Annotated in this window: 49 protein-coding genes (1 of these 49 running past the window's edge); 26 read left to right on the top strand and 23 right to left on the bottom strand. The window is 71.3% G+C overall.

The window, feature by feature from the left end:
- The 5 genes from trpD to ctaE all read right to left on the bottom strand — a co-directional run.
- Positions 1 to 810 carry the 5' portion of an anthranilate phosphoribosyltransferase gene (gene trpD, locus ACNYS0_RS29045; protein WP_422477581.1) on the bottom strand. 255 nt of this gene lie to the left of the window's left edge, so the window shows 810 of its 1065 coding nt (coding positions 1–810); its start codon is at positions 808 to 810; the stop codon falls past the left edge of the window.
- Between the two features lie 132 nt (positions 811 to 942).
- The gene (gene qcrB, locus ACNYS0_RS29040) at positions 943 to 2583 is read right to left on the bottom strand and encodes a cytochrome bc1 complex cytochrome b subunit (RefSeq protein WP_422406864.1); all 1641 of its coding nucleotides are present in this window, start codon (positions 2581 to 2583) and stop codon (positions 943 to 945) included.
- Complete coding sequence (gene qcrA, locus ACNYS0_RS29035; protein ID WP_422406865.1) at positions 2580 to 3635, bottom strand: cytochrome bc1 complex Rieske iron-sulfur subunit; 1056 nt, start codon at positions 3633 to 3635, stop codon at positions 2580 to 2582. The genes qcrB and qcrA overlap by 4 nt, the downstream gene beginning before the upstream one ends.
- The gene (gene qcrC, locus ACNYS0_RS29030; RefSeq protein ID WP_399238384.1) at positions 3632 to 4441 is read right to left on the bottom strand and encodes a cytochrome bc1 complex diheme cytochrome c subunit; all 810 of its coding nucleotides are present in this window, start codon (positions 4439 to 4441) and stop codon (positions 3632 to 3634) included. The genes qcrA and qcrC overlap by 4 nt, the downstream gene beginning before the upstream one ends.
- A gap of 81 nt (positions 4442 to 4522) precedes the next feature.
- A complete protein-coding gene (gene ctaE, locus ACNYS0_RS29025; RefSeq protein ID WP_326014682.1) occupies positions 4523 to 5143 on the bottom strand; it encodes an aa3-type cytochrome oxidase subunit III in 621 nt (206 codons plus the stop codon).
- Positions 5144 to 5339: 196 nt separating this feature from the next.
- Between ctaE and ACNYS0_RS29020 the strand changes: the two genes are divergently transcribed.
- The gene (locus tag ACNYS0_RS29020) at positions 5340 to 5741 is read left to right on the top strand and encodes a DNA-binding transcriptional response regulator (protein ID WP_422406866.1); all 402 of its coding nucleotides are present in this window, start codon (positions 5340 to 5342) and stop codon (positions 5739 to 5741) included.
- A 97-nt stretch (positions 5742 to 5838) separates the two neighbouring features.
- Here ACNYS0_RS29020 and ACNYS0_RS29015 read toward each other — a convergent pair whose 3' ends face one another.
- The 4 genes from ACNYS0_RS29015 to ctaC form a co-directional block, all read right to left on the bottom strand.
- Positions 5839 to 7095, bottom strand: a complete 1257-nt coding sequence (locus ACNYS0_RS29015) for a L,D-transpeptidase (RefSeq protein ID WP_422477579.1) — start codon at positions 7093 to 7095, stop codon at positions 5839 to 5841.
- A gap of 143 nt (positions 7096 to 7238) precedes the next feature.
- Complete coding sequence (locus tag ACNYS0_RS29010; protein WP_266720452.1) at positions 7239 to 7637, bottom strand: cytochrome c oxidase subunit 4; 399 nt, start codon at positions 7635 to 7637, stop codon at positions 7239 to 7241.
- Positions 7634 to 9364 (bottom strand): aa3-type cytochrome oxidase subunit I, encoded by a 1731-nt coding sequence (gene ctaD, locus ACNYS0_RS29005; protein WP_422477577.1) that lies wholly within the window; start codon positions 9362 to 9364, stop codon positions 7634 to 7636. The genes ACNYS0_RS29010 and ctaD overlap by 4 nt, the downstream gene beginning before the upstream one ends.
- Positions 9361 to 10320, bottom strand: coding sequence for an aa3-type cytochrome oxidase subunit II (ctaC, locus tag ACNYS0_RS29000; protein ID WP_422477575.1), 960 nt, complete (start codon positions 10318 to 10320; stop codon positions 9361 to 9363). Before ctaC ends, ctaD begins: the two co-directional genes overlap by 4 nt.
- 678 nt (positions 10321 to 10998) lie before the next feature.
- Here ctaC and ACNYS0_RS28995 point away from each other — a divergent pair.
- Entirely contained in the window at positions 10999 to 12378 is a 1380-nt protein-coding gene (locus tag ACNYS0_RS28995; RefSeq protein ID WP_422477573.1) for a cysteine desulfurase/sulfurtransferase TusA family protein, read from the top strand.
- A gap of 94 nt (positions 12379 to 12472) precedes the next feature.
- On the opposite strand, the gene ACNYS0_RS28990 is transcribed toward ACNYS0_RS28995, so the two are convergent.
- Positions 12473 to 13447, bottom strand: coding sequence for a carbohydrate kinase family protein (locus ACNYS0_RS28990; RefSeq protein ID WP_422477571.1), 975 nt, complete (start codon positions 13445 to 13447; stop codon positions 12473 to 12475).
- 135 nt (positions 13448 to 13582) lie between these two features.
- Here ACNYS0_RS28990 and ACNYS0_RS28985 point away from each other — a divergent pair, with 135 nt between their 5' ends.
- Both ACNYS0_RS28985 and ACNYS0_RS28980 read left to right on the top strand, forming a co-directional pair.
- A complete protein-coding gene (locus ACNYS0_RS28985; protein ID WP_422477569.1) occupies positions 13583 to 13792 on the top strand; it encodes a hypothetical protein in 210 nt (69 codons plus the stop codon).
- 73 nt (positions 13793 to 13865) lie between these two features.
- The gene (locus ACNYS0_RS28980) at positions 13866 to 15353 is read left to right on the top strand and encodes a hypothetical protein (RefSeq protein ID WP_422477567.1); all 1488 of its coding nucleotides are present in this window, start codon (positions 13866 to 13868) and stop codon (positions 15351 to 15353) included.
- A gap of 67 nt (positions 15354 to 15420) precedes the next feature.
- On the opposite strand, the gene ACNYS0_RS28975 is transcribed toward ACNYS0_RS28980, so the two are convergent.
- Positions 15421 to 15777 carry a HesB/IscA family protein gene (locus tag ACNYS0_RS28975; protein WP_111661853.1) on the bottom strand — a complete coding sequence of 119 codons (357 nt, stop codon included), beginning with the start codon at positions 15775 to 15777 and terminating at the stop codon, positions 15421 to 15423.
- 238 nt (positions 15778 to 16015) lie between these two features.
- On the opposite strand from ACNYS0_RS28975, the gene nadA reads away from it, so the two are divergent.
- Positions 16016 to 17233: a quinolinate synthase NadA gene (gene nadA, locus ACNYS0_RS28970; protein ID WP_422477565.1), complete on the top strand. Its 1218-nt coding sequence runs from the start codon at positions 16016 to 16018 to the stop codon at positions 17231 to 17233.
- A gap of 161 nt (positions 17234 to 17394) precedes the next feature.
- On the opposite strand, the gene ACNYS0_RS28965 is transcribed toward nadA, so the two are convergent.
- From ACNYS0_RS28965 to ACNYS0_RS28945, 5 genes are all read right to left on the bottom strand, one after another.
- Positions 17395 to 20535, bottom strand: a complete 3141-nt coding sequence (locus tag ACNYS0_RS28965) for an efflux RND transporter permease subunit (RefSeq protein WP_422477563.1) — start codon at positions 20533 to 20535, stop codon at positions 17395 to 17397.
- 175 nt (positions 20536 to 20710) lie between these two features.
- Positions 20711 to 21409 (bottom strand): response regulator transcription factor, encoded by a 699-nt coding sequence (locus ACNYS0_RS28960; RefSeq protein WP_422477561.1) that lies wholly within the window; start codon positions 21407 to 21409, stop codon positions 20711 to 20713.
- Positions 21406 to 22689 (bottom strand): sensor histidine kinase, encoded by a 1284-nt coding sequence (locus tag ACNYS0_RS28955; RefSeq protein ID WP_422477559.1) that lies wholly within the window; start codon positions 22687 to 22689, stop codon positions 21406 to 21408. Before ACNYS0_RS28955 ends, ACNYS0_RS28960 begins: the two co-directional genes overlap by 4 nt.
- 80 nt (positions 22690 to 22769) lie before the next feature.
- The gene (pspAA, locus tag ACNYS0_RS28950) at positions 22770 to 23048 is read right to left on the bottom strand and encodes a PspA-associated protein PspAA (RefSeq protein ID WP_422477557.1); all 279 of its coding nucleotides are present in this window, start codon (positions 23046 to 23048) and stop codon (positions 22770 to 22772) included.
- A gap of 18 nt (positions 23049 to 23066) precedes the next feature.
- Positions 23067 to 23861 carry a PspA/IM30 family protein gene (locus ACNYS0_RS28945; RefSeq protein ID WP_422477555.1) on the bottom strand — a complete coding sequence of 265 codons (795 nt, stop codon included), beginning with the start codon at positions 23859 to 23861 and terminating at the stop codon, positions 23067 to 23069.
- Between the two features lie 252 nt (positions 23862 to 24113).
- Between ACNYS0_RS28945 and ACNYS0_RS28940 the strand changes: the two genes are divergently transcribed.
- Positions 24114 to 24710, top strand: coding sequence for a DUF3043 domain-containing protein (locus ACNYS0_RS28940; protein ID WP_422406878.1), 597 nt, complete (start codon positions 24114 to 24116; stop codon positions 24708 to 24710).
- 131 nt (positions 24711 to 24841) lie between these two features.
- Complete coding sequence (locus ACNYS0_RS28935; protein ID WP_422482805.1) at positions 24842 to 25549, top strand: class I SAM-dependent methyltransferase; 708 nt, start codon at positions 24842 to 24844, stop codon at positions 25547 to 25549.
- Positions 25550 to 25675: 126 nt separating this feature from the next.
- Here the strand turns inward: ACNYS0_RS28935 and ACNYS0_RS28930 are convergent, their stop codons facing one another.
- Positions 25676 to 25897: a hypothetical protein gene (locus tag ACNYS0_RS28930; RefSeq protein WP_422477553.1), complete on the bottom strand. Its 222-nt coding sequence runs from the start codon at positions 25895 to 25897 to the stop codon at positions 25676 to 25678.
- A gap of 93 nt (positions 25898 to 25990) precedes the next feature.
- Between ACNYS0_RS28930 and ACNYS0_RS28925 the strand changes: the two genes are divergently transcribed.
- Complete coding sequence (locus tag ACNYS0_RS28925; RefSeq protein ID WP_422477551.1) at positions 25991 to 27196, top strand: bifunctional adenosylcobinamide kinase/adenosylcobinamide-phosphate guanylyltransferase; 1206 nt, start codon at positions 25991 to 25993, stop codon at positions 27194 to 27196.
- A 21-nt stretch (positions 27197 to 27217) separates the two neighbouring features.
- On the opposite strand, the gene ACNYS0_RS28920 is transcribed toward ACNYS0_RS28925, so the two are convergent.
- Positions 27218 to 28291: a class I SAM-dependent methyltransferase gene (locus tag ACNYS0_RS28920; RefSeq protein ID WP_422477549.1), complete on the bottom strand. Its 1074-nt coding sequence runs from the start codon at positions 28289 to 28291 to the stop codon at positions 27218 to 27220.
- A gap of 225 nt (positions 28292 to 28516) precedes the next feature.
- Between ACNYS0_RS28920 and ACNYS0_RS28915 the strand changes: the two genes are divergently transcribed.
- From ACNYS0_RS28915 to ACNYS0_RS28870, 10 genes are all read left to right on the top strand, one after another.
- Positions 28517 to 29584 carry a nicotinate-nucleotide--dimethylbenzimidazole phosphoribosyltransferase gene (locus ACNYS0_RS28915; RefSeq protein ID WP_422477547.1) on the top strand — a complete coding sequence of 356 codons (1068 nt, stop codon included), beginning with the start codon at positions 28517 to 28519 and terminating at the stop codon, positions 29582 to 29584.
- A gap of 5 nt (positions 29585 to 29589) precedes the next feature.
- A complete protein-coding gene (locus ACNYS0_RS28910) occupies positions 29590 to 30330 on the top strand; it encodes an adenosylcobinamide-GDP ribazoletransferase (protein WP_422477545.1) in 741 nt (246 codons plus the stop codon).
- Positions 30331 to 30578: 248 nt separating this feature from the next.
- Positions 30579 to 32099 carry a leucyl aminopeptidase gene (locus tag ACNYS0_RS28905; protein WP_422477543.1) on the top strand — a complete coding sequence of 507 codons (1521 nt, stop codon included), beginning with the start codon at positions 30579 to 30581 and terminating at the stop codon, positions 32097 to 32099.
- 283 nt (positions 32100 to 32382) lie between these two features.
- On the top strand, positions 32383 to 33771 hold the full coding sequence (gene lpdA, locus ACNYS0_RS28900) for a dihydrolipoyl dehydrogenase (protein WP_422477541.1): 1389 nt from the start codon (positions 32383 to 32385) through the stop codon (positions 33769 to 33771).
- Positions 33772 to 33871: 100 nt separating this feature from the next.
- Positions 33872 to 35638 carry a 2-oxoglutarate dehydrogenase, E2 component, dihydrolipoamide succinyltransferase gene (gene sucB, locus ACNYS0_RS28895; RefSeq protein ID WP_422477539.1) on the top strand — a complete coding sequence of 589 codons (1767 nt, stop codon included), beginning with the start codon at positions 33872 to 33874 and terminating at the stop codon, positions 35636 to 35638.
- A 242-nt stretch (positions 35639 to 35880) separates the two neighbouring features.
- Positions 35881 to 36504: a GntR family transcriptional regulator gene (locus ACNYS0_RS28890; protein WP_306323535.1), complete on the top strand. Its 624-nt coding sequence runs from the start codon at positions 35881 to 35883 to the stop codon at positions 36502 to 36504.
- A 235-nt stretch (positions 36505 to 36739) separates the two neighbouring features.
- On the top strand, positions 36740 to 39442 hold the full coding sequence (gene aceE / locus ACNYS0_RS28885) for a pyruvate dehydrogenase (acetyl-transferring), homodimeric type (RefSeq protein ID WP_422477537.1): 2703 nt from the start codon (positions 36740 to 36742) through the stop codon (positions 39440 to 39442).
- 129 nt (positions 39443 to 39571) lie between these two features.
- Entirely contained in the window at positions 39572 to 40336 is a 765-nt protein-coding gene (locus tag ACNYS0_RS28880) for a VOC family protein (RefSeq protein WP_422477535.1), read from the top strand.
- A gap of 66 nt (positions 40337 to 40402) precedes the next feature.
- Entirely contained in the window at positions 40403 to 41395 is a 993-nt protein-coding gene (locus ACNYS0_RS28875; RefSeq protein WP_422477533.1) for a helix-turn-helix transcriptional regulator, read from the top strand.
- A 122-nt stretch (positions 41396 to 41517) separates the two neighbouring features.
- On the top strand, positions 41518 to 42033 hold the full coding sequence (locus ACNYS0_RS28870) for a DUF4240 domain-containing protein (RefSeq protein ID WP_422482804.1): 516 nt from the start codon (positions 41518 to 41520) through the stop codon (positions 42031 to 42033).
- A 100-nt stretch (positions 42034 to 42133) separates the two neighbouring features.
- Here the strand turns inward: ACNYS0_RS28870 and ACNYS0_RS28865 are convergent, their stop codons facing one another.
- Positions 42134 to 43021, bottom strand: coding sequence for a TIGR01777 family oxidoreductase (locus ACNYS0_RS28865; RefSeq protein WP_422477531.1), 888 nt, complete (start codon positions 43019 to 43021; stop codon positions 42134 to 42136).
- A 121-nt stretch (positions 43022 to 43142) separates the two neighbouring features.
- On the opposite strand from ACNYS0_RS28865, the gene ACNYS0_RS28860 reads away from it, so the two are divergent.
- Together ACNYS0_RS28860 and ACNYS0_RS28855 are read left to right on the top strand one after the other, a co-directional pair.
- Positions 43143 to 44291 (top strand): PP2C family protein-serine/threonine phosphatase, encoded by a 1149-nt coding sequence (locus tag ACNYS0_RS28860; RefSeq protein ID WP_422477529.1) that lies wholly within the window; start codon positions 43143 to 43145, stop codon positions 44289 to 44291.
- Positions 44292 to 44308: 17 nt separating this feature from the next.
- On the top strand, positions 44309 to 45655 hold the full coding sequence (locus ACNYS0_RS28855; RefSeq protein WP_422477527.1) for a hypothetical protein: 1347 nt from the start codon (positions 44309 to 44311) through the stop codon (positions 45653 to 45655).
- A 16-nt stretch (positions 45656 to 45671) separates the two neighbouring features.
- On the opposite strand, the gene ACNYS0_RS28850 is transcribed toward ACNYS0_RS28855, so the two are convergent.
- Complete coding sequence (locus tag ACNYS0_RS28850) at positions 45672 to 46457, bottom strand: peptidoglycan recognition protein family protein (RefSeq protein ID WP_422477525.1); 786 nt, start codon at positions 46455 to 46457, stop codon at positions 45672 to 45674.
- Between the two features lie 114 nt (positions 46458 to 46571).
- On the opposite strand from ACNYS0_RS28850, the gene ACNYS0_RS28845 reads away from it, so the two are divergent.
- Positions 46572 to 47768 (top strand): MarP family serine protease, encoded by a 1197-nt coding sequence (locus ACNYS0_RS28845; RefSeq protein WP_422477523.1) that lies wholly within the window; start codon positions 46572 to 46574, stop codon positions 47766 to 47768.
- Here ACNYS0_RS28845 and ACNYS0_RS28840 read toward each other — a convergent pair.
- On the bottom strand, positions 47765 to 48358 hold the full coding sequence (locus ACNYS0_RS28840) for a cysteine hydrolase family protein (RefSeq protein ID WP_422477521.1): 594 nt from the start codon (positions 48356 to 48358) through the stop codon (positions 47765 to 47767). The genes ACNYS0_RS28845 and ACNYS0_RS28840 overlap by 4 nt on opposite strands.
- A gap of 94 nt (positions 48359 to 48452) precedes the next feature.
- Here ACNYS0_RS28840 and ACNYS0_RS28835 point away from each other — a divergent pair, with 94 nt between their 5' ends.
- Entirely contained in the window at positions 48453 to 49448 is a 996-nt protein-coding gene (locus tag ACNYS0_RS28835) for a GlxA family transcriptional regulator (RefSeq protein ID WP_422477519.1), read from the top strand.
- Here ACNYS0_RS28835 and ACNYS0_RS28830 read toward each other — a convergent pair.
- Positions 49442 to 50236 carry an SDR family NAD(P)-dependent oxidoreductase gene (locus ACNYS0_RS28830; protein ID WP_422477517.1) on the bottom strand — a complete coding sequence of 265 codons (795 nt, stop codon included), beginning with the start codon at positions 50234 to 50236 and terminating at the stop codon, positions 49442 to 49444. The genes ACNYS0_RS28835 and ACNYS0_RS28830 overlap by 7 nt on opposite strands.
- A gap of 120 nt (positions 50237 to 50356) precedes the next feature.
- Here ACNYS0_RS28830 and ACNYS0_RS28825 point away from each other — a divergent pair, with 120 nt between their 5' ends.
- A complete protein-coding gene (locus ACNYS0_RS28825) occupies positions 50357 to 51001 on the top strand; it encodes a TetR family transcriptional regulator (RefSeq protein ID WP_422477515.1) in 645 nt (214 codons plus the stop codon).
- A gap of 253 nt (positions 51002 to 51254) precedes the next feature.
- The gene (locus ACNYS0_RS28820; RefSeq protein WP_422477513.1) at positions 51255 to 52583 is read left to right on the top strand and encodes an NAD(P)/FAD-dependent oxidoreductase; all 1329 of its coding nucleotides are present in this window, start codon (positions 51255 to 51257) and stop codon (positions 52581 to 52583) included.
- A gap of 929 nt (positions 52584 to 53512) precedes the next feature.
- Here ACNYS0_RS28820 and ACNYS0_RS28815 read toward each other — a convergent pair.
- The gene (locus ACNYS0_RS28815) at positions 53513 to 54973 is read right to left on the bottom strand and encodes an NsdA family TPR-like regulatory protein (protein WP_422477511.1); all 1461 of its coding nucleotides are present in this window, start codon (positions 54971 to 54973) and stop codon (positions 53513 to 53515) included.
- 298 nt (positions 54974 to 55271) lie between these two features.
- Between ACNYS0_RS28815 and lipB the strand changes: the two genes are divergently transcribed.
- Both lipB and lipA read left to right on the top strand, forming a co-directional pair.
- A complete protein-coding gene (gene lipB, locus ACNYS0_RS28810; protein ID WP_422477509.1) occupies positions 55272 to 56084 on the top strand; it encodes a lipoyl(octanoyl) transferase LipB in 813 nt (270 codons plus the stop codon).
- A gap of 112 nt (positions 56085 to 56196) precedes the next feature.
- Complete coding sequence (gene lipA, locus ACNYS0_RS28805) at positions 56197 to 57162, top strand: lipoyl synthase (protein ID WP_422477507.1); 966 nt, start codon at positions 56197 to 56199, stop codon at positions 57160 to 57162.
- Positions 57163 to 57215: the final 53 nt, after the last annotated feature.

Raw genomic sequence — 57215 nt, 5'->3', positions numbered from 1 at the left:
GATGCCGATGCCGACGTCGCGCGGGTCGAAGGACTCCTCGCGCACGGCGCCGTCCCGCACCACCCATACGCGCGAGGTCCCGGTGGTGGTCAGCTCGTCGAGCCCGTCGTCGCCGCGGAACACCAGGGACGAGTTGCCGCGCTCGGCGAAGACCCCGGCCACGATCGGCGCCATCCGGGCGTCGGCGACACCGACGGCCTGCGCCTTCACCTTGGCCGGGTTGGTCAGCGGGCCCAGCAGGTTGAACACCGTGCGGATGCCGAGCTGCCCGCGCGCGGCGCCCGCGTAGCGCAGCGCGGGGTGGAACTTGATGGCGAAGCAGAACGTGATGCCGGCTTCCTCGGCGACCTCGGGCACCCGCTTCGGCGACAGGTCGAGGTTGACGCCCAGCTTCTCCAGTACGTCGGAGGAGCCCGAGGCGGAGGAGGCGGCGCGGTTGCCGTGCTTGACGACCTTGGCGCCGGTGCCCGCGACGACGATCGCGGACATCGTGGAGATGTTGACCGTCTTGGCGCCGTCGCCGCCGGTGCCCACGATGTCGACGGTCTCGCCGGGCACCTCGATCACGTTGGCGTGCTCGTACATGCCGCGTACGAGACCGGAGATCTCCTGCACGGTCTCGCCCTTGGCGCGCAGCGCCACCGCGAACCCGGCGATCTGCGCGTCGGTCGCCTCGCCCCGCATGATCCGGTCCATCGCCCACGCGGTGTCGTCGGCGCTCTGGTCACGGCCTTCGAGGAGGCCGTTCAGGACGGCGGGCCAGGAACGGCCCGCCGCGGTGTCGCCTCCAGCGGGGTTCAAAGCGCTCATGGCCGCTCCTGTGTGCTTCTGTGGGTGAAAGGTGCTGCGGCCCCACCCTATCCAGGTCCCGGGACCGCAAAGAGCCCCCGTCCAGGCAATGGACGAGGGCTCCCGCTGTGGCTTACAGCGACGGATCAGAGATCAGTGGTGGCCGTGGCCGCTGGTGATCTCCTTGTACTCCTCGGCGGTCGGCTTCGGGATCTGGTTGTTCTCCCCGTAGTAACCGCGCGAGAGCTTGCCGCGCAGCTTCTGGAGCCGCGTGACCTTGCGCTCGACACCGTTCTCGTCGACCGTCGGGCCGATCTCGACCGGCGCGTACTGCTCGTGCGCCGTGAGCGTGTGCAGGGCCTCCTGGTCGAGCGGCTCGTGCACCTCGATGAACTCACCGTGCGGCAGGCGCTTGATGATGCCGGACTCGCGTCCGTGCAGCACCTTGTCCTTGTCGCGGCGCTGGAGGCCGAGGCAGATCCGCTTGGTGACGATGAAGGCGATGACCGGGCCGACGAAGAACGCGATCCGGACGAACCAGGTGATCGCATTGATCGACAGGTGGAAGTGCGTGGCCCAGAGGTCGTTGCCGCCACCGATGAGCAGCACCAGGTACCAGGTGATCCACGCGACACCGAAGGCCGTACGCGTCGGAGCGTTGCGCGGGCGGTCCAGGATGTGGTGCTCGCGCTTGTCGCCGGTGACCCAGGCCTCGATGAACGGGTAGACCGCGATCGCGACCAGGACCAGCGGGAAGATCACGACCAGCGGGATGGCCACGCCCAGGACGAGCGTGTGACCCCAGAAGTCGATCTCCCAGCCCGGCATCACTCGGATCAGGCCCTCGGAGAAGCCCATGTACCAGTCCGGCTGGGCGCCCGTGGACACCTGGTCGGGACGGTAGGGACCGATGGCCCAGATCGGGTTGATCGTGGCGATCGCGGCGACCACCGCGATGACACCGAAGACCAGGAAGAAGAAGCCGCCCGCCTTGGCCATGTAGACCGGGAGCAGCGGCATGCCCACGACGTTCTTGTTGGTCTTTCCGGCACCCGCGAACTGCGTGTGCTTGTGGTAGAAGACCAGGATCAGGTGCGCCGCCATCAGGCCGAGCATGATGCCCGGCAACAGCAGGATGTGGATCGAGTAGAACCGCGCGACGAAGTCGCCGCCGGGGAACTCGCCGCCGAAGAGGAAGAACGACATGTACGTGCCGACGATCGGCACGGACAGGATCGCGCCCTCCATGAAGCGGACACCGGTGCCGGAGAGCAGGTCGTCCGGGAGCGAGTAGCCGGTGAAGCCGGTGAACATGCCCAGGACGAACAGCAGGAAGCCGAAGACCCAGTTGACCTCACGCGGCTTGCGGAACGCACCCGTGAAGAACACGCGCATCATGTGCACGAACATGCCCGCGAGGAAGATCAGCGCGGCCCAGTGGTGGATCTGACGGATCAGCAGGCCACCGCGCACATCGAAGGAGATGTGCATGGTCGAGTTGAAGGCCTCCGACATCAGCTGCCCCTGGAGCGGGACGTAGCTGCCGTCGTAGGTGACCTCGTTCATCGACGGGTGGAAGAACAGCGTCAGATACACACCCGTGAGGATGATGATGATGAAGCTGTACATGCAGATCTCGCCGAGCATGAAGGACCAGTGGTCCGGAAAGATCTTGCGCATGTTGGACTTGGCCAGGGAGTAGATCCCCAGACGTCCGTCGGCCCAGTCGGCTACGCGCTCGCCGGCCGGTGCCTTCTCGCGCGCAGGCGCGTCGTTCGTGGTCGTAGTACTCATCCGCGCTCCCAGAAGGCAGGACCGACGGGCTCAGCGAATTCGCTCAGCGCCTCGAGGTGACCCTCTTCGTTGACGCCGATGCGCAGCTGCGGCAGCGCGTGACCGGCAGGACCGAAGATCACCCGGGCGCCGTCGGAGAGGTCGAAGGTGGACTGGTGGCACGGGCACAGAGCGTGGTGCGTCTGCTGCTCGTACAGCGAGATCGGACAACCGACGTGGGTGCAGATCTTCGAGTAGGCCACGATGCCCTCGTGGGACCACTCGAGTTCCTGCTTGTCCTTGATGTTCTCCGGCTGGATCCGGACGAGCATCAGGGCGTCCTTGGCGATGTTCGTCTGGAAGTCCTCGTCGTGCTCCTCCAGGCCCTCGGGCTTGGCGAAGGTGAGCGAGCCGACCGCGATGTCCGAAGGCAGCAGCGGCTCGTTCGTGTTCATGTTGACGAGGGTCAGGCCCTTCTTCCACGACGTGGTGCGCAGCTTCTTCTCGGGCAGCGGCCCGAGGTCGCGAAGCAGGACCACACCGGAGAGGGGCACCAGCGCGAGAGCGCCGAACAGGGTGTTGCGGATCAGCTTGCGCCGGCCGAACTGCGACTCGCGGGCACCGTCGGCGAAGTCCTGGAGGACCTTCGCCTTGACCTCGGGCTCCGCCTCGATCGGGTGGCGCTCCTGGATGACCTCTTCGTCGGACATCAGGGTGCGGGCCCAGTGGACCGCGCCCGCGCCGATGCAGAAGAGCGCCACACCGAGGGTCATGCCCAGCGCGAAGTTCAGCGCGCTGATGTGACCCAGCGGGAAGATGTAGACGCTCGTATCGACGTCGATGGTGACGTACGAGGCGATGAAGCCGACGGTGGCCAGCATCGACACCATGAACAGGAAGGCGACGACGCGCTCGGACCGCTTGGCGGCCCGCTCGTCGATGTCCTGGATCCGGTGCTCGTGGGGCGGCAGACCCGGGTCGGTGAAGGGCTCGTCCTTCACGGCGACCGAGCCGTGCTCCTCGGCTTCCTGCGCAGTGGGCAGGTTCTCTTCTGGAATGTCTTGGCTACTCATGACTTCTTGGCCTTTGCGGTCCGAGCGGCAACCCAGATGGCGACGGCGATCAGACCGCCAAGACCGAAGATCCAGGCGAACAGACCCTCACTGACCGGGCCGAGCCCGCCCAGCTTGAGTCCACCGGGGCTCTCGGTCTTGTCACCGTTGACCGCGTCGAGGTACGCGATGATGTCCTTCTTGTTCTGCTTGGTCATCGTCGTGTCCGGGAACGACGGCATGTTCTGCGGGCCGGTCTGCATGGCCTCGTAGATGTGCTTCGGGGCCACACCCTCGAGGCTCGGCGCGAACTTGCCGTGTGTCAGCGCGCCACCCTCACCGGTGAAGTTGTGGCACTGGGCGCAGTTGGTACGGAACAGCTCGCCACCCTTGGCGATGTCCGCGCCGTTGGCGCTGTAGTCCTTGTCGGTCGGCGCGACCGGACCGGCACCCAGCGAGGCGACGTACGCCGCGAGCTGGTCGATCTCGGCCTGCGAGTAGATGACCTTCTTCTTCGGGACCTGAGCGCCCGGCTGCTGGGCCGGCATACGACCGGTGCCGACCTGGAAGTCGACGGCGGCGGAGCCGACGCCCACGAGGCTCGGCCCGTCGGAGGTGCCCTGACCGCCGGTTCCGTGGCAGCTGGCGCAGCCGACGGAGTAGAGCTTCTTGCCCTCGTCGATGGCGAGGGACTGGGCGGTTTCATCGGCCTGCGCCTTGTCCGCGGGTGCGAACGCGGCGTACAGCCCCCCGGTGGCCGCCAGCGCGAGGAGTAGGACGACGACCGCCGCCAGCGGATGGCGTCGTCGTGCGGAGAGCTTTTTCACGGATTACCCCGGTGTCAGGATCTTCTGCGTCGGTGCTGCGGAAATGTGTCGGGTTCTTCGCCCGATGCTGTGATCGTCGAACTACTTGATCAGGTAGATCGTGGCGAAGAGGCCGATCCAGACGACGTCGACGAAGTGCCAGTAATAGGACACGACGATGGCGGCCGTCGCCTGATGGTGGGTGAACCTCCGGGCGGCATACGTCCTGCCGAGGACGAACAGGAAGGCGATGAGGCCACCTGTCACGTGCATGCCGTGGAAGCCGGTGGTCAGGTAGAACACCGAGCCGTACGGGTCGGAGGAGAGCGAGAGCCCATCCTTCTTGACCAGCTCGGTGTACTCGTAGACCTGACCGCCGATGAAGATCGCACCCATGATGAAGGTGACGATGAACCACGACCGGAGCTTCTTCACGTCGCCGCGCTCGGCGGCGAACACGCCCATCTGGCACGTGAGTGAGGAGAGCACCAGGATCGTGGTGTTCGTCGCGGAGAACGGAAGATTCAGCGCATGCGCCATTTCCTTCCAGTGATCCGGTCCGGTCACCGATCGCAGGGTGAAGTACATCGCGAAGAGGGCCGCGAAGAACATCAGCTCGGAACTCAGCCAGATGATGGTTCCGACGCTGGTGAGGTTCGGTCGATTGACCGACGGGTGCGCGTGCCCGGTTTCTACTGTCGTTGCTGTCGCCACGACCGACATTATGTCGGTCGCTTATCTCGCCCTCACTCCGGGGGGTGCCGTTCGGAGTGTCTGAGGGGTGTGTCCAGCCCATATGGCCCATCGGAGCCGCGTGCGAACCGGTGTTGACGGGGTGTCGGGAGGAGTAGGCTCCGCGGCACGGATCACCGTACGACGGCTTAAGAAGCCCCCCGACCAACGATGCTTCGGAGGAACGATGCAGTCGACCGCGACGGTTCTGGTCTACAGCGACGACGCCAACACCCGCGAGCAGGTGCGCCTCGCGACCGGCCGGCGGCCCGCTGCCGACGCCCCCGAGGTGCAGTTCATCGAATGCGCGACGCTTCCGGCCGTCCTGAAGGAGCTGGACCGCGGCGGGATCGACGTCTGCGTCCTGGACGGCGAGGCCGCCCCCGCGGGCGGCATGGGCGTGTGCCGGCAGATCAAGGACGAGATCTTCCACTGCCCGCCGGTTCTGCTCCTGATCGGCCGCCCGCAGGACGCGTGGCTGGCGACGTGGAGCCGCGCGGAGGCCGCTGTGACGCTCCCTGTGGAGCCCGTGGAGTTCGCCGGGGCCCTCGCCTCGCTGCTGCGCTCCCGGCTCGCCGTGGACGCCTGAGGAAGCCCCTCACGCACCGTCCGGCACACACGCCGACTCCCGTACGCCGGCGGCGCACGGGAGTCGGAAGTCACACCGTTGATCTTGTCGGGCGGTCTCAGACCTCGGGGCTGAGCCGGGCCTGCTGGGCCGGGTCGGGCTTGTCGGCCTTCTTCGTGAGGGCGCTGCCCGCCTGCCACTTCTTCCAGCTGACGTTCCAGTCGCCGAAGCCGTTGCCGAACGGGTCCATCTCCGAGCCGTAGCTGTTGACGACCTTCACGATGTCGCCCTGGCGCACGGTGTCGTAGAACCAGGCGGCGTTGTTGGTGCTCATGCCGGTGCAGCCGTGGCTGACGTTCGCGGAGCCCTGCGAGCCGACGGACCAGGGCGCGGCGTGCACGTACTCGCCGCTCCAGGTGACGCGGGTCGCGTAGTACACCGGCAGGTCGTACGAGTCCGAGGAGCCCTCGGAGATGCCGATCGTCTCGCCCCGCATCCGTACGTAGTACTCCTTGCCGAGCACCACCTTGACGCCGTTGCGGGTCTCGAAGCCGGCCTTTCCGGTGGTGACCGGGATGGAGTTGATCTCCTTGCCGTTGCGGTAGACCGTCATGGAGTGCGCGGCGGCGTCGGTGACGGCCACGATGCGGTCACCCGTACGGATGGTCAGCGGCTTGGAGCTGCCGCCCCACAGCCCGTTCCGCACCTTCACGCCCGCCAGTCTGCTGGTGGCGGTGATCTTCGCCTGGGTGGGCCAGTACCCCTTCGGGCGGTAGTGCAGCTCGGTGCTGTTCACCCAGTACCAGGAGCCGTCCACGGCGGGCTTGGAGTCGACCCGCAGGGAGCGCTCCACCAGCGCGCGGGACTTCTCGTCCCGTACGGGCTTGTTGAGTTCGGCCGTGATGGGCTGTCCGACGCCGTATGTGCCCTTCTGTGGGCCGAACGTGGCCTTGAGGGACTTCTCCTTGCCCGGGTGGCCCGTGTCGAAGCTGAGGACCTTGCGGCCGGGTTCGCCGTCCTCGTCCTCGGTGCTCACCCGGACCGTGTAGCGGGTGTCCGCCGTCAGCGGGGCGGTGGTGTGCCATCTCGTGCCGTCGGCGGAGAGTTCGCCCGCGACATAGCGGCCCACGGCGTCCTGGGCGGTGACGTCGGTGATGCGGGACTCGTCGCCCTGGGCGGTGACCTCCAGCGGCTTGTCCGGGTCCGCCTTCTTGGCGCTGCCCACGGGACCGCTGAAGGAGATCTGGCTCGCCGCGTCGTACGGCTTGGCGGAGAGCGGATGACTGGAGTTGCCGCATGCCGCTGTGCTCGCACCGAGTGCGGCCACCAGCACGGTGCAGCCCAGAACCGTACGGATACGCGGTGAGTGGTTCATGAACTCACCGTAAGAAGGAACGCCCGGTCCAGCGCGGCGAGTGAGCCGCACGGGGCAACCCCCGGGTACGCCGAAGGGCCCGGACGCTCCATCAGGAGTGTCCGGGCCCTTCGGTGACGGAAGTTCAGTACCGGCAGCGGGTGCTACTGGTTCTGGTTCTCACCGCGGTAGTACTCGAAGACCCAGCCCCACAGGCCGAACATGATGATCGGGGCCGAGAAGTACAGCAGCCACCAGCCGATGGCCACGGCCAGGAAGGCGAGCGCGCCGCCGACACCCAGCGCGAGCGGCTGCCAGGAGTGCGGGCTGAAGAAGCCCACCTCGCCGGCGTCGTCCGCGACGTCGGCCTCCTTGTTGTCCTGGGCACCGGTGTCGACACGCCGGGCCGTGAAGGCCAGGTAGTAGCCGACCATGATGCACAGGCCGAACGCCAGGAAGAGCGCCGTCGTACCGGCCGGCTCCTTCGACCACACGCCGTAGACACCGGCCATGATCAGGACGAAGAGGCTCAGCCAGATGAACATCTTGCCTTGGACCTTCACTTGCCGGCCTCCTTAGCAAGCGCCTTGTCGCCGTGTCCGGCGTTCTCCAGCTGGTCCAGCGCGGCGATCTCCGGGTGGTGGAGGTCGAACGCCGGGGATTCCGAGCGAATGCGCGGCAGCGTGAGGAAGTTGTGCCGCGGCGGCGGGCAGGACGTCGCCCACTCGAGCGAACGGCCGTAACCCCACGGGTCGTCGACCTCGACCTTCTTGCCGTACTTGGCGGTCTTCCAGACGTTGTAGAAGAACGGCAGGATCGACAGGCCGAGCAGGAACGAGGAGATCGTCGAGATCGTGTTCAGCGCGGTGAAGCCGTCGGCCGCGAGGTAGTCCGCGTAACGACGCGGCATGCCCTCGACGCCCAGCCAGTGCTGCACCAGGAACGTGCCGTGGAAGCCGATGAACAGCGTCCAGAAGGTGATCTTGCCAAGGCGCTCGTCGAGCATCTTGCCGGTCATCTTCGGCCACCAGAAGTGGAAGCCGGCGAACATCGCGAACACCACGGTGCCGAACACCACGTAGTGGAAGTGCGCCACCACGAAGTACGAGTCCGAGACGTGGAAGTCCAGCGGCGGGGCCGCCAGGATGACGCCCGTCAGACCACCGAAGGTGAAGGTGATCAGGAAGCCGATCGTCCAGAGCATCGGTGTCTCGAAGGACAGCGAGCCCTTCCACATCGTTCCGATCCAGTTGAAGAACTTCACGCCCGTTGGCACGGCGATCAGGAACGTCATGAAGGAGAAGAACGGAAGCAGAACACCGCCGGTGACGTACATGTGGTGCGCCCACACCGTCACGGAGAGACCGGCGATCGCGATCGTCGCGCCGATGAGGCCGGAGTAGCCGAACATCGGCTTGCGCGAGAAGACCGGGATCACTTCGGAAATGATTCCGAAGAATGGCAGAGCGATGATGTACACCTCTGGGTGTCCGAAGAACCAGAAGAGGTGTTGCCAGAGCAATGCGCCGCCATTACTGGCATTGAATACCTGGGCACCGAACTTGCGGTCCGCCTCCAGGGCGAACAGCGCGGCGGCGAGCACCGGGAAGGCGAGCAGGACCAGCACACCGGTCAGCAGCACGTTCCACACGAAGATCGGCATGCGGAACATCGTCATGCCAGGAGCACGCATGCAGATGATCGTGGTGATGAAGTTGACCGAGCCGAGGATCGTGCCGAAGCCGGAGAAGGCCAGACCCATGATCCACATGTCGGCGCCGATGCCCGGCGAGCGGACCGCGTCCGACAGCGGGCTGTAGGCGAACCAGCCGAAGTCGGCGGCGCCCTGCGGGGTGAGGAAGCCACCCACCGCGATCAGCGAGCCGAACAGGTACAGCCAGTAGGCGAACATGTTCAGCCGCGGGAACGCGACGTCGGGGGCACCGATCTGGAGCGGCATGATCCAGTTCGCGAAGCCGGAGAACAGCGGCGTCGCGAACATCAGCAGCATGATCGTGCCGTGCATCGTGAACGCCTGGTTGAACTGCTCGTTCGACATGATCTGCGTGCCGGGGCGGGCGAGTTCGGCGCGCATGAAGAGCGCCATGACTCCGCCGATGCAGAAGAACGCGAACGACGTGACCAGGTAGAGCGTGCCGATCGTCTTGTGGTCAGTGGTGGTCAGCCACTTGATCACCGTCGCGCCGGGGCGCTTGGGCCGGGCCGGCAGCTCGTTCTCGTACGAGTCGCTTGCTGCCGCGGCACCCTGAGGTTCGTTGAGGATGCTCACGTTGTCTTCGTCTCCCGGTTCTTCTCGTGGTCCGTCTGAGCGATGCCCGACGGGACGTAACCGGTCTGCCCCTTCTTGGCGAGGTCCTTGAGGTGCTGCTGGTAACGCTCGGGAGAGACGACCTTCACGTTGAACAGCATCCGGGAGTGGTCGACGCCGCAGAGCTCGGCGCACTTGCCCAGGAAGGTCCCCTCCTTGTTGGGGGTCACCTCGAAGGAGTTGGTGTGGCCCGGAATGACGTCCTGCTTCATCAGGAACGGCACCACCCAGAAGGAGTGGATGACGTCACGCGAAGTAAGAACGAAGCGGACCTTCTCGCCCTTGGGGAGCCAGAGGGTCGGACCGGGGTTGTTGGTCTGCGGGTTCCGCTCGCCCGGAGTACCGACCTCGTAGACACCGCCGGCGTTCGCCGGGAAGTCGTCCTTGAAGCGCTGCGGGATGCCCGAGAGCTCCTTGGAGGTCTTGGCGTCACCGTCGACACCCGGCACGTTCTCGACGTAGTTGAAGCCCCAGCTCCACTGGTAGCCGACCACGTTGACGGTGTGCGCGGGCTTGTCCTCGAGCTTCAGAAGCTTCGATTCGTCGCGCGCGGTGAAGTAGAAGAGGACCGAGACGACGATCAGCGGAACGATCGTGTACAGCGCCTCGAGCGGCATGTTGTACCGCGTCTGAGTGGGAACCTCGATCTTGGTGCGGCTGCGCCGGTGGAAGATGACACTCCACAGGATCAGACCCCACACCAGCACGCCCGTGGCGAGCGCTGCCGCCCACGAGCCCTGCCAGAGGGAGAGGATCCTAGGGGCCTCCTCCGTCACCGGAGTGGGCATACCAAGACGAGGGAAGTCCTTGTATGTGCAACCGGTAGCGGTTACCAGGATCAGGCCCGCAGTCAGCACCTGCGGCAGCTTCCGCCGCATCGGGCGCCGCGACGAGCGGTCGGAGCCGTTGGGACTCACGTAGCGCCTTCCCGAGAGTCTCGCCCGCGCTCTTTGGTTGGCTACGGCCGCCATCTCGCTGGTCGCTCGCCGCCCTGGCACACGGGCAGGGGTTTGGATGTTTATGCGGACCAAACCCTACTGGACGCTATTTGGGGTCGCGCGGGGAGGGTGCCTAACGCGCCGCGGGTCACTCCGAAGGGTGGGATCGGGGGGCGTTTGTAGGTTTCTGACGGTGGGTCGGGGTGGGGTCGCCCTCGGTGGGTGGGGGGTGTGCTGCGCCGCGGGGTGCGGTTCTTCGTGGCTGGGGTGCGCCCCCGCGGCGGAGCCGCTGGTGTCACAGGCTCGCGCCCCTAGGGGAGGCGGGGGCGGCCAACCCCGCGGGGTGCGGTCGGGCGTGGCTGGGCGCGCAGTTCCCCGCGCCCCTGAGGGAGGCGGGGGCAGGCCGCCCCGTAGATGGAGGTCGGGCGTGGCTGGGGTGCGCGGTTCCTCGCGCCCCTGAGGGGTGCGGTCGGGTGTGGCTGGGGTGCGCCCCGCGGCGGAGCCGCTGGTGTCACAGGCTCGCGCCCCTGAGGGAGGCGGGGGCGGGCAACCCCGGCGGGGTGCGGTCGGGTGGGGTGTCCCGGGGCGGAGTCGCTGGTGGCGCGGGGCCGTGGCCCTGGGCGGCGGTGGTTCCCCGGGGGGCCGTAGCGTTGCGGCGTGTCGTACTTCGATGTGGCGTCGGCCGCTCCCCTTCACCCCGTTGCCCGGCAGGCATTGCAGGCCTCGCTCGATGAGGGGTGGGCGGATCCGTCGCGCCTGTACCGGGAAGGGCGGCGGGCGCGGCTGTTGCTCGATGCCGCGCGGGAGGCCGCCGCCGAGGCCGTGGGGTGCCGGCCCGACGAGTTGGTGTTCACGTCGTCCGGGACCCGGGCGGTGCACGACGGCGTGGCGGGGGCGCTCGCGGGGCGGCGGCGCGCGGGAAACCACCTGGTCGTGTCAGCCGTCGAACACTCTTCCGTACTCCATTCGGCCGCGGCGCACGAGGTCCTCGGCGGGTCGGTGGCGCAGGTCGGGGTGGGGCGCGAAGGCCGGGTCCCCGTCGAGGCGTTCCGTGCCGCGCTCCGGGAGGACACCGCGCTCGCCTGCCTTCAGTCCGCCAATCATGAGGTGGGGACGGAACAGCCCGTCGCCGAGGTGGCCGAGGTGTGCCGGGGCGCCGGGGTGCCGTTGTTCGTGGATGCCGCGCAGTCGTTGGCGTGGGGCCCTGTGGCGGGTGAGTGGTCGTTGCTCGCCGGAAGCGCCCATAAGTGGGGCGGTCCGGCCGGGGTCGGGCTGCTCGTCGTGAAGAAGGGGACGCGGTTCGCACCGCAAGGGCCCGCCGACGAGCGGGAGTCGGGCCGGGCCGCCGGGTTCGAGAACATCCCGGGCATCGTGGCCGCGGCCGCGTCACTGCGGGCCGTGCGGGCGGAGGCCGCCGGGGAGGCGGCGCGGCTGCGGGAGTTGACGGAGCGGATCCGGGCGCGGGTGCCGGAGCTGCTGCCGGACGTGGAGGTCGTCGGGGATCCGGTGCGACGGCTGCCGCACCTGGTGACGTTCTCCTGTCTGTACGTCGACGGGGAGAGCCTGCTGCACGGGCTCGACCGCGCCGGTTTCTCCGTTTCTTCCGGGTCGTCCTGTACGAGCAGCACGCTGACACCCAGCCATGTGCTGCGCGCGATGGGCGTCGTGAGCGAGGGGAACGTACGGGTGTCGCTGCCGCTGGGCACGGAGGCCGCCGAGGTGGAGCGGTTCCTCGACGTGCTGCCGGGCGTGGTGGGCGAGGTGCGGGAGAAGCTGGGCGCGCCGGTCGCCGGGGCGGCGGGCACGGCCGAGGCCGTGACCGTGGACGCGCTGGGCCTGACCTGCCCGCAGCCGGTGATCGAACTGGGCCGGGCGATCGGGCGGGTGCGGGTGGGCGGCACGGTGACCGTGCTCGCCGACGACAAGGTCGCCGCGGTCGACATCCCGGCCTGGTGCTACACGCAGGGCCACGAATACGCAGGAGCGGAGCAGCGGGAAGAGGGCGGTGCCCTTTATACGGTGCGGCGGGGCATTTAGGGGCGCGGGGAACTGCGCGAACGCGACCACGAACAGAACCGCGGCCGCGCTGCTCCACAAGAGAGCAGCAACGGCCGCGGCCCCGCCGAAGGCTTCAGCCCAGGTGCGCCTCGACCTCGACCGCGGCAGCGTCCCCGTACGCCTTGCGGAACCGGTCCATGAACGGCGCCCGCCGCAGCTCGTACTCCTGCGTGCCGAGCGTCTCGATGACCAGCGTCGCGAGCATGCAGCCGACCTGCGCCGCCCGCTCGTGCCCGACGCCCCAGGCCAGACCGGACAGGAAACCCGCGCGGAACGCGTCGCCGACGCCCGTCGGGTCGACCTTGGCGTCCTCCTCCGGGACGCCGACCTCGACCGGGTCCTCGCCGGCCTTCTCGATGCGCACGCCGCGCGCGCCGAGCGTGGTGACGCGGTGGCCGACCTTGCCGAGGATCTCCTCGTCGGTCCAGCCGGTCTTGGACTCGATGAGCCCCTTCTCGTACTCGTTGGAGAAGAGGTACGTGGCGCCTTCGAGGAGCGTCCGGATCTCCTCGCCGCCCATGCGCGCGATCTGCTGCGAGAAGTCGGCGGCGAACGGGATCGAGCGCGAGCGGCACTCCTCCGTGTGCCGGAGCATCGCCTCGGGGTCGTCCGCGCCGATGAGGACCAGGTCGAGGCCGTCGACGCGGTCGGCGACGGTCTTCAGCTCGATGAGCCGGGCCTCGCTCATGGCGCCCGTGTAGAAGGAGCCGATCTGGTTGTGGTCGGCGTCCGTGGTGCAGACGAAGCGGGCCGTCTGGAGGGTCTCGGAGATCCGGACGGACTCGGTGTCCACGCCGTGGCGGTCGAGCCAGGCGCGGTACTCGTCGAAGTCCGATCCGGCGGCGCCCACCAGGATCGGGCTCGTGCCGAGCTGCCCCATGCCGAAGGCGATGTTGGGTCCGACACCTCCACGGCGTACGTCGAGGGCGTCGACGAGGAAGGAGAGGGAGACCGTGTGCAGCTGGTCCGCGACCAGCTGGTCGGCGAAACGGCCGGGGAAGGTCATCAGGTGGTCAGTGGCGATGGAGCCGGTGACTGCGATTCGCACGGCGTGAGCACGCTTCCTGAATAAGGGGAGGAGTTGACGCTTCACGCTACCCGCTCGGGGCGTGCGGGCTGAAGTATGGAAAATGCCCGATAGCGGGTCTTTCTTCGGATGTCACCTCGGGGCTACCGTGCCGTCATGACCTACGACGCGTCAGGCATGGTCCAGGACGATCTCGCGGCGCTGCGCGGCGACTGCGTCCGGATGCTCCCGCACTGGGTGACACCGCCGGCGCCGTGGGAGGTGGAGCGGCCCGGCGCCGCGCACCGGCCCGCCGGGATTCACGGGGTCGTGGTGCCCGAGTCCTCGGCCCGGCTGATCGACTCCATGACCGGTTTCGGCGACTGACGGCTTCCGGAAGGGAACCGCGCGCCCGTACGCCCCGTCCCATCGGTGTCCCCCGGTGAGAAGGAGCGATGCGGTGAGCGGTGAAGAGCGGACGCGGGACCGTCTCGGGCGGCGGCGCACGGCGGCTGTCGTGTCGGTCGCGGCGGCCGTGCTGCTGGCCGGTGGCGGCGGCGCGTATCTGGCGACCAACGCGATGGGCGGGTCCGGCGACGAGGGGTCGGCCCGGCCCGGTGGCACCGGCACTCCCCCGCCGCTCGCCCTGGACGGCTACTCCGACACCGCCCCCTCCTCCGGCACGGCGCCGCCGCCCGGCATCGCGCCCGGCGAGCCCGACCCGAACGGCACCCGCTACGAGGCGACCGGCGATCTCCCGGCGGGCCCCGGGAAGGCGCCCGTCTACCGGGCGCGCGGCGGGGTGACCGCCGCCGAGGCCACCGCGCTCGCCGAGGTCCTCGACGTACGGGGGAAGCCGCGGCGGGACGGCGACGCCTGGAGGGCGGGGCCCGCGAAGGACGGTTCGGGGCCCTCGTTGCAGGTGAGCCGGGAGGCGCCGGGGAGCTGGACGTACTCCAGGTACGCGCCGTCCGCCGGCGGCAAGTGCGCCGGCGGGACGAAGTGCGCGGACCCGGCGGGCGGGGGCGGTGCCGAGGACGCGGTGAGCGAGGCCGCCGCGAAGCGGGCCGCCGCGCCGGTCCTGAAGGCCCTGGGCCAGGACGACGCGAAGCTGGACGCGAAGCAACTCATGGGCGCCACCCGCGTGGTGAACGCCGACCCGGTGGTCGGCGGGCTGCCGACGTACGGCTGGTCGACCGGGATCCAGATCGGCTCCGACGGTCAAGTGGTGGGCGGCAGCGGCCGGTTGAAGGCGCCTGCGAAGGGCGCCACGTATCCGACGGTGGGGGCGCGCGAGGCGCTTGAGCGGATGAACGGGGCGGCCGGCGGGGGCCGGGTCTCCGTCGGCGGGTGCGCGAGCCCGGTGCCATTGGACGGAGGCAAGGACGGAGGCAGGGCCGCGGACTGCGCCTCGGCGCCGCCGAAACCGGCCGCGGTCGCCGTCACGAAGGCGACGTTCGGGCTGGCCGCGCACACCGTCGGGGGCCGGCAGGCGCTGGTGCCGTCGTGGTTGTTCGAGGTGCGGCCCACCGGTGCCGACGCCGCGTTCACCGTGACGTATCCGGCGGTGGAGCCCAGGTACCTGGCGGCGCCGAGGAGTTCGGAGCCGTCCCCCGTGGAGCCCTCCGGCAAGGCGGGCGGCGACACCCGCACCGTGCACGTCCAGGGTTACAGCGCCACGGGCAGGACCCTGACGCTGCACTTCACGGGCGGGGTGTGCGCGAAGTACGCGGCGTCGGCGCAGGAGTCCGGGAGCCGGGTGAGCGTGAAGGTCACCGAGACGCGGAAGAAGGGCACCGTCTGCGTGCAGATGGCGAAGTTCTATACGTTGCCGGTGACGCTGGACGCTCCGCTCGGCGAGCGGAAGGTGGTGACGGCCGAGGGGGCCGCCGTGCCGTACGCGCAGAAGAACGCGCCCGGCGGGGTCGAGCCCGCGCCGCGCGACTGACCGGCCCGGAGCATGCCGAAGGGGCGGCCCCGAGGGGCCGCCCCTTCGCGCCTTACCGCTGTACGGCTTAGCTGAACGAGTCGCCGCAGGCGCAGGAGCCCGTCGCGTTCGGGTTGTCGATCGTGAAGCCCTGCTTCTCGATGGTGTCGACGAAGTCGATGGAGGCGCCGCCCAGGTACGGGGCGGACATGCGGTCGGTGACGACCTTCACGCCACCGAAGTCCTTGACGACATCGCCGTCGAGCGAGCGCTCGTCGAAGAAGAGCTGGTAGCGCAGGCCGGAGCAGCCGCCGGGCTGAACAGCCACACGCAGGGCCAGGTCGTCACGGCCTTCCTGGTCGAGCAGGGCCTTGACCTTGGCGGCGGCTTCGTCGCTGAGGATGATGCCGTCGCTGACGGTGGTGGTCTCGTCCGATACGGACATCTACATCTCTCCCGGGTTGTTCGGAGACTGCTTGCCGACCATTGCAACCGGCAAAGGCCCGGATCCATTCCGGGTTACGCACTTCTTCTCTTCATGCTCGCACACAGTGCGCGGGCGGGGCACGGGGCGGCGGCAGCCGGATGCGTCACATCGACGAATTCACCATCGTCAAACTGACGTGAAGCACGTATGATAGATAGCGTCATTTCGACGAAAAGTCGAGCAGAGCGAAGAAAGGGTGCGTGACGTGACCACGGCCCAGTCCCCCCAGGCCCCCGTTGACCTGGATGTTTCCCCCACGCCTCTGGCACTCCTGCTGCTCGGCCGGGAGGCCGACCCGGGGAGCGAGCGCGGCGTGGAGTGCCCCGGCGACCTGCCCTCACCGTCCGACCCGGACCTGGTGGAGCGGGCGCGCGCGGCCAAGGAAAGGCTCGGAGACAAGGTGTTCGTGCTCGGACACCACTACCAGCGCGACGAGGTCATCCAGTTCGCCGACGTCACCGGGGACTCCTTCAAGCTGGCGCGCGACGCGGCGGCCCGGCCCGAGGCCGAGTACATCGTGTTCTGCGGTGTGCACTTCATGGCCGAGTCGGCCGACATCCTCACCGGGGACGACCAGAAGGTGGTCCTGCCGGACCTCGCCGCGGGCTGCTCCATGGCGGACATGGCGACGGCCGAGCAGGTCGCCGAGTGCTGGGACGCGCTGACCGAGGCCGGCATCGCCGAGTCCGTGGTCCCCGTCTCGTACATGAACTCCTCCGCGGACATCAAGGCGTTCACGGGCAAGCACGGCGGCACGATCTGTACCTCGTCCAACGCCGAGCGGGCCCTCAACTGGGCGTTCGAGCAGGGCGAGCCCGATTCGACAAAGGTGCTCTTCCTGCCGGACCAGCACCTCGGGCGGAACACCGCGGTGCGCGATCTCGGCATGTCGCTCGATGACTGCGTCGTCTACAACCCGCACAAGCCGAACGGCGGGCTGAGCGTCGAGGAGCTGCGGGCCGCGAAGATGATCCTGTGGCGCGGGCACTGCTCCGTGCACGGGCGGTTCTCGCTGGACTCGGTCAACGACGTGCGGGAGCGCATACCGGGCGTGAACGTGCTGGTCCACCCCGAGTGCAAGAACGAGGTCGTGGCCGCGGCGGACTACGTCGGTTCGACGGAGTACATCATCAAGGCGCTGGAGGCCGCGCCCGCCGGGTCGAAGTGGGCGATCGGCACGGAGCTGAACCTCGTGCGGCGGCTCGCGAACCGGTTCGCCTCGGAGGACAAGGAGATCGTCTTCCTCGACAAGACGGTGTGCTTCTGCTCGACCATGAACCGGATCGACCTTCCGCACCTCGTCTGGACCCTGGAGTCCTTGGCGGACGGCCGGTTGGTCAACCGGATCGAGGTCGACCGCGAAACGGAACAGTTCGCGAAGCTCGCCCTCGAGCGGATGCTGGCGCTGCCTTAGCGGGTGACGTCCCGCCGCCTTGGGCAATCTGCCGCCTAGGGCGGCAGGGTGGGCAAGGCGGCACCCCGGTGCGGGGCGAGCACCTCATCAGGCGCCCGCCCCGCTTCCGGTCCCGGGGCTCTGCCCCGGACCCCGCTGCTCAATCGCCGCAGGGGCTTGATCTACACGCCCGCCGGCTCCGGTTCGGGCGACGGGGTCTGGGGTGGAACCCCGGAGCCGCCACCGTCGCCGCGCTTCGCCGCCCGCTTCGACGCCCGGCGCTCCTTGCGGAGCTCCAGCATCGCGTAGAGCGTCGGGACCAGGAGAAGCGTCAGCAGCGTCGACGTGATCAGACCGCCGATCACGACCACCGCCAGCGGCTGCGCGATGAAGCCGCCCTCACCGGTGACGCCGAGCGCCATCGGGAGCAGGGCGAAGATCGTCGCCAGGGCCGTCATGAGGATCGGGCGCAGACGGTGCCGGCCGCCCTCGACGACCGCCTCCACCACGCCGAGGCCCTGGGCCCGGTACTGGTTGATCAGGTCGATCAGGACGATCGCGTTGGTGACCACGATGCCGATGAGCATCAGCATGCCGATCATCGCCGGGACGCCCATCGCCGTACCGGTGGCGACCAGCAGGCCGATCGCGCCCGTGGCCGCGAACGGGATCGAGACCAGCAGGATCAGCGGCTGGGCCAGCGAACGGAACGTCGCCACCAGGAGCATGAAGACGATCGCGATCGCCGCGAGCATCGCCAGGCCCAGGTTCTTGAACGCGTCGTCCTGGTCCTGGCTGACACCGCCGATGGTCGCCGTGGCGCCCTTCGGCAGATCCAGCGAGGCGAGCTTCGACTGAAGGTCGGCGCTGACCGCGCCCGTGTTGTCGCCGTCCGGCTTCGCCGTGATCGTCGCCGCGCGGGCGCCGTCGATCCGGGTCATCGAGACGGGGCCGTCAACGGTCTTCACCGTGGCGATGTCCCCGAGGGTGACGCCGCCCGGGCCCATCGGCAGCTTCTTCAGCTCGGCCATCGTGGTGGCCGGCTTCGCCGACTTCACGACGATGTCGCGCTCGGTGTCGTCGATGGTCGCCTTGCCGCTGGTGGTGCCGCGCACCGCCTGCGTGACGGCGGCGCCGAGCGTGGTGTCGTTGAACCCGGCGGCGGCCGCCTTGGAGTTGGCCTTCACCGAGATCCGCGGCACCGACTGCGACAGGTCGCTGGTGACGTCGGTGACGTCGTCGAGCGAGGCGACCGCGTCGCGGACCTGCTCGGACGCCTTCTCCAGCACGTCGCCGTCGGCGGCCTTCACGACCACGGACAGGTCCTGGCTGCCGAAGCCGTCACCGGCCGCGATCGTCGTCGTACCGACGCCGGAGAGCTGTCCGAGCTCGCGCTCGATGCGCTTCTGCGTCGCCTCGTACGTCGAGGAGTCCTTCAGCTTCACCTGGTACGACGCCTGGTTGGTGTCGGTGCCGCCGCCGAAGGCCGCCATGAAGCCGGAGGAGCCGATGGTGACCTGGTAGTCCTCGATCTCGTCGATGCCCGAGAGCATCTTCTCGATCTTCTTCGCTGAGGCGTCGGTCGCCGACAGGCTGGTGCCGGGCTGCAACTCCTGCTTGATGGAGAGGACTTCCTGGTCGCCCTGGTCGAAGAAGTTCGTCTTGAGCATCGGCGCCATGCCGAACGTGCCGACGAGCACGACCACCGCGATCAGCAGGCTGGTGAAGCGGCGACGCGTCGCGAAGCGCAGCACCGGAACGTAGATCCGCTGAAGCCAGGAGCGCGCCTCCTTCTCCTCGGCCTTGCGCCGGGCCTCCTCCGGGTCGACGCCGCGGGCCGCCTTCGGCGGGCGCAGGAACCAGTAGGAGAGGACGGGCACGACCGTCAGCGAGACGAGCAGGGACGCGAGGAGCGCCGCCGTCACCGTGATGGAGAACGAGCCGAACAGCTCGCCCACCATGCCGCCGACCAGGCCGATGGGCAGGAACACCGCGACGGTGGTGAGGGTCGAGGACGTCACCGCGCCCGCGACCTCGCGCACGGCCTTGAGGATCGCTTCGCGGCGCTCCTCGCCGTAGCCGAGGTGCCGCTTGATGTTCTCCAGGACGACGATCGAGTCGTCGACGACGCGGCCGATCGCGATGGTCAGCGCGCCGAGCGTGAGCATGTTGAGCGACAGGTCGCCGGTCCACAGGACGATCAGCGCGAGGACGACCGACAGCGGGATGGAGACCGCCGTCACGAGCGTCGAGCGCAGCGAGGCCAGGAAGATCAGGATCACGATGACCGCGAAGAGCAGGCCGAGCGCGCCCTCCGTGGTCAGGCCCGAGATGGACTTCGAGACGGCCGGGCCCTGGTCGCTGACGACGGTCACGTCGGCGCCGGAACCGAGGTCGTCGCGGAGCTGCGGCAGCTTGTCCTTGACGGCCTTGGAGATGGAGACGGCCGAGCCGTCCTGGTCCATCGTGACCGCGAGCGACAGGCTGGGCTCGCCGTCGGTGCGGGTGATCGAGTCGGCCGTGGACGGCTGCTGCTTCACGGTGGCGATGTCACCGAGGCGTACGGGCTTCTTGACGCCCTCACCCGTGATCATCAGGTCCTGGATCTGCTTCAGGGACGTGAAGCCGCCGCCGACCTGGACCGTGCGGTTCTTGCCCGCCTCGTCGAGCGAGCCCGCGGGCATGGTGACGCCGCCGGCCTTCAGGGACTCGGCGAGGGCCTGCGGGTTCACCCCGGCCGCGGCCATCCTGCGGTCGCTCGGCGTGATGTCGACCTGGAGGTCGCGGACGCCGTCGACCGTCACCTGGGAGACGCCGTCGATGTCCTTCAGCGTCGGCACGACGGACGTGTCGAGCTGGTCGGCGAGCGCCTGCTGGTCCTTGTCGGAGGTGACGGCGAGGACGACGGTCGGGATGTCGTCGGTCGATCCCGCGACGACCTGCGGGTCGACGTCATCGGGCAGCTGGGCGCGGGCCCGGTTGACCGCCTGCTGGACGTCGGCGACGAGCTGCTTGCTGCCGTCCGTGCCGTAGTCGAACTGGGCCATCACCAGGGCGTTGCCCTCGCTGGCCGTGGAGGTGACGCCGGTGATTCCGTCGACCGCGTCGATGGAGTTCTCGAGAGGCTCGACGACCTGCTTCTCCACCACGTCCGGGGACGCGCCCTGGTAAGGGGCGATGACGGAGACCATGGGCAGTTCGATCGAGGGCAGCAGCTGCTGCTTGAGCTGAGGGATCGCGATCGCGCCGAAGACGATCGCGATGATCGAAATCAGTCCGATGAGGGCGCGTTGAGCGAGGCTGAATCTCGACAGCCAGGACATGGATCGGGTCTCCGTGGGACGTGAGCGGAAGATGAAGGCCCGTGGCATGACAACCGATGTGGTGCGAGGCGTGGGCCCACGGTCCACCCTCGGTCATGCGTGCGACCCGATTCGTCGCTCCCAGGTCCCGTTCTCGGCCGCCGCCTACTGCGCCCGGAGTACGCGCCCGTGAGGGTCACTCCACCCTTGGGCGTACCAGGCCCGATTCGTACGCGATGACGACGAGTTGGGCGCGGTCGCGGGCGCCCAGCTTGGCCATGGCGCGGTTCACGTGGGTCTTCACGGTGAGCGGGCTGACCTCCAGGCGCTCGGCGATCTCGTCGTTGGAGTGGCCGCCCGCGACCTGGACGAGGACCTCGCGCTCGCGCCCGGTGAGCGCGGCGAGCCGCTCGGCCCGGCCGTCCGTGAGGCGCTCCCCCTCCTCGTAACCGTCCCCCTGCGCGAGGAACTTGGCGATCAGCCCTTTGGTCGCGACCGGCGAGAGCAGGGCGTCGCCCGCGGCCGCGATCCGCACGGCGCCGAGGAGTTCGTCGGGCTCCGCGCCCTTGCCGAGGAAGCCGCAGGCGCCGGCCCGCAGCGACTGCACCACGTACTCGTCGACCTCGAACGTCGTCAGCATCACGACGTGCACGTGGCACAGCTCCGGGTCCGCGGTGATCTCGCGGGTGGCGGCGAGGCCGTCGGTGCCGGGCATCCGGATGTCCATGAGGACGACGTCGGGGCGCTCGGCGCGGGCGAGGCGGACGGCCTCGGCGCCGTCGGAGGCCTCCCCCACCACCTCCATGTCGGGCTCGGAGTCGACGAGCACGCGGAAGGCGCTGCGCAGCAGGGCCTGGTCGTCGGCGAGGAGCACCCTGATCGTCGCGCTGGTCATGTGGTGGCGTCCTCGGGGGTGTCGGTGCCTGCGGCGGGCCCCGCGCCGCCGGCACGGGCCTTGGTCGGAAGGATCGCATGGACGCGGAAACCGCCGCCGTAGCGCGGTCCCGCGGTGAGGGCGCCGCCGAGCGCGGAGGCGCGTTCGCGCATGCCGAGGAGGCCGTGGCCGCCGTTCGCCCCGGGTTCGCCGGGATCGCGGGGGTGGTCGCCGTGCGCGGTGGCGGCGCCGGGGCCGTCGTCGAGAATGGTGATCTCCACGTTGGGCCTCACCCGTACGACGCTGACCTCGGCCCTGGCGCCGGGGCCCGCGTGCTTCTGTACGTTCGTCAGCGCTTCCTGTACGACGCGGAACGCGGCGAGGTCGACGGCGGCGGGCAGGGCGGGGGCGTCCTTCGCGCGGGCCACCTCGACGGGCAGGCCCGCGTGCCGGAAGGTGTCGACGAGGTCGTCGAGCCGGTCGAGTCCCGGGGCGGGTTCGGTGGGGGCCTCCGGATCCCCGGTCTGCCTCAACAGGCCGACCGTGGCGCGGAGTTCGTTGAGGGCGGAGCGGCTGGCCTCGCGGACGTGGGAGAGCGCCTCCTTGGCCTGGTCGGGCCGCCGGTCCATGACGTGGGCGGCGACGCCGGCCTGCACGTTCACCAGGGCGATGTGGTGGGCGACGACATCGTGCAGGTCGCGGGCGATCCGCAGCCGTTCCTCGGCGACGCGGCGCCTGGCCTCCTCCTCGCGGGTGCGCTCGGCGCGTTCGGCACGCTCCCGGATCGCGGTGACGAAGGCGCGGCGGGAGCGGACCGCGTCACCGGCGGCCGCGGCCATCCCGGTCCACGCGAAGATCCCCAGGTTCTCCTGGGAGTACCAGGGCAGCGGTCCCGCGAACATGGCGACGCCGGTCAGCAACGCCATCGAGGCGAGGCCGACGCGCCAGGTGGTGGGGCGGTCCGTGGTGGCGGCGACCGTGAAGAGGGCGACGACCGCGGACATCACGACGGGGGCGCGGGGATCGCCGGTGACCAGTTCGACGACGGAGACGGTGGAGGTCGCCGCGAGTACGCACAGGGGGGCGCGGCGGCGGAACACGAGGGCGGCGGCGCCGAGCAGCATCAGGACGACGCTGAGCACGTTCGGGGTCCTGGCGCCCCAGGCGTACGTTCCCCCAGGGCCGTGCGGGTCGACGAAGGAGCCGGCGACCATGCACAGGAGGACGCCGAACGCGAGGGTGGCGTCCAGGGCCAGCGGATGCGTCCTGGCCCACCGTACGAAGCGGTTCACCGGGTTCACGGTAGCGGGTCACGCATTTCAAGCCCCGCCGGCGATCGAGGCGCGGGGTCCGGGGCGGAGCCCCGTGGCGTGGGGACGGGCTACCCCGGAATCAGACCGTCGTCGCTGAGCATGTCCCGGACCTCCGCCAGGGTGGCATCGGCCGCGGGCAGGATCAGCTCCGACGGTTCCAGGGCGTCGTCCGGCAGCGGAGCGCCGAGACGCCGGACCGCGTCCAGGAGAGCGGCAAGCGTGCGGCGGAAGCCGGCCTCGTCACCGCTCTCCATCTCGGCGAGCAGCTCGTCGTCGAGCTTGTTGAGTTCGGTGAAGTGGCCGTCCGCCAACTCCACCTGGCCCTCCCCCATGATCCGGACGATCATGTCGGCCTCCTCAAGGCACTACTGCTTGTCGAAGCGCGGGGTGTCCTGGGGCTGCGACGGCCGACCCTGTTCCTGTCCGCCCTCGAGCGCCTGCTGCGACGAAGAGGAGCCCCCGGCCAGCTCCGACTTCATGCGCTGGAGTTCCAGCTCTACATCCGTACCACCGGAGAGCCGGTCCAGCTCGGACTGGATGTCGTCCTTGGCGAGACCCGACGAGTCGTCGAGGGCGCCCGAAGCGAGCAGTTCGTCGATGGCGCCGGCCCGCGCCTGGAGCTGCGCGGTCTTGTCCTCGGCGCGCTGGATCGCCATGCCGACGTCGCCCATCTCCTCGGAGATGCCGGAGAACGCCTCGCCGATCCGGGTCTGCGCCTGCGCCGCCGTGTACGTGGCCTTGATCGTTTCCTTCTTGGTGCGGAAGGCGTCGACCTTGGCCTGGAGGCGCTGGGCCGCGAGAGTGAGCTTCTCCTCCTCGCCCTGGAGCGTCTGGTGCTGCGTCTCCAGGTCCGTGACCTGCTGCTGGAGCGCGGCACGGCGGGACAGTGCCTCGCGGGCCAGGTCCTCCCGGCCGAGCGCGAGCGCCTTGCGGCCCTGGTCCTCGAGCTTGGAGGACTGGGACTGGAGCTGACCGAGTTGCAGCTCCAGGCGCTTGCGGGAGGTCGCGACGTCCGCGACTCCCCTGCGTACCTTCTGGAGCAGCTCCAGCTGCTTCTGGTACGAGTAATCGAGGGTCTCGCGCGGGTCCTCGGCCCGGTCAAGGGCCTTGTTCGCCTTCGCGCGGAAGATCATCCCCATACGCTTCATGACACCGCTCATGGGCTTCGCGCGCCCCCTTCTGACAGATCCAGCGTTGGTCCAGCTCCAGCACTGCGACAGAAACCACAGTACGGGTCCTGCCTCTATTACCGCACTGTTCAGGTACGGATGCGCTCATCCCCGAGGACGACTGCTTCCGGCCCCGCTCCGGCGCAAGGAGTAGATGACCCCTGACGACAGGACGCGGGACGTTGCCGGATCGTTCCCCACTGCCCTGTGGTCGATGCATGACCACCACGTACCCTGGCGATTGTGTTCCGTAGCCGATCCAAGGACGACAAGGCCCAGGCCGCGCAGGCCAAGGTGACCATGTCCAAAGAGCCCCGAGACCCGCAGGCGCCCAAGGGCCGCCCCACGCCGAAGCGCAGCGAGGCCCAGACGCAGCGCCGCAGCGTGGCCAATACCAAGATGTCGCCGAAGGAGGCCCGCACCCGCTCGCGCGACGAGCGCCGCACCGCGATGCAGCGCCAGCGCGAGGCGCTGGCCAACGGCGACGAGCGTTACCTGCCCGCCCGTGACAAGGGCCCGGTGCGCAAGTTCGCGCGCGACTTCGTCGACTCGCGCTTCGCGATCGCCGAGTACTTCCTGCCGATGGCGGTGGTCATCCTCGTCCTGAGCATGATCCGGGTCGGTTCGCTCCAGAACATCGCGCTGCTGCTGTGGCTGTTCGTGATCGTCGCGATCGTGGTCGACTCGGCCGTCACCGGCTTCCGCCTGAAGAAGATCCTCGCGGAGAAGTTCCCGAACGAGCGCCGCAAGGGCGCCGTCGCGTACGCGCTCATGCGCACGCTCCAGATGAAGCGACTGCGCCTGCCGAAGCCGCAGGTCAAGCGCGGAGAGCGGCCCTGAGCACGGACAGCACACTCAGCACGGGCGACACCGGCGGCAGCACGGGCGGCACGCAGGCCTTCGCGGGCGACGCCGTGCGGTCCTGGCTGGACAAGCTCGGCGGTCTGCGCAACGTCGTGCGCCAGGAGCTCGTGGCCAGGCAGCTCGACGAGCAGTTGGCCGCGCGGTTCCCCGTCGGCCAGCGGCTGCGGGTGCTCGACGTGGGGATGGGCCAGGGCACGCAGGCGCTGCGCCTCGCCCGCGCCGGGCACAAGGTGACCGGCGTGGAGCAGGATCCGGAGATGGTCGCCGTGGCGGGCCGGTCGCTCGCCGCGGAGCCCGCGGGGGTGCGCGACCGGGTCCGGCTCGTGCAGGGCAACGGCATGGACACCGGTGTGCACTTCCTGCCGGGCAGTTTCGACGTCGTGCTCTGTCACGGCGTCCTGATGTACGTCGAGGAGCCCGACGCGCTCCTCGCGGGCCTGGCCCGGATGCTGGCGCCGGGCGGCCTGCTCTCCCTCGTGGTGCGCAACGGCGACGCGCTCGCGATGCGTCCCGGGCTCGCCGGTGACTGGATCGGCGCGCTCGGCGCCTTCGAGTCGACGAAGTACACGAACCGGCTCGGGCTCGACCTCAGGGCCGACCGGCTCGACGCGCTGACGGAGACCCTTGCGGGGATCGGGGCGCCGCTGCACACCTGGTACGGGGTGCGGGTCTTCACCGATCAGGCGGCGGACGGCGCGGTGGCGCCGGAGCACGGGGAGCTTCAGACGTTGCTCGCCGCGGAGGAGCGGGCGGGGCGGTCCGACCCGTACCGGCGGGTGGCGGCGCTTCTCCACCTCTGCGGAGTACGGGGCTGAGCTGCTCAAGCCCCTGCGGCGCTTGAGCAGCGAGGTCCGGGGCAGAGCCCCGGGCCGCGACCACGGCGCCGTTGTTGACGCCTCGGGGCGCTGCCCCGGACCCCGCGCCTCAATCGCCGGCGGGGCTCATTCGGCTTCCGCTTCCTCCGCATGGAGGCTCATCGGGCCGTAGATCACCTTGTCGTCCTCGCGGAGCGTGACCTGGTCGGCGCCTCCGTCCGCGAGCTGCTTCCAGTACTCGCCGACCCAGGACTCGGCGTCCCCCTGCGTGGTGAACTCCTCGGGCTGTACCGCGGGAGACACCTCCGTCCCGTCGGACTTCTCGAACCGCCACGTCCACGCCGCCATGCCAGCCTCCCGGTCTCGGACGTCCGCTGTACCGCTGTCCCCGGAAGCCTATCCGGGCGCGCGTCGATCAAGGGGGCGCGGGAGGATCTTCCTGTGGAACTGACACTGCTCGGCACCGGTGGCCCCGACGGGCTGCCCCGCCCCGACTGCCCTTGCGCCGCCTGCGCGACCGCGCTCGGCCGTGACGCGCGTGCCGCGACGGCGGTCCTGATCGACGGAACGCTGCTGCTCGACCTGACGCCGGGGGCCGCGTTCGCCGCCGCCCGTTCGGGGCACAGCCTCGGCGGCGTACGGCAGGTGCTGCTCTCGCATCCGCACGACGGGCCCGCGGTCGAGGTGCCCGCGGGGCTTCCGCAGCCCGGCCGGGTGCCGGACGGGCGGGAGCTGGCGCTCATGAGCGGGCACCGGGTGCGGGCGCTCGCCCTGGACGCGCCGGGCACCGGGTACGAGGTGACCGGGCCCGAGGGCGAACGGCTGCTGTATCTGCCACCGGGCGCCGCGCCCGCCGGGTTCGACGCGCCACGGGCGCCGTACGAGATGGTCCTCGCCGATGTCGTCGGGCGCCCTGACGCGCTCGCCCGGCTGCGCTCCGTGGGCGCGATCGGCCCGACCACCGATGTCCTCGCCGTCCATCTGGACCATGACGTGCCGCCCGGTCCCGAGCTGGTGCGGCGGCTCGCGGCCGCGGGCGCGCGGGCCGTGCCCGACGGCACGACCCTGGACGTCGGCACGTACGAGGACGTGCCCGATGTGCCGCGCAGGACGCTGGTGCTCGGCGGGGCCCGGTCCGGGAAGTCGGTGGAGGCCGAGCGGCGCCTGGAGGCGTTCCCGGACGTGCTGTACGTGGCGACCGGCGGGACGCGCGGCGGGGACACCGAGTGGGCGCAGCGGGTGGCGGCGCACCGGGAGCGGCGGCCCGGGTCCTGGCGGACGGCGGAGACCTGCGATCTCGTACCGCTCCTCGATGACCCCGAGGACTCCGCCCCGCTGCTCGTCGACTGCCTGTCGCTGTGGCTGACGTACGCGATGGACGAGGTGGGCGCCTGGGACGACGCCGAGTGGGCGGGCGGTGGCGAGAAGGCGCTGCGGGAGAAGGTGGCCGGGCTCGTCGAGGCCGTGCGGCGCACGCGGCGCACCGTCGTCGCGGTCTCGAACGAGGTGGGTTCGGGGATCGTGCCCGCGACCGCGTCGGGCCGCCGCTACCGGGACGAACTGGGCCGTCTGAACGCGGCGTTCGCGGCCGAGTGCGAGCACGTGCTGCTCGTCGTCGCGGGCCAGCCGCTCACACTGCGCGGCTGACCCTGATCCAAACGACAGGCCCTAGGCGTCCGGCTCGCGGCGCGCGATCACCCGGTACGCGTTGGAGAAGCAAGTGCGGCGGGCCAGCGGGGCGAGGAGCCGGTCGGCCGCGCAGGCGGCGAGGAACGCGGGCGCGACGGCGTACGTGAGGACCTTGCGCAGGATGCGCTGGGCCTCGCCGGGGGCCTTGGTGCGCCACGGGTCGTCGGCGTCGGGCAGGTGCCGGCCCGCGAACAGGGCGAGGCCTGCCGCGAGGTCCAGCGGGACGTGGGCCTCACGGCGGTCGACGGCGACGACCGTGTAGCCGAGCGCGCGCAGTTCGGCGCGGAGGTTGGCGAGCGGGATCAGGTGCAGGTGCTGCGGCTGGAAGTACGAGATCCACCATTTACCGAGGAGCTTCGCGAAGCGGCTCTCGGGGTCGGGGAGCTCGATCATCAGATGCCCGCCGGGGCGCAGCACGCGGCGCGCCGCCTTCAGTTCCTCGCGCGGATCGCGGGAGCGGTCCAGGTGGTGGAACATGCTCAGCGCGTCGTAGCCGCCCTCGATGCCGGGGGCGAGATCGGTGAGCAGGCCCTGGTGGGCCCGCTCGACGCGGCCCGCCCTGCGGGCCTCCTCGATGCCTTCGCCGCTGTCGAGGCCGTCGAAGGCGGTGTACGGGAGGACCTCCTGGGCGGCCGCGGGGAAGTGGCCCTGGCCCGTGCCGATGTCGAGCCAGCTCTCCGGTTCGGCGAACGCGGCGAGGGCGCGGGCGCGCGACCGGTCGCGGTGGGCGGAGGTGCGCGCGCGGAAGATCCACTCGGCCTGGTCGGCGTAGCGGCCCTCGCAGAAGTCCCGGTAGTAGAAGTCCAGGCCCTCGGGGGTGAGGCGGGGGTTCTGGAACGAGTGGGCGCAGGACCCGCACTGGACGAGGGTGAAGCTGCCGGGCTTGTGCTGGAGGAGGTCGGTGGTGCGCAGGCGGGTGCGCAGCCGGGTGCTGCCGCACCAGGGGCAGTCGGGGCGGCGCGGCTCGTGGAAGCGCTCGGTGCCCTGGGCGAGTTCGGTGAGATAGGCGGGGCGGCGCTCGGCGACGGCTTGAGGGGTGGCGGGGGCGGTCATGGGTGAGGCCTCCAGTCATGGTCTGCGTTACCGCAACAAGCGCGCGAGATATGACAATTCGACGCGAACACGAGCACAACCGATCATCTATGGACGGTTCCTGACACCCATGGGACGACTCACCGCCCGCCGCCCGCGTCCGCCGGAAGGACGCACCCATCGGTGTGCCGTGACGGACGGTGCAGCTGGGGCCAGACCCTCGCGACGGCCGGTACTGTTCGGCGAATGAGCTCGCTGAACCTCGACGACTTCACCGATCTGATCGAGCGCCCCGACGGCGGGACCCGCCGCGACGCTGAGGAGCGCAGGGCCCGCTTCGCCGTGCCGCCGGGCGCCCTCGGCCGCCTCGACGAACTGGGCGAGTGGCTGAGCGCCGCCCAGGGCGCGGTGCCCGTACGACCGGTCGCGCGGCCCCGCGTGGTCCTCTTCGCGGGCGACCACGGCGTGGCCGACCTCGACGTGTCGAAGCGGGCCGCCGGCAGCGCGGCAGGACTCGTACGGGAGGTCGTCGAGGGCGCCTCCACGGGCGCGGTGCTCGCGCGCAGGCTCGGCGTCGGCGTACGCGTCGTCGACCTCTCCCTGGACTGCGAGCCCGACGAGCTGCCCAAGTCGGTCGACGACCGGCGCGTGCGGCGCGGCTCGGGGCGCATCGACACCGAGGACGCGCTCACCCTCGAAGAGGCCGAGGCCGCGTTCCGCGCGGGCATGGCGGTCGCCGACGAGGAGGCCGACTCCGGTACGGACCTCGTCGTCCTCGGCGACATCAGCGTCGGCGGCACGACGGCGGCGGCCACGCTGATCGCCGCGCTGTGCGGCACGGACGCGTCCGTCGTCACCGGGCGCGGCGGCGACCCCATCGACGACCTCGCCTGGATGCGCAAGTGCGCGGCGGTCCGCGACGCGCTGCGCCGGGCCCGGCCCGTCCTCGGCGACCAGCTCCAGCTCCTCGCCACGGTGGGCGGCGCCGACCTCACGGCGGCCACCGGCTTCCTGCTCCAGTGCGCGGTGCGGCGCACGCCCGTGATCCTCGACGGCGTGGTCTCCGCGGCCTGCGCGCTCGTCGGCCAGCGCGTCGCGTTCCGCGCCCCCGACTGGTGGCTGGCCGCCCACGCCAGCGGCGAACCGGCCCAGGCGAAGGCGCTCGACCGCATGGCCATGGACGTCCTCCTCGACCAGGACGTCCGGGTCGGCGGCGGCACGGGCGGGCTCCTGGCACTCCCCCTGGTCCAGGCCGCGGCGGCCCTCGCGGCGGAGCTCCCGGAGGCCACGGAGCCCGCGAAGGAAGACGACTAGCACCAGTGGACGGCATACGTTTCGCCTTCGGGACCCTCACCGTGTTCCGGGTGAAGGTCACCCGCTGGGACCGCGAGGCCGCACGGGCCGGGATGCTCTGCGCGCCGCTCGCCGGCCTCGTCGTCGGGCTCGCGGCGGCCGCGGTGGGCGTGGCGCTGACGTTCCTCGGGGCGAACGCGCTGCTCGCCGCCGTCGCCGCCGTCGCGGTGCCGGCGGCGCTGACCCGCGGGCTGCACCTCGACGGGCTCGCGGACGTCGCGGACGGCCTGGGCAGCGGGAAACCCGCGGACGACGCGCTGCGGATCATGAAGCAGTCGGACATCGGCCCCTTCGGCGTGGTCACGCTCGTCCTGGCGCTGTTCGCCCAAGTCGCGGTCCTGGCCGACCAGTTCGGCCAGTCGTGGTGGCGCGGCGCGCTCGCCGCGACGGTCTCCGCGGTGACCGCGCGCCTCGCCCTCACCTTCGCCTCCCGCACCGGCGTCCCGGCCGCCCGCCCGGAGGGCCTCGGCGCGGCGGTCGCGGAGACGGTGTCGCGGGGGGCGGCGCTGACCGTGGGAGCGGTGGTGGTCGCGGCGACGGCCGCCCTCTCCCTCCAGGCCGCCCTGGCGGTCGTACTGGGCTGCGCGGCGGCCGAGTTGCTGTCCCGCCGCTGCGTGTCCCGCTTCGGCGGAGTAACGGGCGACGTCTTCGGCGCCCTGGCGGAAACAGCGGCGACGACGTCCCTGGTGATCCTGACCTTGGGCTGACACCCACCACGCCCCGTTCAAGACCGCCGGTGCAGCTGACCCAATCCAGCCCCTGCGGTGCGGCTGAGCAAATTCAGCCCCGCTCTTGGACGAGAGCCCGCGGGGTCTGGGGCAGCGCCCCAGCGGTGGGCCGCACCTGGACGAAGCACCTCAAGAACGACGGGCGTAGGCTCAGCCACAAACAGGCCAACTACCCCCGGCCCCGGCAAAGAAGCCGACCCACCCGATGAAAGAGGGACCTCACCACCGTGACTGCTCTGACTCTCAGCACCGCCGCGGCGACCGGCCTCCGCGCCGACGCGATCGTCGTCGGCGTCGTCAAGGGCGACAAGGGCCCGGTCGTCGCGCACGGCGCGGAAGCCGTGGACAAGGCGTACGACGGAAAGCTCGGCTCCGTCCTGGAGGCCCTCGGCGCCAGTGGCGGCGAGGGCGAGGTGACCAAGCTCCCCGCCCCCTCCGGCCTCAAGGCGCCGATCGTGCTGGCGGTCGGTCTCGGCGGCGAGCCCGAGAAGGACGGCGCGTACGAAGGCGAGGCGCTGCGCCGCGCCGCCGGTGCCGCGGCCCGCGCCCTGGCCGGTTCGAAGAAGGCCGCGTTCGCGCTGCCGGTCGACGACGCCGAGGACGCCGGCGCGATCGCGGAGGGCGCCCTGCTCGGCGCGTACGCGTTCGACGCCTACAAGGAGTCCGCGAAGGACCCGAAGAACGGCAAGGGCCCGCTCGCCGAGGTCGCGATCCTCGGCGGCAAGCCCCGCGACAAGGCGTACAAGGCGGCCGTCGAGCGCGCCCTGGCCCTCACCGAGGAGCTCAACCGCGCCCGCGACCTGATCAACACCCCGCCGAACGACCTGAACCCGGAGTCCTTCGCCGCCGTCGCCCAGGCCGCGGCCAAGGAGCACGGCATCAAGGTGCAGGTGCTCGACGTGAAGGCGCTGGAGAAGGGCGGCTACGGCGGCATCCTCGGCGTCGGCGCCGGTTCGGCCTCGGGCCCGCGTCTGGTGAAGCTCTCGTACAAGTCCACGAAGGCGAAGAAGCACCTCGCGTTCGTCGGCAAGGGCATCACCTACGACTCGGGCGGCATCTCCCTGAAGCCGGCGGGCCACAACGAGACGATGAAGTGCGACATGGCCGGCGCCGCCGCCGTGTTCGCCGCGGTCGTCGCCGCCGCGCGCCTCGGGCTCGAAGTGAACGTCACCGGCTGGCTGGCGCTCGCCGAGAACATGCCGTCGGGCTCGGCCACCCGCCCCGGCGACGTGCTGCGCATGTACTCGGGCAAGACGGTCGAGGTCCTGAACACGGACGCCGAGGGCCGCCTCGTGCTCGCCGACGCCATCGCCAAGGCCTCCGAGGAGACCCCGGACGCGATCGTCGACGTCGCGACGCTGACCGGCGCGATGATGCTGGCGCTCGGCTCGCGCACCTTCGGCATCATGGCCAACGACGACGCCTTCCGCGGCTCGATCCACGAGGCCGCCGAGGAGTCCGGCGAGCCGGCCTGGCCGATGCCGCTGCCGACGCACCTGCGCAAGGGCATGGACTCGTCGACCGCCGACATCGCGAACATGGGCGAGCGGATGGGCGGCGGTCTCGTCGCCGGTCTGTTCCTCCAGGAGTTCGTCGGCGAGGGCATCACGTGGGCCCACCTCGACATCGCGGGCCCGGCCTTCAACGAGTCCGCCCCGTTCGGCTACACGCCGAAGGGCGGCACGGGTTCCGCGGTCCGTACGCTGGTCCGTCTCGCGGAGCGGACGGCGGCGGGCGACCTCGGCTGACCCTCCGCAGACGTGGCGAAGTCACTGTTCAGCCCCCGGTGCACGGCACCGGGGGCTGTTCGCTTTCGATGAAATCCGCGTGTTCGTCCCCGCTCGTCACAGTCGTTTCAGGTGTAACAGCCGTCTCACCCAGGAGCCCGACGTCCCGACTCCGGCCGACAAGTGCGAGGATGGGGTACGGCAGGACAGGGCCCTCACCCAGGGCCGAAGAACGAGCGGCCGAACACCCCGCCGCCCGGTCGTCGGAGACCGGCGTACGGCGCACATGCATGGAGGACGTGACGTGGCGAACGACGCCAGCACCGTTTTCGACCTAGTGATCCTCGGCGGTGGCAGTGGCGGTTACGCCGCGGCCCTGCGCGGAGCGCAGCTGGGCCTGGACGTCGCCCTGATCGAGAAGAACAAGGTCGGCGGTACCTGCCTGCACGTTGGTTGCATCCCCACCAAGGCGTTGCTGCACGCCGGTGAGATCGCCGACCAGGCTCGCGAGTCCGAGCAGTTCGGCGTGAAGGCCACCTTCGAGGGCATCGACATGCCCGCCGTCCAGAAGTACAAGGACGAGGTCGTCACCGGTCTGTACAAGGGCCTGCAGGGGCTGATCGCCTCCCGCAAGGTGACGTACATCGAGGGTGAGGGCAAGCTCTCCTCCCCGACGTCCGTGGACGTGGGCGGCCAGCGCATCCAGGGCCGCCACGTGCTCCTCGCGACCGGCTCCGTGCCGAAGTCGCTGCCGGGCCTGGAGATCGACGGCAACCGCATCATCTCTTCGGACCACGCGCTGAAGCTGGACCGCGTCCCGAAGTCGGCGATCGTCCTGGGCGGCGGCGTCATCGGCGTCGAGTTCGCCTCGGCGTGGAAGTCCTTCGGCACCGATGTCACGGTCGTCGAGGGCCTCAAGCACCTCGTCCCGGTCGAGGACGAGAACAGCTCCAAGCTCCTGGAGCGCGCGTTCCGCAAGCGCGGCATCAAGTTCAACCTCGGCACCTTCTTCGAGAAGGCCGAGTACACGCAGGACGGCGTCCGCGTGACCCTCGCCGACGGCAAGACCTTCGAGGCCGAGGTCCTCCTGGTCGCCATCGGCCGCGGCCCGGTCTCCCAGGGCCTCGGCTACGAGGAGCAGGGCGTGGCCATGGACCGTGGCTTCGTCCTCGTCGACGAGTACATGCAGACCAACGTGCCGACCATCTCGGCCGTCGGTGACCTGGTCCCGACCCTCCAGCTCGCGCACGTCGGCTTCGCCGAGGGCATCCTGGTGGCGGAGCGCCTGGCCGGCCTGAACCCGGTTCCGGTCGACTACGACGGCGTCCCGCGCGTGACCTACTGCCACCCGGAGGTCGCCTCCGTCGGTATCACCGAGGCCAAGGCCAAGGAGATCTACGGTGCGGACAAGGTCGTCGCTCTGAAGTACAACCTTGCGGGCAACGGCAAGTCCAAGATCCTGAAGACCACGGGCGAGATCAAGCTCGTGCAGGTCAAGGACGGTGCCGTGGTCGGCGTCCACATGGTCGGCGACCGCATGGGCGAGCAGGTCGGCGAGGCCCAGTTGATCTACAACTGGGAAGCGCTGCCCGCCGAGGTCGCCCAGCTCGTGCACGCCCACCCGACGCAGAACGAGGCGCTCGGCGAGGCCCACCTGGCCCTCGCGGGCAAGCCGCTGCACGCGCACGACTAGCAGCCACGCCCCGTCCGTCGCAGTTGGGCGCGACGACCCACCCACAGACTTCCGCACTGCGTTGCCGCGCATTGCACATCGTTAAGGAGCAACAGAAACCATGGCGGTTTCCGTATCCCTTCCGGCGCTCGGTGAGAGCGTCACCGAAGGCACTGTCACCCGCTGGCTGAAGGCCGAGGGCGAGCGCGTCGAGGTCGACGAGCCGCTGCTCGAGGTCTCGACCGACAAGGTCGACACCGAGATCCCCTCCCCCGCCGCCGGCGTGCTGGCCTCCATCAAGGTCGCCGAGGACGAGACGGTCGAGGTCGGCGCCGAGCTGGCCGTCATCGACGACGGCTCCGGTGCCCCGGCCGCCGAGGCCGCCCCGGCCGCCGCCGAGGCCCCGGCCGCCGAGCCCACCCCGGCTCCGGCCCAGGAGGCCCCGGCCCCCGCCGCCGAGCCGGCCCCCGCTGCCGCCCCCGCCGCCCCGGCCGGTGGCGCCTCCGGCACCGACGTCGTGCTGCCCGCGCTGGGCGAGTCGGTCACCGAGGGCACCGTCACCCGCTGGCTCAAGGAGGTCGGCGAGGAGGTCGCGGAGGACGAGCCGCTGCTCGAGGTCTCCACGGACAAGGTCGACACCGAGATCCCCTCCCCGGTCGCGGGCGTGCTGCTCGAGGTCGTCGTGGGCGAGGACGAGACCGCCGAGGTCGGCGCCAAGCTCGCCGTCATCGGTGCCCCGGGCGCCGCCCCGGCCGCCGCCGAGACCCCGGCCCCGGCCGCCCCGGCCGCTGCCCCGGCCCCGGCTCCCGAGCCCGCCCCGGCTCCGGCCGCCCCCGCGGCTCCGGCTGCCCCGGCCGCGCCCGCCGCCCCGGCTGCTCCGGCCCCCGCGCCGGCCGCCCCGGCTCCGGCTCCGGTCGCCCCGTCCGCTCCGGCCACCCCCGCCGCGCCGGTCACCCCGGCCGACGAGGGCGCCTACGTGACCCCGCTGGTGCGCAAGCTCGCCTCCGAGCACGGCGTCGACCTGTCCACCGTCAAGGGCACCGGCGTCGGCGGCCGCATCCGCAAGCAGGACGTCACCGCCGCCGCCGAGGCCGCCAAGGCCCAGGCTCCGGCCGCCCCGGCCGCCGCCGCCGCGCCGAAGGCCCCGGCCCTGGAGACCTCGCCGCTGCGCGGCCAGACGGTCAAGCTGCCCCGCATCCGCAAGGCCATCGCGGACAACATGCACAAGGCGCTCCAGGAGCAGGCCCAGCTGTCCTCGGTCATCGAGGTCGACATCACCAAGCTGATGAAGCTGCGCAACCAGGCCAAGAACGGCTTCGCCGCCCGCGAGGGCGTCAAGCTCTCCCCCATGCCGTTCTTCGTCAAGGCCGCCGTCCAGGCGCTGAAGGCCCACCCGGTCATCAACGCCCGCCTGAACTACGACGAGGGCACCATCACCTACTTCGACTCCGAGAACGTCGGCATCGCCGTCGACTCGGAGAAGGGCCTGATGACCCCGGTCATCAAGGGCGCCGGTGACCTCAACATCGCGGGCATCGCCAAGAAGACCGCCGAGCTGGCCGACAAGGTCCGCACCAACAAGATCGCCCCGGACGACCTCTCCGGCGCGACCTTCACGATCTCCAACACGGGATCGCGCGGCGCGCTCTTCGACACCGTCATCGTCCCGCCGAACCAGGTCGCCATCCTGGGCATCGGCGCCACCGTCAAGCGCCCGGTCGTCATCTCCGACCCGGAGCTCGGCGACACCATCGCGGTGCGTGACATGACCTACGTGACGCTCTCCTACGACCACCGTCTGGTGGACGGCGCGGACGCCGCCCGCTACCTGACCACGGTCAAGCAGATCCTCGAGGCCGGCGAGTTCACCGCCGAGCTCGGCCTGTAAAGACAGCAGGTGCACGACGGTGCCCCCGACCGGAAGCCTCCGGTCGGGGGCACCGTCGTACGCGCGCGTGCGTAGCCGCACGCCCGGGCGGGCACCCCCTTCTGTAGCCCGCCCCGACAAACGCTCTCTGTAACCGGCATCACCCGTCGCATGCGCGGCCGTACCCGGCCTGGCCAGGGCCGCGGCCGTATTGTCTAAGGGTCCCCGCCGACCCACCGGGTCCACCCTGCCAAGGAGCCCCCATGACCGCGCCCGTCGTCCACTCGCTTCGCGATCAGATCCGCGAGCACATCGTCGAGGGGATCGTCAGCGGCCGCTGGAAGCCGGGCGAGCGCATCGTGGAGCGCCGGATCGCGACCGAGCTGGAGGTCTCGCAGACCCCGGTGCGGGAGGCGCTGCGGGAGCTGGAGTCGCTGCGGCTCATCGAGTCGGCGCCGAACAAGGGCGTGCGCGTGCGGAACCTCTCCGCGGCGGACCTGGAGGAGTCCTACCCGGTCAGGGCGGGCCTGGAGGCCATCGCGGCCGAGCTGGCGGCCGACCACCTCGCCGACGACTGCTCGGCCCTTGAGCCCCACGTGGAGGCCCTCTACAGGGCCGACCAGGAGGCGGACGGGACCGCCCAGGTGCGGCACACGGTGGCGTTCCACCGGGCGCTGGTGCGGGCGGCGGACAATTCCGTGCTGCTGCACACGTGGGAGGGGCTCGGCATCGAGGTCTTCACCGCGCTGTCCATCCGCTGGCTGGGCACGGTGCAGCAGTCGTACGCGGAGGAGCACGCGGACCTCGTGGCCGCGTTCCGGCGGCGCGACCCGGAGATCGCGGCCCTCGTGAAGGCCCACGTCCTGGGGTGTGCGCCGCGCGCATGAGGCGTCACGGTCCGCAGCTCTGACCAGGCACTCCGTGCCCTGACCGACGAAAACCGGCGACACCCTGTGCCGACTTTCTCGATCTGAAGAGGTTTTGCGGGTGAATCCTTTGATCGATCATCGATCAGGGAGTTACAGTCCCGGATGGGTCCTCACCGGGACCCCGCCCTGTCCTGCCAAAGACAACGGGCACCCCCACCCAACCCCTTTCGACTCAGGAAGGCGTGCGGCGACTATGACCGACCCCATGCGCATCCAGCCGAGCGAGCTCGACCAGCTCCCGGACCGCGACCCCGAGGAGACCGCCGAATGGCGGGCCTCCCTGGACGCCGTTACCCAGGCGGCCGGGCCGCACCGCGCCGCGTACCTCATGCGGCGGACGCTGGAAGGCGCCGAAGCGGGCGGCCTGGCGCTGCCGAAGCTCCTTGAGACGGAGTACCTCAACTCCATCCCCACCGCCGCCGAGCCGGAGTTCCCGGGCGACGAGGAGATGGAAGCCCGGATCACCGCGTACAACCGCTGGAACGCGGCGGCGATGGTGACCCGCGGCTCGAAGGCCGGCGTCGGCGGCCACATCGCCACCTTCGCCTCGGCCGCCTGGCTGTACGAGACGGGCTTCAACCACTTCTTCCGCGGCAAGGAGGGCGACGGCTCGGGCGACCAGCTCTACATCCAGGGCCACGCCTCGCCCGGCATCTACGCCCGCGCGTTCCTCGACGGCCGCCTCTCCGAGCAGCAGCTCGACAACTTCCGCCGCGAGGCGGGTGGCAACGGCCTGCCGTCGTACCCGCACCCGCGCCGCCTGCCGTGGCTGTGGGAGTTCCCGACCGTGTCCATGGGCCTCGGCCCGCTGTCCGCCATCTACCAGGCGCGGTTCAACCGCTATCTGTCGGCGCGGAACATCAAGGACACGTCGAACTCGCACGTCTGGGCGTTCCTCGGCGACGGCGAGATGGACGAGCCCGAGTCGACCTCGGCGCTCACGCTCGCCGCCCGCGAGGGTCTGGACAACCTGACCTTCGTCATCAACTGCAACCTCCAGCGCCTGGACGGCCCGGTCCGCCCGAACTTCCGCGTGGTGCAGGAGCTCGAGGCCCAGTTCCGCGGCTCCGGCTGGAACGTCATCAAGTCCATGTGGGGCAACGCCTGGGACGAGCTCTTCCAGCTCGACACCACCGGCGCCCTCCTGCGCCGTCTGCGCGAGGTCCCGGACGCCCAGTTCCAGACGTACCAGACGCGCGACGTGGCCTACATCCGCGAGAACTTCTTCGGCGCCGACCCGGCGCTCGTCGAGATGGCCAAGGTGCTGTCCGACGACAAGATCTCCGAGTGCTTCCACACCTCGCGCGGTGGCCACGAGCCCCGCAAGGTGTACGCGGCGTACAAGGCGGCCGTCGAGCACAAGGGCAAGCCGACCGTCATCCTGACGCAGACGGTGAAGGGCTTCACGCTCGGCAAGGGCTTCGAGTCCAAGAACGCCAACCACCAGATGAAGAAGCTGACGAACGACGAGTTCAAGGACATGCGTGACCTCCTTGACCTCCCGATCCCGGACAGCAAATTCGAGGACGGCGTCGTCCCGTACGCCCGCCCCGCGGAGGGCTCCCCCGAGCTGCGCTACCTCGCCGAGCGTCGCGCCGCCCTCGGCGGTCCCGCCCCGGCCCGCCGTACGCAGCCGCTCGCGCCGCTGCCCGCGCCCGCCGACAAGGCCTTCGCCTCGTTCGACAAGGGCTCCGGCTCGCAGTCGGTGGCCTCGACGATGGCGCTCGTACGGCTCCTGAAGGACCTCGTACGGGACAAGACGTCCGGCAAGCGCTGGGTGCCGATCATCCCCGACGAGGCGCGCACCTTCGGCATGGAGTCGCTGTTCCCGTCGCTCGGTCTGTACTCGCCCAAGGGCCAGACGTACGACCCGGTCGACCGCGACCAGCTCATGTACTACAAGGAGTCCGAGTCCGGCCAGATCCTCAACGAGGGGATCAACGAGGCCGGTTCGCTCGCCGACTTCATCGCCGCCGCGACGTCGTACGCGACGCACGGCGAGCAGATGATCCCGCTGTACATCTTCTACTCGATGTTCGGCTGGCAGCGCACGGGCGACCAGTTCTGGCAGCTCGCCGACCAGATGGGCCGCGGCTTCGTCGTCGGCGCCACGGCCGGACGCACCACGCTGACCGGTGAGGGCCTCCAGCACGCGGACGGCCACTCGCCGATGATCGCGGCCACCAACCCGGCGGCCCTCTCCTACGACCCGGCGTTCGCCTACGAGATCGCGGTCATCATGAAGGAGGGCCTGCGCCGCATGTACGGCGAGGCCAAGCCGGGCGAGGACCAGGACGTCTTCTACTACCTGACGGTCTACAACGAGCCGATGCCGCAGCCGGCCAAGCCGGCCGTCGACGGTCTCGACGAGGCCATCGTCAAGGGCCTCTACCGCTTCAACACGGCGGAGAGCGCGGGCCTGTCCCCGGCCGCCAACGCCGCGCGCACCAACCTCATCGGTTCCGGTACGGCGATCCACTGGGCGCTCAAGGCGCAGCAGCTGCTCGCCGAGGACTGGGGCGTGGCCGCCGACGTGTGGTCCGCGACGTCCTGGACCGAGCTGCGCCGCGACGCCCTGGAGGCCGACGAGGCGCTCCTGAACGGCGAGGAGCGCGTGCCGTTCGTCCGCCAGGCGCTCGCCGGCGCCGAGGGCCCGGTCCTGGCCGTGTCCGACTACATGCGCCAGGTCCCCGACCAGATCGCGCAGTGGGTCGAGCAGGACTACACCTCGCTCGGTGCCGACGGCTTCGGCCTCTCGGACACCCGTGAGGACGCCCGCCGCCACTTCGGCGTCGACGCCGAGTCGATCGTCGTCGCGGCCCTCGCCCAGCTCGCCCGCCGCGGCGAGGTCAAGGCGACGGCCGTGAAGGAGGCGCGCGAGCGCTACGGCCTGTAGTACCCGCGAGTTCACGGGCTGCGCGTGCCCCGTCCCGATTGCCGGGGCGGGGCACGCGTGCGTGAATGGACGCGTCCGCTCCGGGGACCCGTTCGCGTCCGTTCGCCGTCTTGGGAGGCGTACCTCCATATGAAGATCTCCAAGACCCCCTCGGCGCCCTGCTGGGCCGAGCTGTCGACCACTGAGCCGGAGGCGGCCCGGTACTTCTACGAGGCCCTGTTCGGCTGGCGCACGCGGCCGAGCGACGACCCCACGGTCGGCGGGCACGGCAGGTTCTCGCTCGACAGCCCGGACGGGCCGAAGGTGGCGGGGGTCGGCCCGGTGCTGCGCCCCGGACAGCCCGCCGCCTGGCTGCCGTACTTCCAGTCCAGCGGCATCGACGCGGTCACCGCGCGCGTGCGCGGCAACGACGGCCGGGTCGTCTCGGGCCCGATCGGCGTCGAGGAAGAGGGCAGGCTCGCGGTCTGCCAGGATCCGGCGGGCGCGGCGTTCGGCCTGTGGGAGCCGCAGGAGCACGCCGGGTTCGAGGTGGTGAACGTGCCGAGCAGCTTCACCTGGTTCGAGCTGCTCACGCGGGACGGGGCGGGCGCGGTGGACTTCTACCAGTCGGTGCTCGGCTGGGGCACCCGGCGGCACGAGGGCTACACCGAGTGGTCCGTCGCCGACGAGCCCTTCGGCGGCATGGTCGACATGTCGACCGGCCGGTTCCCGCCCGAGGTGCCCTCGCATTGGAATCTGTACGTGGCCGTGGACGATCCGGACGCGGTGGCCGAGCGCTGCACGGAGCTGTCGGGGCAGGTCCTGGTCGAGCCCACGACGATCGAGCCCGGCCGGTTCGCGATGCTCGCGGATCCGCAGGGCGCGGCGTTCTCGGTGATGCGCTTCGCGGCGTGAGTCGCCCGCGCCCTTCGCGCTGTTCGGGCGGGTCCCGTTGTCAGTGGGGCGGTTCATGATGTCGGTATGCGTGCTGCCCGCCTGATCAAGATGGTGCTGTTGCTCCAGTCCCGGCCGTCCATGACCGCGGCCGAGCTGGCGCGCGAGCTGGAGGTCTCCGAGCGGACGGTGACGCGGGACGCGCAGGCGCTCAGCGAGGCCGGGGTTCCGGTGTACGCGGACCGGGGGCGGGCCGGCGGATACCGGCTGATCGGCGGGTACCGCACGCGGCTCACGGGGCTCGCGCGCGGCGAGGCGGAGGCGCTGTTCCTCTCGGGAGTGCCGGGGGCGCTGCGCGAGATGGGCCTGGAGGACGCGGCGTCGGCGGCGCACCTGAAGGTGTCGGCGGCCCTGCTCCCTTCGCTGCGGGACGCGCCGCGGACGGCGGCGCAGCGCTTCCATCTGGACGCGCCGGGCTGGTTCAAGGAGCAGGAGACGCCCGAGCTGCTGCCCGCGATCGCGGAGGCGGTGTGGGAGGACCGGGTGGTCCGGGTCCGCTACCGCCGCACGTCGGCGGGGCGGGAGGAGGACGTGGAGCGGGAGCTGGAGCCGTACGGGCTCGTGCTCAAGGCCGGCGTCTGGTACCTGGCGGCGGCGGTGCGCGGGGCGGACGCCTTCCGGGTGTACCGGGTCGACCGGTTCACGGCCGTGGAGCCGGGCGAGGAGCGGTTCGGGCGGGCCGAGGGGGCGGACGCGTTCGACCTTCCGGCGTTCTGGGAGGAGCGGGCGGCGCAGTTCGCGCGGGCACTGCTGCGGTCGGAGGTCGTCGTCCGGCTCACCCCCGCGGGGGTACGTCAACTGCCGTACGCCCTGGATCCGGCGTCCGCGCGCGAGGCCCTGGAGCCCGCGGCGGAGGCGGACGCGGAGGGGCGGGTGACGGTGACGCTGCCTGTCGAGTCGGAGGACGTGGCGTACACGCAGCTCATGGCGCTCGGCCCGGAGGTGGAGGTGGTGGCTCCGGCGGCGCTGCGGGAGCGGTTCGCGCTGGCCGCGCGGCGGATGCGGGACTGGTACGGCTGATGGCGGCGGGGTGTGAGGGCGTTGACCCGGTCGTGCCCTCGGCATGTGCATGCATAACGAAGTGGAGCAGCTCGCGCGCTCGGCGTGCGCCCCATCGGTACAGGGCCGATGCTGGTCCCGTGATGGACGAGACCGAGTTCTGGGAGATCGTGGACAGTACGCGTGAGGCCGCGGGCGGCGACCCCGAGGACCACGCCGAGCTGCTCGTCGAGCGGTTGCTGCGGTCCGATCCGGACTCCGTGCTCGACTTCGCCCGGCACTTCGAGTCCCGGTACAACCGGGCGTACCGGTGGGACCTTTGGGGCGCGGCGTGGGTGCTGCTCGACGGGGCGAGCGACGACGCCTTCGACTACTTCCGGTGCTGGCTGATCGGCCAGGGCCGGGAGGTCTTCGAGGGCGCGCTGCACGACCCCGACTCCCTGGCCGAACTCCTCGACGACTTCGACGACGAGACCGACGGGGACGGCGAGGAGATCGGCTACGCGGCGGACGAGGCGTACGAACAACTGACGGGCGTGGTCGCCCCCGACCTGGGCCTCGCCCCCGCACCCCCGGAACCGGAGGGCACCCCTCTGGACTTCGAGGACGAGGGCGTGATGTCCCGGACGTATCCCCGCCTGACGGCGCGGTTCGGCTAAGCGCTTCGAGCCATCGGCGGCGGGTGGGCAAAATCAAGCCCCGCCGGCGATTGAGGCGCGGGGTCCGGGGCGGAGCCCCGAGGCGTGGGCACGGTCCACCTCAAGCCGCCCGGATCGCCTGATCCACTCCCGGGTGGGCGAACTCGAACCCGGTCTCCAGCAACCGCGTGGGCACCGCACGCGTCGACCCGAGAACGTCCCCCGCCATCTCCCCCAGCACCGCACGCAGGGCGAAGGACGGCACCGGCAGCACCGCAGGCCTCCGCAGAACCCGCCCCATCGCCTCCGTCACCTCCCGGTTCGTCGCGGGCTGCGGCGCCGTCAGGTTCACGGGACCGGCCAGGTCCCCCGTGTCCAGGAGGTGCCGCAGCGCCGCCACGTGATCGGCCAGCGCGATGTACGACCAGTACTGCCGCCCGTCCCCCAGCCGTCCGCCGAGCCCCGCCTTGAACAGCGGGAACAGCTTGCCCCACGCACCCCCGCCGCGAGCCACGACGAGCCCCGTCCGCGCGAACACCGTGCGGATCCCCGCCTGGTGCGCGGGCGCCGCCGCGGCCTCCCACTCGACGCACACCGACGGCAGGAACCCGTCCCCGGCCGGGGCCGTCTCGTCGACGGTGCGGGCGCCAGTGTCGCCGTAGTAGCCGACCGCGCTGCCGTTGAGGAAGACACGGGGGCGCGTGTCGAGCCCGGCCGCCGCCCGCGCGAGCGTCTGCGTGCCGAGGACCCGGCTGTCCCGGATCTCCCGCTTGTACGCGGCCGTCCACCGGTGGTCGCCGACCCCGGCCCCCGCGAGGTTGACGATCCCCTCGCAGCCGGCGAGCCGCGACGTGTCGACGTACCCCTCCTTCGGGTCCCAGCGGGCCTCGTCCGGCGCCCGTGGGGCGCGCCGCACCAGGCGCACCACGTCGTGCCCGTCGTCCGTCAGGGACCGGACCAGGGCCGAGCCGATGAGTCCTGAGGCGCCCGCCACCGCGAAACGTGTCATGGGCCCATCCTGCCCGCCGTACGGTCGTCCGCATGTCAGCCCCCGGGGTACGGCGTGCGACGGGCCGCGACTCGTTGCAGGGTGAGATGACACCACCGGTGCGAAGGGAGCCGTAGCCCGCATGAGCTGGCCCGTGGCGCGCCGCAGGGACGAGTCCCAGCGTGCCTGGCTGCGCGGGGCCCCGCCGCCGCGCTGGGTGCGCTGGCTTCCCGTGGTGCTGCTCGTGGCCCTGTACGCGCTTCAGGCGATCACGCGCCACCGCTTCGAGCTGGCGTTCCTCCTCGGGGCCATCCCGCCGCTCGCCGCCCTGACGTGGGGTCCCGCGGTCACGGCGCTGTTCGGCGGCTGTGTCGTCCTGCTCCTGAATCTGCCCCGCATCGGTTTCGGGCGGCCGGGCAACAGCGACGTACTGACCGTGGCGTTCGTCGCGGTGCTCAGCGTGATCATCGCCTGGGTGCGCAGTCGCAGGGACGAGCAGCTGGTCACGGTGCGCACGGTCGCGGAGGCCGCCCAGTTCGCGGTGCTTCCGCCGTTGCCCGGGCGGGTCGGCGCCGTGCGCTGCGCGGGTCTGTACCGGGCCGCGCACCGCGGCGCCCTGGTCGGCGGCGACCTCTTCGACGTGCGCAAGGGCCCGGCCGGTGTGCGGGCCGTCGTCGGCGACGTACAGGGGCACGGCCTTTCGGCGGTGGGCACGGTGGCGGGGCTGCTCGGCGCGTTCCGGGAGGCGGTGCTCGACCAGCCGGACCTGGAGGGCGTGGCGGCGCGGCTCGACCGGCGGCTCGTGGTGGACACGTCGGAGGACGAGCACGCGGAGCTGTTCGCGACGGCGGTGCTGCTCGAATTCCCCGACCCCTCCCCCGGCGAGGCCCCCGTCGTGCATCTCATCAGCTGCGGCCACCCGCACCCGCTGCTGCTGCGGGACGGGCGGGTGACCGAGCTCGACGTGCCGTCGGGCGCGCCGCTCGGCCTCGGCCTCGCCGAACTCGCGCCGCCGAAGCGGCTCACGGTCGAGCTGCGGCCCGGTGACCGGCTGGTCGCGCCGTCGGACGGGGTGACGGAGGCCCGTGACCGGAACGGGGATTTCTATCCGCTCGCCGACCGGCTTCCGCAGTTCGCGGGCGAGGAGCCGGCCGCTCTCACGGACGCGGTGTGGCGGGACGTCATCCGGTTCGCGGGGACGGTCAGGGACGATCTGACCCTGCTCGTCTTCGCCCCTCTCGTGTCCGCTCCGGACGCCACGCGGACCCCGGACGTGCCTCGCGAGGCGTGAGGTGTGAACGTAGGCGCATGAAGAACCCGGGACTCCTGCGCCGCCAGGGACACCGCCGCACCGCGGTCACCGCCTCCGTACTGCTGCTGCCGCTCGCCGGCTCCTTGTTGTCCGCCTGTTCCGACGACGACGGCGCGACGAACCCGCCGCCCGCGGCCTCGCCCGCCGCGACGGCGAGCGGCGCCCGCTGCGTGACGGATCCGTCGGCCGACGACAAGGGCCCGGACGCGAAGCCGCGCGCGAAGGCCGGCTACACGGTCGACGAGAAGACCGTGAAGGCGAAGGCCCAGAAGGAGTTCAAGACGACGACGGGCGACAAGTCGGCGCTGCTGGTGTCGGACTCGGGGAAGCTGACGACCCGCGACGCGAAGATCATCAAGCACGGTGGCACCTCGTCGCTCACCGCCTCCGACGGGCACGGCCTCAACGCGGCGGCGCTCGCCCGCGACGGGGGCACGCTCGTCATGTCCGGCGGCCGGATGTCCACCCAGGGCAAGGGCTCGACCGGGGTGTTCGCCTCGGGCAAGGACTCGAAGGCCACGCTCAGCGCGGGCGGCATCAGGACGCACGGCACCTCCGCGCGCGGCGTCACGGCGACGCACGGCGGCACGCTCGACCTGACGTACGTGGAGATCGACACGGTGGCCGCGCAGGCGGCGCCGGTGGCCGTGGGGCCCGGCGGCGGGAAGGTCACGGTGTCCGGCGGCACGATGACCTCGGCGGGCTGCGGCTCGCCGGGCGTGCAGACGGCGGGCGACGTGTCCTTGTCGCAGACGCTGTTCGACCTGGCCAACTCGGAGGCGTTCACCGTGGAGGCCGGGGGTTCGCTGTCCCTGAAGGACGTCCGGGCGTCCGCGGCGGCGGGCGGTGTGGTGCTGCGCGGCGACGGCGAGACCTCGTTCCGGATGACCGGCGGGGCGGTCCAGGCCTCCGACGGCGACATCTTCGCGGTCCAGCGGGCCGACGCCGACATCGAGTTGAACGGTGACGCCGACGTCCAGACGAAGGACGGCAAGCTGCTGCGGGTCACGCGCAAGGGGACGGCGGCGTTCACCGCGAACGGCGAGAAGCTGAAGGGCAGCGTGGCCGTGGAGAAGGGCTCCTCCGCCACCCTCGACCTGAAGGGCTCCACCGACCTCGACGGGAAGATCGTGGGCGCGGCGTCGCTGACGCTCGGCCCGAAGACGAAGTGGTCGGTGTCCGGGGACTCCCGGCTGAAGAGCATCACGCTGGCCGACGGGGCGAAGGTCTCCGACGTGATCGTAGGCAACGGCCGCACGGTGACGTACGAGAAGGCGTCGAGCCCGGACCTGCACGGGAAGAAGTACCAGCTGGAGGGCGGCGGCACGCTCAAGCCGGCCTAGGGTCCCGGGGCCTGTCCTAGCGGTTCTGGAGCGCCGCGGCCCGCTCCCTGATCTCGGGCAGCCTGCCCATCAGGGCGAGGCCGGGGCAGAACGTCTCGTAGCCGTCGCGGTGTCCGGAGACCGCGAAGAACCTGTGGGCCGTGCCCGTCCGGTAGCGGGCCAGGTCGTTGCTCGACACCAGGCGCACCCGGGAGCGCGGGTCGATCCCGGACAGGCCCAGCTTCCAGGCGGAGACGGCGGCGATCGCGTCGGTCATCGCCTTCGGCACCGGGGTGCCCTCGGTGAACGTGCCGATCGCGGCGATCCCCGCCGTGTTCCGGTTGAAGCCCTGCGTATGGGCGCCGATCACCGGCCGGGCGGCGCCGCCCGCGCGCCCCTCGTAGACCGTTCCGCAGCGGTCGACGAGGAAGTTGTAGCCGATGTCGTCCCACTCCTTGCCGCCCGAGGCGCCGCCGCCCGCCTGGCCCGCGTACAGGTAGCGGATGATGCGCGGCACGTCCGCGCAGTCGTAGTCGTTCGGCGAGTCGGTGTGGTGCAGGAACACGGCCCGGACGCGCTCTCCGTAGCGGACCGGATCGCGGTGGTACGTCTCGGCGCCCGCGAGCCACCGCGAGCGCGGCACGATCCTGGGGCGCGCCGCCTGCACCCGGCCGCCCACGGTCGCGATCCGCTTCGCCGGCACCGCGGAGGCCGGCAACTCGCCGCGGGCCGTGGCCGCGAAGCGCCCCGGCCCCGGCCGGTCGACCGTCGCCGCGCACAGCACGACGAGCCCGACGGCCAGGGCTCCGGGCAGCCAGCGCAAGCTTCTCCGTACGACGTGCACGCCTCCCACCCTGGGCCCGGCGCGCCCTGTGCGGTCAGCCACAGTGGGCCAGGTGGCGGAACCATCGGGGGCACCTGGGCGTTTCTTACCGGTATGGACCTCCACATACTCGACGTGCTGCTGCTCGTGGTGGCCCTCGCCTACGCCGTGTCCGGCTACCGGCGCGGACTGCTCGCGGGCTGTGTCTCGCTGGCCGGGTTCGTGGGCGGTGCGGCCGTCGGCGTCTGGCTGCTGCCGTACCTGATGGAGACGGTCACGCCGGGCACCACGTCGGCCACGATCGTCGCCGTGCTCACGGTGCTCGTACCGGCGGTCGCGGGGCACGGGCTCGCCGGGCTGCTCGCGGCGCGGGTGCGCGGCGGCATGTCGCACGCGCCGGGCCCGCTGCGCGTGGCCGACGGCGTGGGCGGCGGCGCGGCGACCGCCGTGGCCGCCCTGGTGGTGGCGTGGGTGGCGGGCAGCGTCCTCGTCGCCTCGTCCTCCACGGTCCTCAACCAGGCGATCCGGAACTCCTCGGTGCTCGGCGCGGTGCAGGACACCATGCCGTCGACGACCCCGTCCTGGTTCTCGCAGGCCACGGGGGCACTCACCTCGGCGGGCTTCCCGCAGGTCTTCGACCCGTTCGCGAGCGAGCCGCCCGCCAAGGTGGCCAAGCCGTCCGGGGACAACGTGACGGCGAAGGCGACCACCGCCGCGCAGCGCAGCAGCGTCAAGGTGCAGGGCGCGTCCGGCACCCAGGGCCGCGAGGGCAGCGGCTTCGTCTACAGCTCCGAGCACGTCATGACGAACGCGCACGTGGTGGCGGGCATCGACGACCCGACGGTGCGGGTGGGCGGCACCGGCCAGGCGTACGAGGCGAAGGTCGTCCTCTTCGACCCCGACAAGGACGTGGCGGTCCTGTACGTCCCCGGGCTCGACGCCCCGTCGCTGCGCTTCGACGACTCGGCATCGCGCGGTGACGCCGCCGTGGTCGCGGGCTACCCGGAGAACGGCGGCCTCGACCTCCAGGCCGCCACCGTCGACGACACGATCAAGGCGGCGGGCCAGGACATCTACGGCTCCGGGAACGTCACGCGCGACATCTACTCGATCCGCTCCACGGTCCTGCCCGGCAACTCCGGCGGCCCGCTCCTCGACACGGACGGCGAGGTGTACGGCGTGGTGTTCGCCCGCTCCACGACGGACGACGGAACGGGCTACGTCCTGACGGCGGACGAGGTGTCCTCCGACGCGCAACGGGCGGCTTCGGCGACAGCGCCGGTGGACACGGGACAGCTCGTCCGGTCCTAGGAAAGTGCGGCCCCGGTGGGCACGACCACCCCGTACAGATCGGTGATCGTCGCCATCGCCCCGAGGTGCACCTGCTCGGCGGGCAGCTCGACGCCGCCGACCGAGGTCAGGGGGCGCGTCGCGCAGGCGTCGGCGACCACGGTGGGCCGGTTGCCGCGCAGGAACGCGCCCTGCGCGGTGAACTGCACGCACATGTGCGACATGAACCCGATGACGACGACGTCCTTGTGGCCCGCGGCGTCGACGATCCTGCCGAGGTCGGTGCCGACGAAGGAGTCCGGGGCGGGCTTGACCACGACGGCCTCGCCCTCGACCGGCGCGACGTCCGGGTGGATCTCCCCGATCTCGGCGCGGACGTCGTAGGCGGAGCCCTCGCCGCCGTCGTGCTGGACGTGCACGACCGTCGAGCCCGCCGCGCGGGCGCGGGCGAGGAGCTCTGCGGCGTTGTCGAGAGCGGTCCGCCAGCCCTCCAGCTCCATCACGCCGCGGGTGTACGTGTTCTGGTAGTCGATCAGGATCAGCGTCGCGTCGGCGAGCGAGGCGGGCGTCTCGTCGAGGCCGTTAAGGGTGCGCAGAGTCGTTGTTGGCATGTCTGGAACGCTACGAGCGAGGCCACCATGTCAGCAATGACGGCTAACATGCAGATTCGGACATGCCGTCGTGAGAGTGGCGAGAGGGGCCCCTGTGAGCGCGACCGAACGGCTCGTCGTCATCGTCCTCTTCGACGGGGTCGACACACTCGACGTCACGGGCCCGCCCGAGGTGTTCGCGCTGGTGAGACGCGAGGGCGACACCGGGTACCGGGTGCTTCTCGCCGCCGAGACCCTGGACCCGGTCACCACCTCCGCGGGCGTACGCGTCCTGCCCGACGTCACCTTCGACGACGCGGCCCGGCTGTCCATCGACACCCTTCTGGTGCCGGGTTCGGTGGAGGCCGACGCGGAGCGCGGGGTGCGCGCCCTGGCGGAGCCCGCCGTCGTCGACCGGGTGCGGACGCTCGCCGGGCGGGCGCGCCGGGTCGCGTCGGTCTGCGTGGGGGCGCATCTGCTCGCGGCGGCCGGGCTGCTGGACGGGCGGCGCGCCACCACCCACTGGTCGACCGCGCGCCAACTGGCGGACGAGCACCCGGAGATCGACGTCGACCCCGACCCGATCTTCATCCGCGAGGGAGACATCTGGACCGGGGCCGGCATCAGCTCCTGCCTCGACCTGTCGCTCGCCCTGGTCGCGGACGACCTCGGCGAGCCGACGGCGCTGCGGGTGGCGCGGCAGCTGGTGATGTACCTGAAGCGGCCGAGCGGCCAGAGCCAGTTCAGCGTGCCGCTGGCGCAGGCCTCCACGACGCGGCGCGTGGACGACCTGCGCCAGCACGTCACCCGGAATCTCGGCGAACCGCTCACCGTCGCGGACCTCGCGGCGCACGCCCATGTCAGCGAGCGCCAGCTCGCCCGGATCTTCAAGTCCGAACTGGGCACGACGCCGAGCGCGTACGTCGAGTCGGCGCGTGTCGAGCGGGCCCGCCAGCGCCTCGAATCCTCCGACGACACGCTGGACCGGATCGCCGCCACCTGCGGTTTCGGCACGACGGACACCCTGGTGCGGGCCTTTCGCCGCCGCCTGGACACGACGCCGACGGCGTACCGGCACCGCTTCAGGGTGACGTCGGTGCCACCTCAGTAGTGCGTGCCACCGTCGATACGGATCTCCGTACCGGTGATGAACTTCCCGTCCTCCGAGGCCAGCATCGCGACGACCCCGGCCACGGCCTCGGGTCCTGCGAACCCGTCGCCCAGCGAGGGCGACAGCTTCGCGAACAGGCTCCAGTCGGTGTCCTCGGGCAGGCCGGGGCCCTGGCTCTGCTTGCTCATCCCCGAGCCGTCGGTCATGCCGGACGCGATGGAGCCGGGCTGCACGGCGGTGAACCTCAGGCCCTGCTTGCTGTACTCGGCGGCCAGCGCGTGCGTCATGGACTGGATGCCGCCCTTGCTCGCCGCGTACGCCGCCATGTACGGGTGGGCGAACATCGCCGACGTGGAGCTGAAGTTGACGACGGCGGGGGACGCGCCCCGAAGCAGGCTCGGTATCGCCTCGCGGATCATCAGGAAGGTGCCGGTGAGGTTGACCGCGAGCACCTGGTTGAACTCGGCGAGCGTCGTCTTCTCGGTGTGCGAGGAGCGCAGGATGCCGGCGGCGTTGACCAGCACGTCGAGCCCGCCGAGCGCCTGCACGGCGGTGGCGACGGCCTCGCGCACGGAGGCCTCGTCGGCGATGTTCACGACGACGGTGGTGAGGCGCTCGGCGTCGGCGCCCGCCTTGCTCACGGTGTCCTGGAGACCGGCCTCGCTGACGTCGGCCGCGACGACCCGGCCGCCCTCCGCCAGCATGCGCAGCACGGTGGCCTGGCCGATGCCGGACCCGCCACCGGTGACCAGTGCACGGCGTCCTTCGTAGCGATTCAGGCGGTTCATGGCGACTCCTTACGTTCCTGCGCGCGTCCTCGCGCGCTGCTCACCGTACGCTTCGGTGGCACGTTTTGCCATAACGGCGTTTCGTGCCATTTCATTCCCCGTGCGGTTACGCTTCGTCGGGTGAACGAGCCCACGACGCCCTCCTCGCCGCCTGCGCAGCCCTCGCTGACCGACCGCCGCAAGGCGGCGACCCAGCTCGACATCGCCCGCGCGGCGATGGAGCTGTTCACCGAGAAGGGCCCCGACGCCACCACGGCCGAGGAGATCGCTCGCGGCGCCGGGGTCGCGCTGCGCACCTTCTACCGCTACTTCCGCAACAAGCAGGACGCCGTGGGCCCGCTGCTCGCGTCCGGCGGCGACCGCTGGCGCGAACTGCTGGCCGCGACGGAGCCGGGCACCCCGCTGCCGCAGGCCCTCGAATCGGCCGCGGCGGCGACGCTCTCGCCCCCGGACGAGGCGGCGGAGGAGGCGCTGCGGGGCACCCGGACCCTGCTGCGCGCGGCCCAGGAGGACCCGGCGCTGCGTGCCGTCTGGTACCGGGTCAACCAGGAGTCCGAGGAGAAGCTGCTCGCGGTGGTGGCCCGCCTCGCGGGCCCCGACGCGGACCCCCTGGAGACCCGCCTGACGGCCGCCGCGGCGACCGACGCGATCCGGGTGGCCCTGGAACTCTGGGCCACGACGGACGCCGCCACCTCCGGCCCCGACTCCCCCGCGGCCCTGGCGATCCGCGGCCTGCGCCTCCTGGCGGCGGGGGCGGGCGACTGACGGGCGAGGAGCGGCGGCAGGGGTCGCGCGGGCGCTGACGGCGGGGCCGTCGCACACTCCCTCGGGACGCGTCCCGGGTGGCGGCGCGGAGCCGTGCGACCGGCGTGCCCCCGTGCCGCCCCCACGCGCGACTGCCCGGCGCCCGCCCCGCACCTACCCTCGAGTTCCCTGGGCCCCGAACTCAGGTATCCCGAGGGCGCGTTGAGGGCATGAGCCCCCGGACGCCAGCCACCCGACCCGCCGGAGGCACGCCGTGCTCGATCGCGCAGAGGAAAGTTCGGGAGCCATCGTCGTCGTGGGCGCCGGGGTCGCGGGACTCGCGGCGGCGCGACACCTGACCAGGGCGGGCCTGCGCCCGCTGGTCCTGGAGGCCGCCACCGGCATCGGCGGCCGCATGTCCACCGAGAAGGTCGACGGCTTCCGCCTCGACCGGACCGGCCGGCCGCTGTGCACCTCGTACCCGGAACTGCGCCGCGACCCCGCCCTCGCCCGCCTCGCCCTGCGCCGCTTCTCCCCCGGCGCGCTCGTGCACAGCGAAGGGCTGCGCCACCGGGCGGGCGAGCCCACCGACCCCCGGCGCACAAGGGGCGCACTCAGTGCGGCACGCGCCTTGGCGAGCGCCCCCCGCAGCCCGCGCGGAACGCGCCCCACCCTCGGCAGCCCGCTCGACCACGCACGCCTGAACGCGAGCCTGTCCCGGCTCGCGGCGACGGAACCGTCCCGCCTCCTCGCCCGCCCCGAACTCCCCGCCGCCCAGGCCCTCTTGACCCGCGGTCTGCCGGCCTCGACCCTCCACGGCTTCGTCCGTCCCCTGCTCTCGGCCCTGCTCTGCGACCCGGACCTCGGCACCTCCAGCCGGTGCGCCGACCTCGCCCTGCACGCCTACGCGGCGGGCCGGCTCGCCGTACCGGAGGGCGGCGCCGACGCGCTGCCCGAGCTGCTCGCGGCGGGCCTGCCACCCGGCACGGTGCAGACCGGCGTACGGGCCACGGCGGTCGCCACGACCTCGGTCACGACCACCGAACTCGGCCGACTCCCGTGCCGCGCGGTGGTGTTGGCAACCGGTGCGCGGGACGCCGCCGAGCTCCTCCCCGGCCTGCGCGTCCCCGCCTTCCACGAGGTCACCGTCGTGCACCACGCCATGCCCGAGCCGCCGCTCACCGAACCCGCGCTGCTGCTCGACGCGGACCGGCTCGGCCCGGTCGCGCACACGTCGGTGATCAGCCAGGTGGACCCGACGAGAGCACCGGCGGGCCGCGCCCTGGTCTCCTCGACGGTCCTCGGCCCGCCCCCCACGGACCGCGAACTCCGCGCCCAACTCGGCACCCTCTACGGCACGTCGACCGCCGACTGGGAAACCCTCGCCGTGCACCACGACGCCCACGCCGTGCCGGCGATGCCGCCCCCGCACGACCCGCGCCGCCCGGTCCGCCTCCTCGACGGCCTGTACGTGTGCGGGGACCACCGGGACGCCGGCTCGGTGCAGGGCGCCCTCCACTCGGCCCGCCGTGCGACCCACGCACTCCTCACAGACCTGGGCATCCCCGCCCCCACGACACCCCCACTCACCAACGCCGCCTGACCCCCGAACCGCGCCCGCCTCCGTGGCCCGACTCCGGGGGCGGGCGCGCCCCACCCTCCGGGGGCCGACCCGCCCTCACCTCCCGCACCGGGGGCTCCGCCCCCGTCGCCCTCAATCACCGGACGAGCTCAACAATCCCAACCAGCAACACCGAGCCCTCCGGAGGAGCCGGTCGGGCGAGCGATGCCCCAGGCCCGGCCCGAACAGGCGCCGCCCCCGGCACAGCCCCGGAATCCTGGGGCGGCACATCCATGACGACGGGCACCACCCCCGGCACAGCCCCGAAGCACCGGCACCGCGCGCCCATAACGACAGGCACCACCCCGCCGAAGCCCCAGGGCGGCCATCCATGACAACGGGCACCACCCCCGGCACAGCTCCGGAACCCCGGCGCCGCGCGCCCATGACGACGGGCACCATCCCGCCGAAGCCCCGAAACACCGGCCCGGCACACCGGTCACCACGGGCACCGGCCCCCAGACACCCCACCCCGCGGGGCCGAAGCCCCCGGAGGGGGCGGGTGGGTGGGAGACGACCCAGGCCCGGCGCAGCCGGAAAGGGCGGTGCCGCGCGCACGGTCCGAACAGGCACCACCCGGCAAAGGCCCGAAACACCGGCCCGGCACCCCCGTCACCACAGGCATCGCCCCCCCCCGGCCCCCCGGCGCCGCACAACAGACACCCCACCCCGCGGGGCCGAAGCCCCCGGAGGGGGCGGGTGGGAGGGAGATGACCCAGGCCCGGCGCAGCCGGAACGGTCCGAACAGGCGCCGCCCCGGCACAGCCCCGGAACCCCGGCACCGCGCACCCATGACGACGGGCACCACCCCGACGAAACCCCGGCGCCGCGCGTCGGTGGCAGCGGGCGCCGACCCCGTCACCGCCCCAACACCCCGGCCCCCGCACCAACGACGACGACCGGGGACCGCCTCAGCCCAGCGCCGCGACCCGCTCCCGATACCCCCGGACGGGCCCCGCATCGCGGTACGGCTCGAGCCGACGCTCAAACTCCCGCACGTACTCGTGCGCCCGCACCGACCGCATGTCCGCCGCCGCCGACGCCGCCTCCGCCCCGAGCGCGCACGCCGAGTCCAGCTCCCCGAGACCCAGCCGCGCCGAAGCCAGCACCACCCGGCAGAACAACCGGCTGCGCGCGAACCCCGGCGCCCGCAACTGCAACGACCGCTCCGCGTGCTGCGCCGCGGCCCGGTACTGCTGAAGGTCCCGGTGGCAGTGCCCGAACTCGTCCGCCAACTGCGCCTCGTCGAAGAACCGCGCCCACGGCGGCGCCTCGTCCCCGGGCCGCACCGCCCCGAGCGCCCGCTCGGCCCGCACCAGCGACGCCGTGCACGCCCGCACCTCACCGAGCACCCCGTGCCCGCGCGCCTCCACGGCGTGCAGCAGCGCCTGCACCACGGGCGGCGCCGAGGCCCCCACGCCCTGCTGGGCGACCCGCGCGAGCTGCACCGCCTCCCGGCCGTGCCCGAGATAGACGGCCTGCCGGCTCATGGTGACCAGCACGTACGAGCCGTACATCCGGTCCCCCGCGGCCTGCGAGAGCCGCAGCGCCTGCACGAAGTACCGCTGGGCCAGACCGTGCGCCGCGATGTCGTACGAGGTCCAGCCCGCGAGCCGGGTCAGATCGGCGACCGCGGAGAAGAGGCGCCGCCCGTGCTGCTCCCCGTACGCCCCGCGCAGCATGGGTTCGGCCTCGTGCTCCAGGTACCGCACGAGTGCCTGGCGCGCGTGCCCGCCCCCGTACGCGTGGTCGAGCGCGCGGAACAGTTCGCCCACGGAGCGCAGCGCCGCGATGTCACCGGCGGTCACCCGGTGCCCGGGCCCGCGCTCGGTCTGTCCGCGCTGGCGCGGCACGGAGCCACCCACCGCCCCCGGCACGACGGGCCGCCCCTGCACCGGCACGCGCGGCGCCTGCTCGCCGTGGGCGACCCGGTCGTCGGGCCGGCCGATCAGCCAGTCGCGGCTGGGCACGACGAGCCCGGCCGGGGTGAACGCGATCTTCCGGAGCTCGGCGTGGCTGCCGGAGTCCTTGCGCCACAGGCCGCTGACGATGTCGACGGCCTCCTCGGGCGATCCCGCGAACTCCAGGCCCGCGTACACGGGCGCACACGCGTCGAGCCCGAGGTCCTGCGCGGAGAGGCGGCGGCCGAGGCGGCGTGTGAACACCTCGGCGATGAGCGCCGGTGTCGTCCCTCTGGGCTGCTGTCCGCGCAGCCACCGGGTCACGGATGTCTTGTCGTACCGCAGGTCAAGCCCGTGTTCGAGCCCGAGCTGGTCCACGCGGCGCGCGAGGCCCGCGTTGGAGAAACCGGCCTCCGCGATGAGCGCGGCGAGCGGGCGGTTCGGGGTGCGCTGCGGAGGTCGTTCCGTCATGCTGTGCGTTTGCCTTCCGGGCCCTTGGAAGCGGTAAAGGGGGGCCATTGAGTGCCCCCCTTTAGTCGCTGCTCCCTCATGGAACGGCGTGTGCCGTGACCGGCTCCCGCTCACGGACGGCGCCGAAATTATCACGGAGCGCACACGGCGTCCCCCAATCAGCCCAGCCAAACCCCTCCTTCATCCGATCGTGTGACAAACCGCGCGAGGGGTGGACGGCGGGGCCGTCATCCGGGAGCCGTACAGTTGCTCCGGGCGCGTTATATGCACGGTGAAGGTTCTTAGGGAGGCACTTGCCGTGAGTGAGTTCCGGTTCGTCCGCATGGGTTTCGGTGCGGACATGGTCGATTACCAGGTGGCCTGGGACGAGCAGCGCCGTGTGCACGCCGCTCGCTTCGCCGACGAGGTGCCCGACACCTGCCTGCTCCTGGAGCACCCGCCCGTCTACACGGCGGGCCGTCGCACCGCCCCCGAGGAGCGCCCGCTCGACGGCACCCCGGTCATCGACGTGGACCGCGGCGGCAAGATCACCTGGCACGGGCCCGGCCAGCTCGTCGGCTACCCGATCCAGAAGCTCCCGCGCCCCGTCGACGTGGTCGCCCACCTCCGCCGCCTGGAGGACGCGATGATCGCGGTCTGCGCGGAGTTCGGCATCACGGCCGCGCGCGTGGAGGGCCGGGCCGGGGTGTGGGTGCTCGGCGACCCCATTGAACAGCGGACGGCCCGCAGGGAACACAGTGGCCTGTCCCTCGACTTCGACCCGCGGCTCAGCAGCGAGGACGAGGAGTTCGACCACCGCCTCGTCGGCCCCGAGTACGCGCCCTCGAACGCGGGCCAGCGGCACGAGGACCGCAAGATCTGCGCCATGGGCATCCGCGTCGCCAAGGGCGTCACCATGCACGGCTTCGCGCTGAACGTGAACCCGGACACCTCCAACTTCGACAAGATCATCCCCTGCGGCATCCGCGACGCGGGCGTGACCTCCCTCTCGTACGAGCTGGGCCGCGAGGTCACGATGGACGAGGTGCTGCCGATCGCCGAGAGGCATCTCCAGGACGTCCTGGGGAACGCGGACCTCAAGCCGCGCGCCGTCGAGAAGGCCTCGGTGTAGCCCATCCGGGGAATGCACCCCGCAGGCCACCGGTTGGCCACCCGTGAGGGCCACGAACATCACGGGCGTACCCTGATGTACGCCGAGGAATCAAAGCTTTAGGGAGCCGGTCGTGTCCGCAGTCGCACCCGACGGACGCAAGATGCTGCGCCTGGAGGTCCGTAACGCTCAGACCCCCATCGAGCGCAAGCCCGAGTGGATCAAGACCCGGGCGAAAATGGGTCCCGAATACACCAAGATGCAGAACCTCGTGAAGTCCGAGGGCCTGCACACGGTCTGCCAGGAGGCGGGCTGTCCCAACATCTACGAGTGCTGGGAGGACCGCGAGGCCACCTTCCTCATCGGCGGTGACCAGTGCACCCGGCGCTGCGACTTCTGCCAGATCGACACCGGCAAGCCCGAGCCGCTCGACCGTGACGAGCCGCGCCGCGTCGGTGAGTCCGTCGTCACGATGGACCTGAACTACGCCACGATCACCGGCGTCGCCCGCGACGACCTGGAGGACGGCGGCGCCTGGCTGTACGCGGAGACGGTCCGCCAGATCCACCGCCAGACCACCAACCGCGCGGACGGCCGCACCAAGGTGGAGCTGCTCGCCCCGGACTTCAACGCGAACCCGGAGCAGCTGGCCGAGGTCTTCTCCTCCCGCCCCGAGGTCTTCGCGCACAACGTCGAGACGGTCCCGCGGATCTTCAAGCGGATCCGTCCGGGCTTCCGCTACGAGCGTTCACTGAAGGTCATCACCGAGGCCCGCGACTTCGGCCTGGTCACCAAGTCGAACCTGATCCTCGGCATGGGCGAGACCCGCGAGGAGATCAGCGACGCGCTGCGCCAGCTGCACGACGCCGGCTGCGAGCTGGTCACCATCACGCAGTACCTGCGCCCCTCCGTGCGGCACCACCCCGTGGAGCGCTGGGTCAAGCCGCAGGAGTTCGTGGAGCTGAAGGACGAGGCCGAGCAGATCGGTTTCTCCGGCGTCATGTCGGGCCCACTGGTCCGTTCCTCGTACCGTGCGGGACGGCTCTTCCAGATGGCCAAGGAGAAGCGGGGCTCCTTCACCGCCTCGCAGGCCGTGTGAATTCACGCACAAGAGGCTACTGATCGGTAGTGGCCGGTAAGCCGCGGTCCTGA

Source organism: Streptomyces anthophorae (genome assembly GCF_049310305.1).
GTDB lineage: Bacteria > Actinomycetota > Actinomycetes > Streptomycetales > Streptomycetaceae > Streptomyces.
The sequence above is the reverse complement of the archived record's forward strand: the minus strand, read 5'-3'. Positions and strand labels throughout refer to the sequence as shown.

What these genes read in the sequence shown, in the direction of transcription:
- ACNYS0_RS28890 (WP_306323535.1), top strand. Translation starts at nt 35,881, where the DNA reads ATGACCGCGCCCGTCGTCCACTCGCTTCGCGATCAGATCCGCGAGCAC.
- ACNYS0_RS28930 (WP_422477553.1), bottom strand. Translation starts at nt 25,897, where the DNA reads ATGGCGGCGTGGACGTGGCGGTTCGAGAAGTCCGACGGGACGGAGGTG.
- ACNYS0_RS28880 (WP_422477535.1), top strand. Translation starts at nt 39,572, where the DNA reads ATGAAGATCTCCAAGACCCCCTCGGCGCCCTGCTGGGCCGAGCTGTCG.
- qcrB (WP_422406864.1), bottom strand. Translation starts at nt 2,583, where the DNA reads ATGAGTACTACGACCACGAACGACGCGCCTGCGCGCGAGAAGGCACCG.
- ACNYS0_RS28865 (WP_422477531.1), bottom strand. Translation starts at nt 43,021, where the DNA reads ATGACACGTTTCGCGGTGGCGGGCGCCTCAGGACTCATCGGCTCGGCC.
- ACNYS0_RS28840 (WP_422477521.1), bottom strand. Translation starts at nt 48,358, where the DNA reads ATGCCAACAACGACTCTGCGCACCCTTAACGGCCTCGACGAGACGCCC.
- ACNYS0_RS28965 (WP_422477563.1), bottom strand. Translation starts at nt 20,535, where the DNA reads ATGTCCTGGCTGTCGAGATTCAGCCTCGCTCAACGCGCCCTCATCGGA.
- ACNYS0_RS28870 (WP_422482804.1), top strand. Translation starts at nt 41,518, where the DNA reads ATGGACGAGACCGAGTTCTGGGAGATCGTGGACAGTACGCGTGAGGCC.
- ACNYS0_RS28975 (WP_111661853.1), bottom strand. Translation starts at nt 15,777, where the DNA reads ATGTCCGTATCGGACGAGACCACCACCGTCAGCGACGGCATCATCCTC.
- ACNYS0_RS28915 (WP_422477547.1), top strand. Translation starts at nt 28,517, where the DNA reads ATGAGCTCGCTGAACCTCGACGACTTCACCGATCTGATCGAGCGCCCC.
- ACNYS0_RS28875 (WP_422477533.1), top strand. Translation starts at nt 40,403, where the DNA reads ATGCGTGCTGCCCGCCTGATCAAGATGGTGCTGTTGCTCCAGTCCCGG.
- ACNYS0_RS28985 (WP_422477569.1), top strand. Translation starts at nt 13,583, where the DNA reads ATGACCTACGACGCGTCAGGCATGGTCCAGGACGATCTCGCGGCGCTG.
- ACNYS0_RS28845 (WP_422477523.1), top strand. Translation starts at nt 46,572, where the DNA reads ATGGACCTCCACATACTCGACGTGCTGCTGCTCGTGGTGGCCCTCGCC.
- ACNYS0_RS28960 (WP_422477561.1), bottom strand. Translation starts at nt 21,409, where the DNA reads ATGACCAGCGCGACGATCAGGGTGCTCCTCGCCGACGACCAGGCCCTG.
- ACNYS0_RS28830 (WP_422477517.1), bottom strand. Translation starts at nt 50,236, where the DNA reads ATGAACCGCCTGAATCGCTACGAAGGACGCCGTGCACTGGTCACCGGT.
- ACNYS0_RS28855 (WP_422477527.1), top strand. Translation starts at nt 44,309, where the DNA reads ATGAAGAACCCGGGACTCCTGCGCCGCCAGGGACACCGCCGCACCGCG.
- ACNYS0_RS29015 (WP_422477579.1), bottom strand. Translation starts at nt 7,095, where the DNA reads ATGAACCACTCACCGCGTATCCGTACGGTTCTGGGCTGCACCGTGCTG.
- ctaE (WP_326014682.1), bottom strand. Translation starts at nt 5,143, where the DNA reads ATGTCGGTCGTGGCGACAGCAACGACAGTAGAAACCGGGCACGCGCAC.
- ACNYS0_RS28945 (WP_422477555.1), bottom strand. Translation starts at nt 23,861, where the DNA reads ATGAGCGGTGTCATGAAGCGTATGGGGATGATCTTCCGCGCGAAGGCG.
- pspAA (WP_422477557.1), bottom strand. Translation starts at nt 23,048, where the DNA reads ATGATCGTCCGGATCATGGGGGAGGGCCAGGTGGAGTTGGCGGACGGC.
- ACNYS0_RS28860 (WP_422477529.1), top strand. Translation starts at nt 43,143, where the DNA reads ATGAGCTGGCCCGTGGCGCGCCGCAGGGACGAGTCCCAGCGTGCCTGG.
- ACNYS0_RS29020 (WP_422406866.1), top strand. Translation starts at nt 5,340, where the DNA reads ATGCAGTCGACCGCGACGGTTCTGGTCTACAGCGACGACGCCAACACC.
- qcrA (WP_422406865.1), bottom strand. Translation starts at nt 3,635, where the DNA reads ATGAGTAGCCAAGACATTCCAGAAGAGAACCTGCCCACTGCGCAGGAA.
- sucB (WP_422477539.1), top strand. Translation starts at nt 33,872, where the DNA reads ATGGCGGTTTCCGTATCCCTTCCGGCGCTCGGTGAGAGCGTCACCGAA.
- ACNYS0_RS28815 (WP_422477511.1), bottom strand. Translation starts at nt 54,973, where the DNA reads ATGACGGAACGACCTCCGCAGCGCACCCCGAACCGCCCGCTCGCCGCG.
- aceE (WP_422477537.1), top strand. Translation starts at nt 36,740, where the DNA reads ATGACCGACCCCATGCGCATCCAGCCGAGCGAGCTCGACCAGCTCCCG.
- ACNYS0_RS28920 (WP_422477549.1), bottom strand. Translation starts at nt 28,291, where the DNA reads ATGACCGCCCCCGCCACCCCTCAAGCCGTCGCCGAGCGCCGCCCCGCC.